This window comes from Phenylobacterium terrae, assembly GCF_042681205.1.
In the GTDB taxonomy this organism is placed as follows: Bacteria; Pseudomonadota; Alphaproteobacteria; order Caulobacterales; family Caulobacteraceae; genus Phenylobacterium; species Phenylobacterium terrae.
In genome coordinates this window covers 1,873,127-1,926,240 of sequence record NZ_JBHUEY010000001.1, presented here as the reverse complement: position 1 = coordinate 1,926,240, position 53,114 = coordinate 1,873,127, and the positions used below count along the sequence as shown (strand labels likewise).

Here is a 53,114-nt window from a genome sequence, read left to right as displayed (position 1 = left end):
ACCTGCGCGACGGCCGCCTGTCGCGCTGGGAGGCCGACGACCTGCGTCGCCGGGCCAACTACATCGAGAACCGCCTGCGCCGCGAGCGCCAGGACCGCGACTGGGGCTTCTACCGCTAACGCCGCCCCTGCAACCGATCCTCCCCGGACGGGTTAACAGCCCCCGTCCGGGGGACTTCGAAGCAGAGGGACGACCAAAGCAGAGGAGTTGAACCCATGATGAGGCTCACCACCATCACCCTCGCCGCGTCCGCCCTGGCGCTGTCGGCCGGGGCGGCCTCGGCCCAGACCTGGGTTTCCGTCAGCAACCGGCTCGAACGCCTCGACGACCGGATCGACGCCGGCGTGCGCAGCGGCGACCTGACCCGAGCCGAGGCGGCGCGCCTGCGCGCCGAGTTCGACGCCCTGGCGCGGCTGGAGATGCGCTATCGCGCCAACGGCCTGTCGGCCTGGGAGCGCACCGATCTCGACCGGCGCTACGACCGGCTGGCCGTGCGCGTGCGCTTCGAGCGCAACGACGCCCAGGACGGCTGGTTCGGCGGCCGCGGCTGGACCGACAATCGCGGCGCCTGGATCTCGATCGACCGGCGCCAGGCGCAGCTCGACCGGCGTATCGACCAGGGGCTTCGCACCGGGCAGCTGACGCCCGCCGAAGCGGCCCGGCTCCGCGCCGAGTTCCACCGGATCGCCCGGATCGAGGCCCGCTACCGGTCCGGCGGCCTGACGCTGGCCGAACGCAGCGACCTTGACCGCAGGTTCGACCGGCTGGCCGCGCAGATCCGCTGGGAGCGCCGCGACAGCCAGTACGGCTACAACCGCTACCGCTGATCGGCGGTCCCGAGGAGAGCTTGAGCGCCCCCGCCTGCCGGCGGGGGCGCTCTTGCGTCGGGCGCTCAGGAAAAGGAGGGCGCCCGGACCGGCTGGGGACAGGCCGGGCGCCGAGTCGAAAGCGTAGGGGGAAGCTTCGCTTTCGCTGAAAATGCCGAACCCTCGCCCGGCCGCGCGGTCCCGCGGAAGGCGCGAACGGCGCCCGGGATGGTGCCCGCAGAGCACCACCTGACGGTGCGAAGCTCAGCTGGGGGTTGGACAGCGCGGCCGTTCGACCCTCTAATGCGGACGGCGTTGCTGGATCGCCAGTCAAATGCGGTGTTCGTGTCATGACGCTCGAGTACCTGGACGAGATTGAAGCCCCCCGCCCGAAGCCCGCCGCCCACAAATCCACACCCCCGTTCGCCGCCCTCCGCGCCTTCGAATCCGTCGGCCGGGTCGGCGGGCTGCGCCGCGCCGCCCAGGACCTGGGACTCGATCATGCCGTCGTCAGCCGGCATGTCCGCTCGCTGGAGTCCTGGCTCGGCGTGCCGCTGATCGACCGCCTGCAGTCGGGCGGGCGGCTGACGGCGGACGGCGAGCGCTACCACCGGCGCATCTCGGCGGCCCTGGCCGAGATCGCCGCGGCGACCTCGGACATCATGCGGCCCGGCGAGCAGGGCCCGCTGAAGATCTGGTGCTCCCAGGGTTTCGCCTCCCACTGGCTCGTCCCCCGCCTGGGCCGGTTCCGGGCCGACAGCCCCGGGCTGGAGATCGAGGTCCAGCCCACCGAGGCCAAGCCCAGCTTCGCCGCCCGCGAGGCGGACGCCGACATCCGCTACCTGTGGGGCGAGGCGACGCCCGAGTCCCTGTTCGCGGGCGTGCGGTGGATCGAACTGGTGCGGCCGGAGGTGATGGCGGTGGCCAGCCCCGACCTGCTGGCCGCCTACCCGCCGGTCCGCGAGCCGGCCGACCTGTTGAACCTGCCGCTGCTGCACAAGAAGGACGACGAACAGTGGCGCGGCTGGCTCGCCGAGCAGGGGCTGACCGGCATCGGCCCGATGCCCGGCCTGCGCCTCTGGTACAACTCCATGACCGTCGAGGCCGCCAGCCGCGGCCAGGGGGTGGCCCTGGCCAACGCCTGCGTGCTGCGCGACCAGCTGAGGGACGGCCGGCTCGTGAAGGTCGAGGTGGGGCGGCCGGTGACCAGCGGCGCCTACTTCTTCACCACCCGCGCCGATCGCTGGAGCCATCCGCCCCTGGTGCGGCTGCGCCGCTGGCTGACGCAGGAGCTGGCCGAGTGAGGCCGCGGTGCGCGCCGGTCACCACCGGCGACCCAAAGGGCAACTTCCCTTTCCCCCACCCCCACGGACGATGAGCCTCGCCAGGGGACGAAAGAAGATCCCCGGCGAGGAAACGCCCGGCCGTCCAGGCCCAGCTCTAGGACCACGCGTCCGCAGGGGATGATCCCAACCGCAACCGCGTCCTGACGCCAGGGCGGGCGCGCGGCGGCCTGTCCCCTCGCGGGCGCCGAGGAGGGACAAGCAGTTGAGAACGCGCCTATTCACCGCCGCCTCGCGCGCCAGCCTCGCGCTGGCCCTCGGGCTCATCGCCCACCCGGCCCTCGCCCAGCGAGCCGACGACGCCAGCGAGGTCGAGGAAGTGGTGGTCACCGGCTCCTACATCGCCGGCACCCCGGAGGACGCCGCCGTGCCGGTGGACGTCGTCACTGCCCAGACCCTCGAGGAGCAGGGCTCGCCGACCATGGTCCAGATGGTCAAGACGATGACCGGCGTGGGCTCGGGCGTCGGCGAGAGCAACCGCTACCTGACCGGAGCCGGGACCGCCTCGGTCAATCTGCGCGGCTTCGGCGCCTCGCGCACCCTCAGCCTGTTCAACGGCCGGCGGATGGCCGACACCACCCAGGCGACCTCGACCACCGGGGTGGGCGGCGGCGCCGACCTGTCGTTCATCCCCACGGCCGCGATCGGCCGGATCGAGGTGCTGAAGGAAGGCGCGGCGGCGATCTACGGCTCGGACGCCGTCGGCGGGGTGGTGAACTTCATCACCCGCAAGGACCTCGACGGGCTCGAGATCTCGGCCCAGTACGCCTTCATCGACGGCTCGGATGGCGACTACGAGGTGAACCTCGCCTGGGGCCGCACCTTCGAACAGGGCAATGCGCTGCTGACCGCCGGCTACCGCCGGCGCAGCGTGCTGCCGACGCTGGAGCGCGACTGGGCGCTGCTGCCCTACGAGCAGGACCCGGCCGCCGGCTGGACCATCGCCACCAGCGTGCCCAACTACCTGCGCCCGAACGGGACGGCCTTTCCGGCCGGGGCCTACATCGGTCCGGACGGGGTGGCCTACAGCCTGGCCACAGCCCAGCCGATCCGGGACAACGGCTGCCGCGAGATGGGCGGGGTGCTGACGGTCTCGACGACCAACGGCGCGCCGGTGACGACGCCGACGCCGACCTCGGCCTGCCGCTTCCAGTTCACGCCCTGGAACGACCTGGTCAACGACGAGTACCACTACCAGCTCTACGGCGAGGTGAACTTCGACTTCAGCGAGAACCTGGCCTTCCACGGCGAGGCCATGTGGGCCCTGCACGAGGTGCCCCGTCAGCGGATCAGCCCGTCGAACGCGACCACCAACTTCCCGACCGCCGCCAGCCTCGGCGGCACGTCCGGGTCGACGGCGACGCCGTCGTTCAACTTCCAGACCTTCTTCTTCGTGCCGGCCGCCAACCCGGGCTACCAGGCGACCTTCGACTGGGTGGCCAACCCGGCGCAGGGGTGCATGGCGCCGCTGACCCGGGCCCAGTGCGCGGCGGCCCTGTCCGTCCCGGGGATGTCGATCCCGCAGGCCAGCTGGCGGCCGATCTCCTTCTCGGGCGATCCCAACACCCCGGACGGCGGCGGCCACCAGTCGGTGGAGGCGGACGCCTGGCGCGTCTCCGGCGGCTTCAGCGGGACGATCTTCGGCTCGATCGGCTTCGACACGGCCCTGACCTACATGGAGACCCAGAGCCGGACGTCGACGCCCGACATCCTGACCAACCGGCTGCAGAACGCGCTGAACGGCTTCGCCAGCCGCAAGGGCGATCCCAACCAGTGCGAGCTTTCCGAACGCACCCCGGCCAACGCCGGCAACGCGGCGGCCGGCTGCTACTGGTTCAACCCCTTCGCCAACGCCCAGACGATCAAGCTGCAGGGCGGGGCGGCGACCCCCTACACCAACCCGGCCGTCGCGAACGATCCGGCGGTGCTGCGGTGGCTGTACGAATCGCCGCTGAGCACGCTCACCAACCGCATCATGGTGGCCGACGCGGTGTTCACGGGCGAGCTGCCGATCACCCTGCCGGGCGGGACGGTCGCCTACGCGGTCGGCGGCCAATGGCGCAAGCGGACCTTCATCGGCGACTACAGCGAGCTGAACAACGCCGAGATCACGCCCTGCGTCGATTCCATCGACGACGGCACGCCGGCCTGCGTGGTGCCCACCGGGCCGCTGAACTTCAACGCGCCCAACGTGAACTACGACGACACCGACGACGTCTGGGCGATCTTCGCCGAGACGCGCGTGCCGGTGATGGAGAACCTGGAGTTCACCCTGGCCGTCCGCCACGAGGACCACGGCGACATCGGCACCACAACCAACCCGAAGATCGCCGCGCGCTGGGCGCCGCTGGACTGGCTGACCTTCCGCGGATCGGCCAGCACCACCTTCCGGGCGCCCTCCCCGCTGGTGACCACGCCGCGCGAGCAGAAGGGGGTGGCCAATCTCGGCGGCACCTACCGGGCGGTGATCACCGCCAACAATCCCGACCTGCAGCCGGAGACGGCGACCACCTACAACGTCGGCTTCGTGGTCGAGCTGGGCGGCTTCACCGGCTCGCTGGACTACTACAAGTTCGACTTCGAGGACGAGCTGACGGTCGAGACCGCGGCCCAGATCTTCAACCAGGCCAACCTGCTGGCCGCCAGCCCGGCCGCCTGCAACGATCCGGCCCTGGCGCCCCTGAAGGCCCGCTTCGTCTACTCCGGCGGCGGCGGGACCACCGGCTGCGACGTCGGCACGATCATCACCACCCTGGTCAACGTCGTGAACGGGCCGGACACCACCACCAGCGGGCTCGACGCCCGGGCCCAGTACGACTGGGACGAGGTCAACCTGTTCGGCTGGGGCGAGGGCCTGACCGCGGCCGTGGGCCTGGAGGCCACCTACCTGTTCGAGTTCAAGCGCGGCGACTTCAGCCTGCTGGGCGCGGAGGACATCGTCTTCCAGGCCGCGGTGGACCGGGCCGGCCGGCACGACCTGCTCTCCACCTTCATCTCCTATCCGAAGCTTCGGGGGACGGCCTTCGCCAGCCTGTCAGGCGAGGCCTGGAGCCTGCGCTGGCAGATCCTCTACCACGAGGGCACCCGCCCGCTGCCCGGCACCACGAGCACCGTCTACATCAACGGCTTCCCGGTGACGGTCGGCAAGAGCGAGGACTTCTGGCAGCACGACGTGGTGCTGCGGTACGAACTGCCCTGGGACACGGTGGCGACGTTCGCGGTCCAGAACGTCTTCGACCGCGACCCGCCGTTCAAGCACAGTCAGTTCAACTACGACTACACCTCGGCCAGCCCCCTGGGCCGGGTGTTCGAGATCGGTCTGAAGAAGCGGTTCTGAGGTCCACGGCCGGGCCGCGGCGGACGATCGCCGCGGCCCGCGCCGGATCGTCAGGAGGCGCTCAGCACCTGTTCGCCCGCGCCCGCCTGGCGGCGCAGGCGGCGGCTGACCACCACCGGGGCGCGGACCGCCCGCGGCGCGTCGGCCGTCGGCACCCGCCATTGCCACTCGAAGGGGGCGAGCCAGATCCAGCCGCCATCGGACAGGCGGCGGGGAAGCAGCGCGTAGCTTCTGATCCAGGGCTGTTCGCTCATGGGAAATCTTGGACTTTCGTCTCTCGTGTTCGGATTCTTGCGGGCCCCTGCCCGTGAGACGAATGTTAAGCGAGTCGGAGGTTCCCCAGTAAAACCGGGGCCGTAACATTCCTGTGCGCAGACCCGTCGGGCGCCCAGACTGGGCGTCGGACGGCCGATCGCAGGGGAAATCGCGGGCAGCGGGCGCGCCGCCGCGACAGCACGCCGCGGCGCGGGGCTCAGCCGGCCCGTAGGTCCAGGGCGCCCCAGCCGGAAGCGGGGACGGCCGAGCTGCGGCGCGGCGCCGTGGCCAGCCGCCGGACCGTCTCGACCAGCGAGGCGACGGGCACCGGCTTGGGCAGGAAGTCGTCGAATCCGAGCCGCAGGTAGTCGCCCCGGCGGTAGCTGTAGACATCCGCGGTGACGGCGATCGCGGGCGCCTCGCAGCTGGGGAAGCTGGAGGTGCGCAGCAGCCGCATCAGCTCCAGCCCGGTCATCCCCGGCATGTGCAGGTCGACCAGCAGCAGGTCGAAGGCGCGGACCTCCAGCAGCGCCATCGCCTCGGCGCCGCCGGCCGCCGTCGTCACCCGCGCGCCGAAGACTTCGAAGATCTGCTCGAACACGCGCAGGTTCGACGGCTCGTCGTCGACGGCCAGAACGCTGAGGTTCAGATCCTTCAAACTCAAGGCTTTGGACAAGACGGCAGGCCCTCGCGCAAGCGCCCAGTCTGGGCGCAGGATGCGCAACACCGTCCGAACAAGGAGGGTTAACGCGGCGCAGCCGCGCCTCGCGCCGCCCGCCCGGCCGCGTCGCAACCCGTTGGCCCGTCATTTGTTTAGCCGCCGTCCGGGGGACTTCGATGCAGAGGGTGACCGAAGCGGAGGAGTTGAACCGATGAAGAAGCTGACCCTGCTGAGTGCGGTCGCAGGCTCGGCCCTGGCCCTTTCGGCCGGCGCCGCCGCCGCCCAGACCTGGGGCGACCGCCACGAGGAGCTGATGGAGATGATCGACGAGGGCGTCCGTGAGGGCGACCTCGGCCCCGCGGAAGCCGAACGGCTCCGCGAGGAGCTGCACGACATCGCAAGCCTGGAGGCCCGCTACAGCGTTGGCGGCTTCTCCAGCTTCGAGGCGCGTGAGCTCGACCGCCTGTACGACGGCCTGACGGCCGAGGTCCATGCCGAGATCGACATGGCCCCGGCGCGCTACGGCTGGTTCGGCGGCCCCGGCTGGACCGACAGCCGCGGGACCTGGATCTCCATCGACCGCCGTCGCGATCAGCTGGAACGGCGCATCGACCGCGCCATCGACCGCGGCCGCCTGACCCCGGCCGAAGCCGTCCGGCTTCGCGCCGAGTTCAACCGGATCGCCTCGCTCGAGGCGAGGTACCGGCTGGGCGGCCTGTCCGGTTGGGAACGCGCCGACCTCGACCGCAGGTTCGACCGACTGGCCGACCTGATCCGGCTCGAGGCGCGTGACGGTCAGCGCCTGTACGGCTTCGGATACGGCGACTAGCCGGACCGTCCGCGACCGCGCGGCGGAAGGGGCGGCCCGCAAGGGTCGCCCCTTCTAGGTCCTAGGGAGCCACGCGCAGCTCGCCGGCGAGCACGGTCTGGGCCTGGCCGCGCAGCAGCACCCGCTCGCCCTTCAGCTCGCACTCCAGGTCGCCGCCCCGGCCGGGGTAGGCCTGGTGGAACTTCAGGACCGACGATCCGAGCTTGGCCGCGTAGATCGGCGAGAGCATGCAGTGCAGCGAGCCGGTGGCCGGATCCTCCGGGATGCCCGAGCCCGGCGCGAAGAAGCGGCTGACGACCTGGTAAGGCCTGCCGGCGTCGGCCAGCGCAGCGACGGCCACGTTGCCCCGGCCCATGGTCGCTTCGATGGAGATAGCGTTGAGCGCGGCGAGGTCCGGCCGGGCGGCGCGCACCGCGGCCTCGTCCCGCACCACCGCCACCAGCATCTGCGCGGCCCAGGCCTCGAGCACCTCGAGCCCGCCCAGGGCCTCGGAAAGTCCGGTCGGGACCTCGACCTGGCGCACCTGCGCGGCCGGGAAGTCCATCTCGTAGAGGCCGCCGGCCCGGCGCACGGTCAGCGGGCCCGATTGGGTGTCGAAGGTGACCAGCGGAGCGCCGAGGCCGAGCTCGGCGAGCAGCACATGGGCCGAGGCCAGGGTCGCGTGGCCGCAGAGCGGCACCTCGGTGGTCGGCGTGAACCAGCGCAGGCCGAAGCGCGCGGGATCGTCCCCGGCCAGCAGGTAGGCGGTCTCGGCCTGGTTGTTCTCCGCCGCCAGCTTCTGCATCCAGGCGTCGGCCGGCCAGGCGCGCACCGGCTCGACCACGCAGGCCGGATTGCCGCGGAAGGGTTCGGAGGCGAAGGCGTCGACGGTCCACTGGCGCATGGCGGGGATTTCTCCTACAGCCCAGCTCCGAGGGAGCAAGATCATGCCCCAGGGAGCCGAGGGACCGGACAGCTACACCATCAGCGACGATCCGGCGAGTTTCGACCTCGCCAAGGCGCACGGCTGGATCTCGCGGGAGAGCTACTGGGGCCGGGGCATTCCCCTCGCGACGTTCGAGAAGGCGGTGCGGAACAGCCTGGTGTTCGGCGCCTACGCCGCCGACGGGAGCATGGCAGCCATGGCCCGGGTGGTCACCGACCGGGCGACCTTCGGCTGGATCTGCGACGTGTTCGTGGATGCGGCGCACCGCGGCGCCGGGCTCGGCAAGCAGCTGATGGCGGCGATCCAGAGGCACCCGGACCTGCAGGGCTTTCGCCGGATGCACCTGGCCACCCGCGACGCCCATGGCCTCTACGCCCAGTTCGGCTTCGTCCCGCTCACCAAGGTCGAGAACTGGATGGAGATCCGCAATCCGGACCCGTACGGCGCGGGCGGCTGACGCCGCTCAGCCCTCGATGATCTGCAGCTCTGGCCAGCGCTGCTTGGCGGCGGCGGCGGTGCGGGCGAAGCCGCCGGTCTTGTGGAGGGGATTGGGACGAAGGCGCAGGGCGAAGATGTCCTCCAGGCCGAAGGGGGCGACGATGGTCATCTCCCCGTCCGGCTCGAGCCGCGCCCCGACCGCGAAGGTCGCCGAGGTGAAGCGCTCCAGCGCCTCGGCGCTGCGCGACAGCGGCGCGTAGGGCTCGCCGAACTTGCCCTCGAACCAGAGGTGCACCCGGGCCTGGTTGCGCACCTCCACCAGGTCGCGCAGGGGCGGCTCGAAGGCGGCGGCGACCTTTCGGATCACCACGTCCTCGGCCTCGTAGGAGGTGTCGGACGGATCGAAGTAGCCGAGATCGTAGTCCTTCAGTCCGTAGTCGAGCGGCCGGCCGGTCAGGTGGTTGATCACCGGCTGGTAGACGGCGCCGGAGAAGATCAGCCAGTCCGGCAGGGCCAGCTGCTGGGCCGTCTCCATCACCTTCATCAGCCCTTCGGTCCGCCGCAGGATGGCCTCCAGGCGGGCGGTCAGGTCGTCGTGCGAATCCATCCGCTAGTGTCGCCGCAGGGCCCAGCCGTGGTCCAGGGGCCCGTGGCCGGCGCCGAGGCCCGGCGCGTGCAGCATCGCCTGATGGACGTAGTCCCAGGCCCGCGCCACCGCCTCCACCAGGCTCAGCCCCTGGGCCAGGCCCGCCGCACAGGCCGAGGCCAGGGTGCAGCCGGTGCCGTGGGTGTGGCGGGTGTCGATGCGCTCGCCCTCGAAGGCGGTCTCGCCGGCCGGGGTGATCAGCAGGTCGACCACCCGCTCGCCGGGAATGTGTCCGCCCTTCATGAGCACCGCCTGCGCGCCGAGCGCCAGCAGCGCCTCGCCGGCCCGGCGGGCCTCCTCCGCGCTGGTCACCGGAAGGCCGGTCAGCGCCTCGGCCTCCGGCGCGTTCGGGGTCAGCAGGGCGGCCCTCGGGATCAACCGCCGCCGCACGGCCTCCACGGCCGCCTCGGCCAGCAGCGGCGCGCCGCCCTTGGCGATCATCACCGGATCGATCACCGCCGGGACGCCCCCGGCCCCGTCGAGGAGCTGCGCGACGAGCTCCACGATCTCCACCGAGGCCAGCATGCCGGTCTTGATGGCGTCGGCGCCGATGTCGTCGAGCACGGCGCGCGCCTGGGCCTCCACCACCTCCAGCGGGATGGGATGCACGCCGCTGACGCCCAGGGTGTTCTGCACCGTCACCGCGGTGATGGCCGTGGCCGCATAGCCGCCGAGCGCGGTCACCGTCTTGATGTCGGCCTGGATCCCCGCCCCGCCGCCGGAGTCGGAGCCGGCGATGATCAGGACTCGGCCGAGGGGCTGGGACATGGGCCCCTTCTGGCATGCGGGCCCGGCCGGCCACAATGGGGCGGCTAACCGTCGGCCGCCGCCCCCTCGAGCTCGGCTGCGGCCCTCGCGATCATCTCTTCCCAGCCGCCCCGGAACAGCCGCAGGGTCGGGTACCAGGGCGTCGTCTCTCCCTCCCCCCAGCGCCAGTCGGAGACTGGCGCCAGAAGCACCCAAGCCGGCAGCCCGAGCGCGCCCGCCAGATGGGCCGGAGCCGTGTCGACGCTGATCAGCAGGTCCAGCTGTTCGAGGATGGCGGCCAGGTCCGCGAAGTCGCCGCGCGGCGCCTGCAGGTCCACCACCGTCGTCGCCCGGCGGATGGGATCGAGCAGGTCCGGCGAGGGCAGCGAGCGCAGCGCCCCGTCGGGGTTGTTCCGGTTCGCCTGCCAGACGACGCCCACCCGCTCCGGGACCTTGCCGCGCCACTTCTCGCGGTAGGCGTCCGGCGTCGCCAGGTAGGGCGTGGGCGGGAGGGTGTCGATGGCCGTGCCGAGGCGGTGCGGCAGCGACATGGACAGGACCCAGTGGTGATAGCCCTTGGCGGTGAACGGGCGGTCCCGGGCGAAGACCTCGTCCGCCAGCGGTGAGAACAGCGGGACGAGCGCGCTGTGGCAGGCGACGCCGATCCGGGCGGCCTGCCTCAGCCTGGGCAGGTAGCGGGCGAACTGGATCTGGTCGCCCAGCCCCTGCTCCATCCAGACCAGGATGGAGCGGCCTTCGAGGCTCTCGCCGCGCCACTCGGCGATGCCAGGCGCCTGCAGCCGGCGGGTCGGGAAGTCGGCGACGTCGACGCGGCTCTCGAAGAGCCGGAAGCCCTCCTCGTACTGGCCGAGGGCCAGGAGGGCGCGGGCGAGGCTGAGCTCCAGGTCCGGCGTCGACTGGAACGTGCGGGCCTCCCGGTAGGCCGCGACCGCCTCGTCCCAGCGGCGCAGACCCGAGTAGAGCTGGCCCAGGGTGTAGGGCACGGCCGCCAGCGCCGCCCCGCGGTAGGGCTCCAGGACCCGCAGACCCTCCTCGAACCGGCGCAGGCGGCGCAGGGCGATGGCGCAGTTCACCGCGGCCGCCAGGTCCCGCCGGCCGTCCGCCATGTGCTGCAGGTAGAGCGCGGCCGCTTCCGCGTTGCGCCCCTCGCGCAGGGCCTGGAGCGCGTGCTCCGAGAGCGACTGTGCAGCCATGGCGCCTGCCTATCAGCAATCGTCGGCGGCTCGCCAGCGCCCGGCGCCCATATTTTGCTTGTTAGTTATATAGCTGTATGGCAATGTACGGTCATGGACGTCTTCGAAGCCATCGCAGAGCCGAACCGGCGGCAGATCCTCGACCTGCTGAGGGCCGGCGAGCGGCCGGCGGGCGAGCTGGTGGAGGCCCTCGGCCTCAGCCAGCCGGGCGTGTCCAAGCACCTGAAGGTGCTGCGCGACGCCGGCCTCGTCACCGTGCGGGCCGAGGCCCAGCGCCGGCTCTACCGCCTGCACAGCGACCGGCTCGCCGAGCTCGACGCCTGGCTGGCGCCCTACCGGCGCTTCTGGGCCGACCGGCTGGCCGCCCTGGACGATCACCTGGAGCGAGAACAATGACCCTCATCCATCCCGAACCCGGCGAGGTCCGCCGCGAAGGCGAGACCGTCACCATCGTCTTCCGCCGCCGCTACCGGAAGCCCGTCGAAAAGGTCTGGGCGGCGCTGACGGTGCCCGAGCGCCTGACCGACTGGTTCGCCGAGACCCGGCTCGACCGGCTGGAGGTCGGCGGGACCATGCAGCTCTACTTCACCGGCGCCGACTATCGCAGCATCGCCAAGATCGTGGCCTTCGATCCGCCGCGCACCTTCGCCTGGGTCTGGTCCGAGGTGGACGGCTCCAAGCCCTCCCACGTCCGGTTCGACCTCGAGCCCGACGGCGAGGGGACCCTGCTCACCCTCACCCATTCCGGCCTGCCGCCCGAGGAGGCCAAGGGGGTGGATTCCGGCTGGCATGCGCACCTGGAGGCGATCGAGGACGCCGCCGACGGCGTCTTCACCCCCTGGTCGAAGCTGCTGGAACGCGAGGCCGAGGCCAAGCCGCTCTACGAGGCGCGCACGCCGGCCTGAGCGATGGCGGTCCAGACCTTCAGGGCCTGGGCCGTCTCCCGCACGTCGTGCACCCGCACGGCCGCCACGCCCGCCGCCGCGCCCGCCAGCGCCGCGGCGATCGAGCCGCCCAGACGCTGGTCGGCGGCCTTCGCGGCCGGATCGAGGGCGGAGATGAAGCTCTTGCGGCTGGCCCCCAGCAGCACCGGGAATCCCAGCTTCACGACCTCGCCGAGCCCCGCCATCAGCGGCAGGTTGTGGCGGACCATGTGCTTGCCGAAGCCGACCCCCGGATCGAGCCAGATCTTCTCCCGGGCCACCCCGGCGGTCATCGCCGCCTCGGCCCGCGCGGCGAGGTAGGCGGCGACCTCGGCCACGACGTCGTCGTAGTGCGGCTCGCGCTGCATGGTGCGGGGCTCGCCCTTCATGTGCATCAGCACGATCTCGCAGCCGAGCCCGGCGGCCGTCTCGAGGCTGTCGGGCGCTCCGGTGAGCGCCGTGACGTCGTTCCAGATCCGCGCGCCCGCGGCGACGGCGGCCCGGGCCACGGCCGGCTTGGCCGTGTCGATGGAGATCGGCCGGTCGGTCTCGGCGGCCAGCGCCGCGATCACCGGCACCACCCGCGCCAGCTCCTCGGCCTCGCTCACCGGCTCCGAGCCCGGGCGGGTGGACTCCCCGCCGACGTCGAGGATGTCGGCCCCGTCGGCGATCAGCCGCCGCGCATGGGCCAGCGCCGCCTCGAGGTCCAGGTACCGGCCGCCGTCCGAGAAGCTGTCCGGCGTGACGTTGACGATGCCCATGACGAGCGGCGGGATGGGCGGCTGCATGGGCGCGGACCATAGTGGGACCAGCAACCTTCGTCATGGCCGGCTTCATGCCGGCCGCCCATCCCGATGAGGCGAGCCATCCGGAACGGGTTGGACAAGCCCGGCGATGACGTGTGGAAGGGGACAACCGGGCGCGATCGTCGCCTCAGCCAAGCCTTACGGCATCCCCCTCGAACGTCAGGTCAGCCGACAGCACCGCCCGGAACGCCTTGTAGCCGAGCCGGCCCGGGAAGAAGGCGTGCAGGAAGAGCCGAGGCCGGCCGTCCGGACCGGGCGCCACCGACGGGTGCCCCGGTCCGACCCACTCGGTCGAGGAGCCCAGCAGCGGCGCGGCCAGCTTGCGGTAGGGGCCGAGCGGACCGTCGGCCACCGCCGCCCCGATCCCGTACTGCGGCGTCGAGAAGTCGTTGCCGGCGTAGAACAGGAACCAGCGGCCCTGCGCCTCGCTGACCCAGACGCCCTCGATCAGGTGGGCCTCCCAGGGCTGGTCGTTCTGCAGCACCAGATGGCGCGCCCCGACCAGGGCCGCACCGTCAGGCGACAAGGCCTGAGCGTAGACGCGGGTGCGCAGGGTCTCGGCGATCTCCAGCCCCGCCTCTCCGGAAAGCCTGGCCTCGAACCCGGCCAGGTCCTCCGCCGCCGCCTCGATCAGCGGCTGCAGGGCGAAGAACTGCTCCATCGGCGGCGCGTTCGCCTCCAGCCATGGCCAGAGCGCCGCCGCCAGGGCCGCCGTCCGCCGGTCCTCCGGATTGTCGAACAGCTCGCCCGCGAGCTCCGGCCGCTCGCCGAGCAGGGCCGCCAGCCGCCGCGGCCAGACGCCGTTGTCGTCCACCTTCCAGAACAGCAGCGGCGTCCCGTCGGGCGCGACGTGCAGGTGCGGGTCGATCACCCCGCCGGTGAGCAGCGGCGCGGCTTGCGCGCGGTAGGGTCCCTCGGGCCGCGCCGAGGTCGCCAGGCCGATGGCCAGTTCGCCGTCGGCCTGCCGGGCGCTGAACACCAGCCAGTATCCGCCCCCGACCCGGTGGATCTCCGGAGCCCAGAAATCGGCGCGCCCCAGCCCCTCCAGGCACCAGCCGGGCTTGCCGCCCTGCGGGAAGGCGAAGCTCGCCAGCTCCCACCGCTTCAGGTCGGAAGACTTCAGAATCGGAAAGGACTGCGGCGCATCGTTCGAGGTCGCCACCAGATACCAGGCGCCTTCCTCAGGGACGTGCAGGACGCAGGGATCGCCGAACCCGTAGAGGATGTCCGGGCTCACCGCCTCGGTCAGCACCGGCTCCAGCCGGGCGGCGGGCGGCGGGAGCGCGGCCGGGCGGCGGTTCAGGGGCGCGCGCGCGCCGAAGTCCGCCGCGATCGCCGCGTGCAGGTCGAGCCAGGCGTCGTGGTCGCGGCGCGGGAGTCGGTAGCGTTTCGGCGGCGAGCCCGGCCGCGCCACGTCCAGCGCCAGCGCAACGCCCTCGGCATGGACCATGACCGATATCCGGTCCGTAGGTTCGCGCGTCATGGGTTCGGGAGCCCCCCGGAGTCCGTCCTTCCCTATCAACGGACGAGGCAAGAAAAGGGGCGGCCGCATCGCTGCAGCCGCCCTCCGAAAGCTTCGGTTCGGGGCCTTACGCCGGTTCGGGCTCGGGGCCGGGCCGCGGCGAGATCGGCACCGCGACGGCCGGGCCGGCGGGGCGCTTGGGCTCCAGGTCCTCGCGCTTGGGCTTCACGCCGTGCTGCAGCAGGTTCTGGATCTCCTCGCCGGACAGGGTCTCGTACTCGAGCAGCGCCTTGGCCAGGACGTGCAGGTCGTCGATGCGCTCGGTCAGGATCCGCTTGGCCTCGTTGTAGCCTTGCGTGACCAGGCGGCGGACCTCCTCGTCGATCTTCTGGGCGGTGGCCTCGGAGACGTTCTGGGTCCGGGCGACGGAGTGGCCGAGGAAGACCTCCTCCTGGTTGTCGCCGTAGGAGACCAGGCCCAGCTCGTCCGAGTAGCCCCAGCGGGTGACCATGTTGCGGGCCAGGCCCGTGGCCGCCGAGATGTCGCTCGACGCGCCCGAGGTGACCTTGTCCTTGCCGTTGATCAGCTCTTCGGCGACCCGGCCGCCCATCATGATCGCCAGGCGCGAGACCATCTGGGTGTAGTTCATGGAGTAGCGGTCGCCTTCCGGCAGCTGCATCACCATGCCCAGGGCGCGGCCGCGCGGGATGATGGTCGCCTTGTGGACCGGGTCGGCCTCGGGGACGGTCAGCGCGACGAGGGCGTGACCGCCTTCGTGGTAGGCGGTGTTGCGCTTCTCTTCCTCGCTCATGGCCATGGACTTGCGCTCGGCGCCCATCATGACCTTGTCCTTGGCCTCTTCGAAGTCGCGCATGGTGACCATCCGGCGGTTCTTCCGGGCGGCCATCAGGGCGGCTTCGTTGACCAGGTTGGACAGGTCCGCGCCCGAGAAGCCGGGCGTGCCTCTAGCGATCGTCTTGACGTTCACGTCGGCGGCCAGCGGCACGTTCTTCATGTGCACGCGCAGGATCCGCTCGCGGCCGTTGATGTCCGGGTTGGGCACCACGACCTGACGGTCGAACCGGCCGGGGCGCAGCAGCGCCGGGTCCAGCACGTCCGGACGGTTGGTGGCGGCGATCAGGATGATGCCCTCGTTGGCCTCGAAGCCGTCCATCTCGACCAGCAGCTGGTTCAGGGTCTGCTCGCGCTCGTCGTTGCCGCCGCCCAGGCCCGCGCCGCGGTGACGGCCGACGGCGTCGATTTCGTCGATGAAGATGATGCAGGGAGCGTTCTTCTTGGCCTGCTCGAACATGTCGCGCACGCGGCTGGCGCCGACGCCCACGAACATCTCGACGAAGTCGGAGCCGGAGATGGTGAAGAAGGGCACGCCCGCCTCGCCCGCGACGGCGCGGGCCAGCAGGGTCTTACCGGTGCCCGGAGGGCCGACCAGCAGCGCGCCCTTGGGGATCTTGCCGCCCAGGCGCTGGAACTTCTGCGGGTCCTTCAGGAAGTCGACGATCTCGGTCAGCTCTTCCTTGGCCTCGTCGACGCCGGCCACGTCCTCGAAGGTGACGCGGTTCTTGTTTTCGGTGAGCAGGCGGGCCTTGGACTTGCCGAAGCCCATGGCCCCGCGCGCGCCGCCCTGCATCTGGCGCATGAAGAAGATCCACACGCCGATCAGCAGCAGGATCGGCAGGGAGTTCAGGAAGAAGGCCAGGAGGCCGCCGCCGCCGGCCGGCTTGAACTGCACGTCGGCGCCCTGGGCTTCCAGGCGGCGGACCAGCTCTTCCTGGTCGTTGCCGGTCATCGCCGTCAGCACCTTGCCGTCGGCGGTCTGGGCCTCGACGGTGGGGCCGCGGATGACGGCGCGCTTGACCTCGCCGCTGTCGACGCGGGCGAGCATCTGCGAGTAGCTGACCTCGCTGGCTCCGGCCGCGTGGCTGCCGCCCGTCATCATGCTGTAGAGGCCGATCAGGACCACCACGATGACGGCCCAGATGGCGAGGTTACGCAGGTTCATGCTGGAAGACCGCTTCTAGAATGCGCTTGGCCCACTCACATAGGGACCGGATCGGAGTTACGCCAGCGACCAGGGGGCCCGCGCGACCTAAGATCGCGACCTGGCCGTGAGAAACGCAAAAGGCCGCGCCCCCTGGGCGCGGCCTTGAGCAGATCGCAGAGAGATGGCGGTCCGGGTTTACCGCGACGGCTTCTTCGGCGCCGCGATCAGGCCTTCACGCTGGGCGCGCTTGCGGGCCAGCTTGCGGGCCCGGCGGACGGCCTCGGCCTTCTGGCGGGCGCGCTTCTCGGACGGCTTTTCGTAGTGGACGTGCCGCTTCATCTCGCGGAACGAGCCCTCGCGCTGCATCTTCTTCTTCAGCGCCTTGAGGGCCTGATCGACGTTGTTGTCGCGGACGAAAATCTGAACCAGGGTTCTCTCTCCTGCCAATTCGCTCCCGCCCGACCTGAAGCGGCGCGAGCGAACAAATAATTTCCGCCGGCCGACCAAAGGCCGCCGGTTTCGAGCCGCGCGAGATAGCAGAAGGCGGCCGTGCTGTCCACGGCGGACAGGCGCGTCCGGTAAGGTTAGGATCGGGCCATGACCGACACCGACGATTGGGCCGCCCGCACCGAGGCGTCCGTCCTGGACGAAGCCCTGAGGATCGCGCCCCGCCTGGGGTGGACCTGGCCGATGGCCTACGCGGCCGGCGAGGCGGCGGGCCTGAGCCGCCCCGAAACCGAGCTGCTGCTGCCGAAGGGACCGGCCGACCTGGCCGCCCTGCTCTCCCGCCGGCTCGACGCCGAGGCGCTGCAGCGGCTGGCGGGCGTCGACCCGACCTCGCTGAAGATCCGCCAGCGCATCCGCACGGCCGTCGAGGCGCGCCTGGAGGCCGCCGCCGCCCACGAGCCCGCCGTCCGCCGTTGGGCCGGCTGGTGCGCCCTGCCCCTCAACCTGCCGCTCGGCATGCGGCTGCTCTGGGAAAGCGCCGACGTCCTCTGGCGCTGGGCGGGCGACGTGGCGACCGACGAGAACCACTATTCCAAGCGCGCCATCCTCTCGGGCATCCTGTGCGGCGCCCTGTCCATCCGCCTGTCCGGCGGCCACGCCGACGCCATGACCTTCGTCGACGCCCGCATCGAGAACGTCATGACCTACGAGAAGTGGAAGGCGAAACTGAAGCCGGGCGAGCTGCTGAAGGACGTCGCCAGCGCGCTGGGGCGGATGCGGTACGGGTGAGCCCCTTCCTCCCCTGCGAAGCGGGGGAGGGGGACCACTCGCCGAGCGGACGAAGAGCGAGTGGTGGAGAGGTGCAGATTGGAGCGGCGAACAGCGCCGTGCCTGCGGCTTGCCCTTTCCACCCCCGGCTCTCCGCTTCGATCGGCCGGCGGTCCCCCTTTCCCATGAATGGGAAAGCAAAAGGACGGCGTCAGAACGCGTCGAAGTCCAGGAAGCTGAACAGGATGCGGTCGGGGTCGAGGCGATCGGCGGGGTCGTCCAGGTTGCGGTAGATCAGGCGCAGGGGCGAGGGGCGCAGGCGGTCCGGGACGGTGAGCGAGAGGCCGCGGCGGGCGGCGCCGGCAGGCGCGAGGGCGAGCGACACCGCTGGCCACAGCCGGCTCCGCGGGACCGGCGGCGCGGCCAGGCCCTGGCGCGGGATGACGGCGCGGGCGGCGACCAGCGGCGCGGTGGAGGCGCCCTCGACGACCAGCGCATCCTCGCTCGCCGCGACCAGCCTCAGCCGCCCCTCCGGATTGGCCATCCGCCAGGCGAGCGCCGCATCGTCCCAATCACGCCGAAGATCGGCCTGCGCGGCGGCGCGGCCGAAGTCGATCCGCTCCGGCGCCGGCGCCACGAAGGCGTCGAGCCCGCGCACCTCCTGGAACGCCAGCCGCTTCACGTAGGGCCCGACGGAGTTCTGGTTGGCGACCCCGATCAGCGCCGCGACGCCCCGCCGCCGCCCCTCGTCGATCACCGCGTTCACCACACGCGAGAACAGCCCCCGTCCCTGCCGGTCGGCGTCGGTGGCGGTGTTCAGCATCAGCGCGCCGAGCACCGGGCGGCCGTGCAGCACCAGCCGCTGGGGGATGCCGGCCCCGTGGCTGATCACCCGCTCGCCCTCGCGCACGTCGAAGGCCAGCGCCGGCCCGGCCGGGTTCCGGAAGTAGAGCCAGTCGAGGTAGGCCTCGGTGTATTTGTGCGCCTTCGGGAACGCCCGCCGCATCAGCGCCGCCACCGCCGCGAGCCCCTGCCGCGACGTGGGCGCCAGCACCGGCTCGGGCACCGCCGCTATCTCCGGCCCGGCAGCGGCCGGATGCGGTTCACATGGCCCATCTTGCGGCCGGGCTTGGCCTCGCGCTTGCCGTAGAGGTGGATGCGGGTCTCGGGCTCGGCGGCCAGCCGGGCCCAGCCGTGCGCCTCCGGCCCCAGCAGGTTCATCATCTCCACCTCGGCGGTGGCGTGGGTGGGGCCCAGCGGCCAGCCGGCGACGGCGCGGATGTGCTGCTCGAACTGGTCGACCTCGCAGCCGTCCTGGGTCCAGTGGCCGGTGTTGTGGACGCGCGGGGCGATCTCGTTGACCAGCAGCTGGCCGTCCTCGAGCTCGAACAGCTCCACCCCCACCACGCCGACGTAGTCGAGGCGGGTGAGGATCTGCACCGCGATCCGCTCGGCCTGGTCCGCGAGGGCTGCGGACGCGCGGGCCGGCGCCAGGCTGCGGCGCAGGATGCCGTTCTCGTGGTGGTTCTCGGCCAGGGGATAGACCGCGGTCTCGCCGCTGCGGCTGCGGGCGGCGATCACCGACAGCTCGCGCACGAAGGCGGCGGGCGCCTCCAGGATCACCGGCCGCTCGCCCAACTCCTGGAAGATGCGGGCGGCGTCGGCGGCGTGCTCCACCCAGCGCTGGCCCTTGCCGTCGTAGCCTTCGCGGCGGGTCTTCATCAGCGCCGGCGCGCCGATCTTGGCGACCGCCGCGCGGGCGGACTCGGCGTCCTCGGCGGCGGCGAAGGCGACGGTGGCGACGCCGACGCTGTTGAGGAAGCTCTTCTCCTGCACCCGGTCCTGCGCCACCGCCAGCGCCCGGGCGCCCGGGGCCACCTGGCAGCCCAGCTCGCCCAGCCGGCTCACCGCCGCGGCCGGCACGTTCTCGAATTCGTAGGTGACGACGGAGGCGAGCCTGGCCAGCTCGGCCAGCGCGGCCTCGTCGGCATAGTCGGCGACGATGGTATGGGCGGCGACCCGTGCGGCGGGCGCGTCCTCCTCCGGCGTCAGGATGGCGACGTCGAAGCCGAGGCGGGCCGCGGCCAGCGCCAGCATCCGGCCGAGCTGCCCTCCGCCGAGGATGCCGATGGTCGAGCCGGGCGGCAGCGGCGCCATGGTCGCGCTCAAGCGTCCTCGACCGTCTCGGGGATGGACTCGGTCTGCCGGCGGCGGAAGGCGGCCACCCGATCGGCCAGCGCCTCGTCGGTCAATGCCAGGATCTGCGCCGCCAGGATGCCGGCGTTGCGCGCCCCCGCCTCGCCGATGGCCAGCGTCCCCACCGGGATGCCGGCCGGCATCTGGGCGATGGAGAGCAACGAATCCATGCCCTTCAGGGCCTTCGACTCCACGGGCACGCCGAGCACCGGCAGCTCGGTCAGCGAGGCGGTCATGCCGGGCAGGTGGGCGGCCCCGCCGGCGCCGGCGATGATCACCTTCACCCCGCGGGCCTTGGCCGACTTGGCGAACTCGTACATCCGGTCGGGCGTGCGGTGGGCGGAGACGACGCTGGCCGTGTACTCGACCCCCAGCGCCTCCAGGCTCTCGGCCGCGCCTCGCAGGATCGGCCAGTCGGAGCGGCTGCCCATGATGATGGCGACCGGGGCGGTCTTGCCCGTATTGCGTGGCGCCATGGGGCCCCCTGGGACGGAAAGGCGCGGAGTATAGGCGCCGGCTTTGCCTCGGCAACCGATCACGGATACGATTCTTGGGCCTCGAGCCGAGGCGTGATTCTGCGTCGACACTCATGAAGATCAGCGGCGCCCGCACCCCGCCCCTGCCGGACACCCGCCGGCGCCTGCTCGTGGCCCCAGACGCGCGGCCGGCGAGCGCGCCGCCGCCGGCCGACGCCGCCGCCTTCCTGGGCCTTTCCGAAGCCGACCTGACGGCGCCGGTGCGGCTGGCCCTGCAAACCCTGCTCACCGAAGTAGACGACCTCCGCGCCGAGGTGGCCCGGCTGAAGGCGCGCCTCGCCGAGGCGGAGGGCCTGGCCGACCAGGACGCGCTGACCCCGCTGCTCAACCGCCGCGCCTTCATGCGCGAGCTGAACCGGATCCGCACCTTCGCCCAGCGCTACGGCTCGCCGGCCAGCCTGATCTATTTCGACGTCGACGGCCTCAAGGGGATCAACGACCGGTTCGGCCACGCGGCCGGCGATGCGGCCCTGAAGGCCGTCGCCGACCGGCTGCTGGCCAATGTCCGCGAGAGCGACATCGTGGCCCGCATGGGCGGCGACGAGTTCGCGGTCATCCTGGCCCAGGCCGACCGCTTCACCGCCAGGGCCAAGGCCGAATCCCTGGCCGCCATGGTCGCCGAGACGCCGGTCCAGTTCGGCGACTGGTCCGCCCCCATGCGCCTGTCGTTCGGCGTCAAGGACATCTCTCCCGATACGGACGCCGAGGCGATCGTCGCCGAAGCCGACGCGGCGATGTACGCGATGAAACGGGCGCGCAAGGCGGGGTGAGGTCAATCCTCCCCCGCAGGGGGAGGGGGACCGCGAAGCGGTGGAGGGGGTCTACATCCCCGGCGGGACGCGTTCCGCTCCATCCGGACTCAGCCGTGCGAACCCCCTCAGTCGCTTCGCGACAGCTCCCCCTGTGGGGGAGCATCTGCGATCACGCGATGATGTCCGGCGTCAGCAGGTCCTCGATTCGGGCGATCTCGTCCTTCAGCTGCAACTTCTTGCGCTTCAGCCGGCCGATGGCGAGCAGGTCGGGGAGCGGGACGGCGGCCATGGCCTGGACGGCGGTGTCGAGGTCGGCGTGTTCCTGCTTCAGGGCGGCGAGGCGGGCCCGGAGCGCAGGTTCGGGCTCGTCCGCGGTGTCGTCGAGCATGGCAGCGTTCCGCGGGGTGGACGCCCCATGATGGGCGCTGGGCTTGGGCGCGTAAAGCTGGGCGACCGAGAGGGCGTCGGCGAGGCGGGCCAGCGCCTCGTCCGGCGGCGGCTCGCCCCAGGCCTTGGCCGCCGCCTGCAGCGCCTGCAACGGATTTTCGCTGCGGCGGGCCGGCACGAGCCGGCCGAGCGCCTCCAGCAGCGCCTGCTCGACCTTCAGCTCGGCCGCCTTGACCTCCTCGCGCAACGCCTCGCGCGCCGCTTCGGCCAGCGGCGGGGTGGAGGCCTTCAGCGCGCGGCGGACCTGGCGCAGCGGCCCAAGGACTTCGCTCTCCCACAGCTGCGCGGCCTCGGCCGCACGCTCCAGCAGCCCGGCGTCGGCCGCGCCGGACCAGACCGCCCAGAGCAGGAAGCAGGTGTTCTGACCGTGCGCGTCCTGCAGATCGAGGCAGGCGTCGGCCACACCCGGCCGCTCGTAGGCGGCCACGGCCCAGTCCCAAAGGCTCACGCTGTCTCCGTCTTGCTCGTCGGGCCGATGTCCTGGCCCCAGCGCCGCACCGGCGTCCAGGACAGGCCGAACAGGTCCAGGCAGCGGCCCACCGACTGGTCGATGAATTCGTCGATCGAGGTCAGGCCGGCGTAGAAGGCCGGCATCGGCGGGGCGATCACCGCCCCCATCTCGGCCAGCCGCACCAGGGTCCGCAGGTGGCCCAGGTGCAGCGGCGTCTCGCGCACCATCAGCACCAGGGGCCGGCGCTCCTTCAGGGTGACGTCGGCGGCTCTCGTCAGCAGCGACGAGGTCACGCCGGTGGCGATCTCGCTCATCGTCCGCACCGAACAGGGCGCCACGATCATCCCCAGCGTCGGGAAGGAGCCGGAGGCGATGGAGGCGCCGATGTCGCCCAGCTTGTGGCTCACCGCCGCCCGGGCCTGGACGTCGCCGACCGACAACTGGGTCTCCTGGGTCACCGTCTGGCCGGCGGCCCGGCTCATCACCAGGTGGCTCTCGACGCCCAGCTCGCGGCAGGCGTCCAGCACCCGCACCCCCAGCCTGGCTCCGCTGGCCCCGGAGATGCCGACGACCAGGCGGGGCGGCTTGGATTCACTCATTTCGCCGCGCTCCCCGCCCGGATTCCCGGCGCCCGCCAAGCGCCGCCGCGTGCAAACATATGTGATCTGACACTTGGTCGCAGCGGGTGTTCACTCCATCTGAATGTCAAGCGCGTTCACTTCCCACTCAGCAGCAAGGAGGCGTACCCTATGGCCGTAGACGCCCGCATCCGTGAACTCGGATCCCGTCACCAGTCCCTGGAACGGATGATCCAAGACGAGATGAGAAGGCCGTCCGCCGACGAGATCAAGCTGAAGGAATGGAAGCGACAGAAGCTTCGCCTGAAGGAGGAGATGGAGTCCCTTCGGGCCCAGGCTCACTGAAGACGACAAAGGCCCGCAGCGATGCGGGCCTTTTGCTTTCTTCCGCCCATCCCGGCGTCGCCGGGGATGAGCGGGTTTGATCAGTCCTCCGCGTATTCCTCGTCGAAGTCCGCGGGTTCCTCGTCCTCGACCTGACCGGTCTCGGAGGCGGGGGCCAGCGTCGGGCCTTCCGGCTCGACGATCCCACGCTTGGCGTCTTCCTTGGCCTTCTTCTCGGCGGCCTTCTGGACCACCGCGTCGAGCTCCATCTGGGTGGCCAGGCCCAGGCTCACCGGGTCGACCGGCTTGATGTTGGCCGCGTTCCAGTGGGTGCGGTTGCGGATCTGGTCGATGGTCGCCTTGGTGGTGCCCAGCAGGCGGGCGATCTGGCTGTCGGGCACTTCCGGGTGGTTGCGCAGGAACCAGGCGATGGCGTCCGGGCGGTCCTGGCGGCGCGAGACGGGCGTGTAGCGCGGCGCCTTCTTCACCGGCTTCAGCAGCTCGGCGTGCCGGCTCTTCTGGGCCTTCATCCGGTACTTGGAATCCTTCTGCGCCTTGTCCAGCTCTTCGCGGGAGAGCTGGCCGTTGGCGATCGGATCGGCGCCGCGGATGTCGCGCGCCACTTCGCCGTCGGCGATGCCCTTCACCTCGAGGGGGTGCAGCCCGCAGAAGTCGGCGATCTGTTCGAAGGTCAGCGAGGTGTTGTCCACCAGCCAGACGGCGGTGGCCTTGGGCATCAGGATCTCGGCCATATCGGCGCTCCAGAAACGAAGGCGCCCGGCCTTTCGGCCGGGCGGTGTGGTGACCCGTCATATAGGCCGGTTCCACGCACAAGAAAACGACAATCCTCGGCGAGGTTCCGTCGGGAACCAGACGACATGGCGGAGGTTGAACCCAGCAAGCCGACAGCACAGCCCAGATGAGGAGGAGCGCATGCCGCGCCAGGAATTCTGGAATCGACACCGGGGCCGCGAGCGCAGTTGGGATCCGCGCGACCTGCGCGAGGACTACGGACAGGCCGACTACAGCCGCGACTACGCCTTCGACCGTCGCCGCCGCGTCGGGTACCGCACCGAGGCGCGGACCGGCGGGCGCGAGGACTTCGGCCAGGCCGACTACAGCCGCGACTACGAATACGACCCGCAGAGCCGCTCGGCCGTCCGCCGCGAGGAGATGCGCGACGAGCGCCGCCACCACGAGATCGACGTCCGGGGCTACCGCGCCAACGAGCGGCCGATGGACCGCGACCGCCGCTACGGCGACGAGGATCGCGGCCCCGAGCGGCGGCTGGACGATCCGCGCACCTGGTTCGGCGGCGGCCGCGACCGGGACCGCGACGAGCATTACGACGAGCGCCGCGCCAGGGGCCGCTACGATCCGGACGAGCGGATCTGGCGGGACGTCTGCGACCGGCTGGAGGACGACCGCCACCTGGACGCCCGCGACATCGAGGTCGACGTGCGGGGCGGCGAGGTGACCCTGCGCGGCATGGTCGAGGACCGCGACCAGAAGCGCCGGGCCGAGGATCTGGCCGAGGTCGCAGGCGTGGTCGACGTCCACAACCACCTGACCATCCGCAACCGCTACGCCGGCGAGCACCGCGGCTCGTCCTGGCGCAGGAGCTTCGGACTCTCGGGCTAGGGCGGCGGTGAGGCGGCCGGCGCCTCCGGCCGCCCGACCTGGTCCCGCGTCCGCAGGATCGGGTGCGCCGGTTCGTTGCGCTGGCCGCGCGCCAGGATGGCCTTGAGCGCCAGCGCGTCGGCCGGGGCGGCGCATTTGATGTCGTTGTCGAAGTAGGCGTAGACGTCGAGCCCCTCCGCCCGCCAGCCTTCGATGCGGCGCGCCCAGTCCTGCAGCGTCTCGTCCGGATAGTTGCCGTAATAGCGCCCGCCCGGGCCATGGCCGCGGACGTAGACCCAGTCGGCCGTGACTTCCCACGGCGCGGGGGCGTGGTGGTGGTCGGAGAGGGTCAGGGCGGCGTTGTGGTCGGCCAGGATCTGGAAGACCGCCGGCTCGTACCAGCTGGGGTGGCGGAACTCGACCGTGTGCCGCCGCCCCTTGGGCAGCAGCTTCAGGAAGCCCGCCAGGCGATCGCCATTGCGGTGCAGGCCGGGCGGCAGCTGGATCAGCGCCGGCCCGTAGGCCCGCCCCAGGTGCGCCATCCGGCCGAACACCAGATCGACCGAGTCCTCGCAGTCCTTGAGCTTCTTGTTGTGGGTGATGAAGCGGCTGACCTTCCAGGCGAAGATGAAGTCCGCCGGGGCCCGCCTCTCCCAGCCCTTCACCGCCGCCTCCGACGGCAGGCGGTAGAAGCTGGCGTTGATCTCGGCGGTGTCGAACCAGCCGGCGTAGTACTCCAGCCGCACTGGATCCTTGGTCCCCGCCGGATAGAAGGGCCCGGTCCAGTCCTTGTAGGTCCAGCCGGAACAGCCGATGCGCAGTTCGCTCACGCGGTTGGAATGCGACGCGCCGAGCGTGGGTTGCCGACCCGCCCCTTTCCTTTCCCATTCATGGGAAGGGGGGACCGCCCGCCGAGCGCATGCGAAGAGCGGTCCCCCTCTCCCGCAAGCGGGAGAGGAAGGGGGGTCAGAGCTCCCGGCGCCCGACGATCTTCAGGCCGTAGCCGCCGGAGCCCGGCAGGCGGGTGGAGCTGTTGGAGAGCAGCACCATGTCGCGCACGCCGAGGTCGAGCAGGATCTGCGCGCCGATGCCGTAGTCGCGCAGGATCGAGGCGCCGCGGTCCGCGTCGGTCTGGTTCTGGCCGTAGCGTTCGGAGAGCCAGGCGGGGTTGGAGTCGCGGATGAACACCGCCACGCCCGCGCCGTCGTAGTCGGCGATGGCCTTAAGCGCCCGTGGCACGTAGTCCCGCCGCTCCTCCACATGGCCCAGCATGTCGGCCGCGAAGTCGACCCGGTGCATCCGGACCAGGGTCGGCCGGTCGGGATCGATCTTGCCCTTGGTGAGGACCACGTGCTCGGTGCGGTCGAGGATGTTGCGGTAGATCACCATCCGGAAGCGGCCGCCGTAGGCGGAATCGAACGGCGTCTCCAGCACCCGCTCCACCTGCCGCTCGGTGCGGCGGCGGTAGGCGATCAGGTCGGCGATGGTGCCGATCTTCAGCCCGTGCAGCTGGGCGAAGGCCACCAGGTCCGGCAGCCGGGCCATCGAGCCGTCGTCCTTCATGATCTCGCAGATCACGCCGGCCGGGTTCAGGCCCGCCATCCGGGCGATGTCCACCGCCGCCTCGGTGTGGCCGGCGCGGACCAGCACGCCGCCGTCCTTGGCCACCAGCGGGAAGACGTGGCCGGGGGTGACCACGTCGTCGGCGCTCTTGGTCGGGTCGATGGCGACGGCGATGGTGTGCGCCCGATCGTGGGCCGAGATGCCGGTGGTCACCCCTTCGCGCGCCTCGATGGAGACGGTGAAGGCGGTGCCGTGGCCGGACTGGTTGTCCGTCGACATCGGCGGCAGGCGCAGCTGCCGGGCCCGCTCGGCGGTGATCGACAGGCAGATCAGGCCGCGCGCGTGCTTGGCCATGAAGTTGATCTGGTCGGGCGTGGCGAACTGGGCCGGGATGATGACGTCGCCCTCGTTCTCCCGGTCCTCGGCGTCCACCAGGATGAAGGGCCGCCCGTTGCGGGCGTCCTCGACGATGTCCTCGATGGGGCTGATCGCCTGGTGGATGGCTTCGTCAACGCCGGAGCCGCCGCCCGGGGGCGGCACGAGCTTGGGTCGGGTCATGTGGCGGCTCTCATCCTGGCGAACTCCATCACCTGGTCGGCCACCGTGGTGAGCTGCCAGGCGTCCTTGGGCTCGCGGCAGCGGCCCTCGGCGTCGAAGAGGTTGGTCGTCGAATTCAGCGCAGCGCCGAACGGCGTCGGCCATCCTCTCAGCGCATGTATGATCGATCGCAGCGCCATCAAAGTGGTGCCGGCCGCCTGCCAGCCGTCGGCGGTGATGATGCAGCCCACCGGCCGGCCCTGGAAATAGGGCGTCGGATCGTCCCGCAGCAGCTCGAGGGAATCGAGGGCGTTCTTGATCAGCCCCGAGATCGAGCCGTGGTAGCCGGGGCTGGCGACGATCACCCCGTCGGCCCCGCGCACGGCGTCGGCCAGCGCCCGCTGCTCATCGGTGGGCGGCGCCTCGCTCGGCGCATAGACCGGAAGCCGGGCGAGGAAGTCGCCGCCGAACAGCTGGGTCTCGGCGCCCGCCGCCTCGGTCGCGGCGAGCGACAGCACGAGCGCCTTTTCGGTGCCGGAGCCCGGCCGGGTGGTCCCGCCGATGCCGACGATGCGCGGTCGGCTCATGCCCCCTGCCCTTCGAACACCTTCTTCAGCTCGGTCTTGAGGATCTTGCCGTTGGCGTTGCGCGGCAGCGGCTCGGGCCAGAAGGCGACCTTCACCGGGACCTTGAAGGCGGCCAGCCGCTCGCGGACGAACGCGCGCAGTTCGGCCTCATCGGCGGTCCCGCCGGGCTTCAGATGCACCACCGCCGCCGGCTCCTCGCCGAGGGTGCGGTGGGGAACGCCGACGATGGCCGCATCCATCACGTCCGGATGCTCGTAGAGGGCGTTCTCGACCTCGACGCAGTAGATGTTCTCGCCGCCCCGGATCAGCATGTCCTTGGCCCGGTCGACGATATAGAGGAAGCCCTCCTCGTCGAGACGGGCGAGGTCGCCGGTGCGCAGCCAGCCGTTCTTGAAGGTCTCGGCGGTGGCCTCGGGCTTGTTCCAGTAGCCTTTGACGACCTGCGGGCCCTTGACCCACAGCTCGCCGACTTCGCCGACCGGCAGCTCCCTGGTCCCTTCCGGATCCATGATCTTCATCTCGCCGACGGGGGCGGCGGGTCCGGCGCTGGAGGGCCGGTTCTCGTAGTCCTTGCCCATGTGGCTGGTGAAGGTGGCGGTGGTCTCGGTCATGCCCCAGCCGTTGCCCGGCTGGGAGCCGGGGAAGACCTCGGCGATCTTGCGCACCAGCTCGGGCGCCGAGGGCGCGCCGCCGTAGGTCACCGCCTGCAGGGACGACAGGTCGTACTTCTCGCGGGCCGGGTGCTCGATCAGCTGCCAGGCGATGGTCGGCACGCCGCCGGTGGCGTTGACCTTCTCCCGCTCGATCAGCTGCATCGCCTTCTCGGCCTCCCAGCGGTACATGAAGACCAGCTTGCCGCCGGCGTTCATGCTGGGGCCGAGCGTCGCCGACAGGCCCGTGGCGTGGAACAGCGGCACCACCAGCAGCGTCACCCGCTGGGGCAGCTTGTGCGGGTCGGCCTCCGGCAGCGGCTGGCCCGCGCGCAGGAAGTTGCGCGCCGCCGAGATGCCGCCGGCGCCGATGTTCGAGATCATGTTGCGGTGGGTGCCCAGGGCGCCCTTCGGTTTGCCCGTGGTGCCCGAGGTGTAGAGGATGGTGGCGTCGTCCTCCGGCCCGATCTCGACATCGGGCAGCGGCTGGTCGGGCAGTCCCTTCCAGCTGTTCACCGGGCCGATGACGTCCTCCAGACGCTTCACGCGCGGGTCGGACGGCTCGGTCTTGAGCCGCGAGACGTAGACGCGCGTCAGGTCCGGACAGGCGTCCAGGTGCTCGGCGATCCGCTCCAGGCGCTCGTCGTCGACGATGGCGACCTTGGTCCCGGAGTCGGCCAGGCCGTACTCCAGCTCGGGGCCGGTCCACCAGGCGTTCAGCGGCGTGACGATGGCCCCGCACAGGACGCCGGCGAAGAAGGCCACCGGCCATTCGGGCAGGTTGCGCATGATGACGGCGACGCGGTCGCCCTTCTTCACGCCGTCGGCCTGCAGCTGGCGGGCGAGCTTGATCGTGGCGCGGGCGAAGGCCTCGTAGGTGGCCCGGTCGTCCTCGTAGACGAGGAACTCGCGATCCTGGAACGCGCGGGCGTTGAGGAACACATCGCGCAGCGTCGGCGGGGCGTTCTTCCAGACCTTGGTCGGAATCCCGCGGATCACCTTCTCCTCGATCTCGAAGCGGGCGCCGGGCGCCGTCAGCTGGCGATGCGCCTCGGCGATGGACATCACCGGCCAGGCGGGCGCCTCGCCTTGGGTTTCTCCGGCGCTCAGGACGTCGCTCATTCTTCTCGTTCCTCCCACGCAACTCCGGACGGCTTAAAAGAAAAAGGGGACGGTCGCCAGACCGCCCCCTCTGTAGATCCTCCCCCACAGGGGGAGGGGGACCGCCGAAGGCGGTGGAGGGGGTCCGCACGCATCGAGTTTGCGGGCGTGAACCCCCTCAGTCCTTCGGGACAGCTCCCCCTGTGGGGGAGCATCTTTGGCTTACGCCGTCTCAGTCGCGCGCGCGCCGCCACGGCCGCCTTCGGCCTCGTAGGCGGCCTTCAGCTCGGCGAGCTGGTCCTTGAAGCGTTCGCGGGCTTCCTCCCGCAGGCGCGGGATGTGGTAGGCCGGGAAGAGGTCGTTGTCGGGCCGGTAGTCCTTCAGGATCTGCTTGGCGACCGTCACCTTGTGGACCTCGGTGGGGCCGTCGGCGATGCCCATCACCAGCGAACTGGTCACCATGTGCATGAACGGCATCTCGTTGGAGACGCCGAGCGCGCCGTGCAGGTGGGCCGCCCGGGTCGCGATGTTGTGGTAGACCTTCGGCATCGCGACCTTCACGGCGGCGATGTCCTTGCGGACCTTGTTGTAGTCCTTGTGCTTGTCGATCAGCCAGGCGGTGCGCAGCACCAGCAGGCGGAACGACTCCAGCTCGATCCAGGAATCGGCGATGTCCTGCTGCACCAGCTGCAGGTCGGCCAGCTTGCCGTCGCGGGTGGTGCGGGAGACCGCCCGCTTGCACATCAGGTCCAGCGCGTGGCGGCAGGAGCCGATGGTCCGCATGGCGTGGTGGATCCGGCCGCCGCCCAGGCGCACCTGGGCGATCACGAAGGCCCCGCCCCGCTCGCCGAGCAGCGCGTCATACGGCACGCGGACGTTGTTGTAGCGGACGTAACCTTCCGTCCCGCCGCCGATCTCGCCGCCGCCGCCGACGGCCACGTTGCGGATGATCTCCACCCCGGGGGTGTCGGTGGGGACCAGGAAGATCGAGGTGCGCTTGTAGGGGTCCTTGGCGTCCGGGTCGGTGACCGCATAGACGACCAGCAGCTTGGAATAGCGGGCGTTGGTGGAGAACCACTTCTCGCCGTTGATCACCCACTCCTTGCCTTCCAGCACCGCGCGGGTCTTGAAGGTCAGCGGGTCGGAGCCGCCGGTCGGCTCGCTCATCGAGAAGGCCGAGCGGATGTCGCCGTTCAGCAGCGGCTTGAGCCACTTCTCCTTCTGCTCCTCGGTGCCGTAGTGGGCGATGATCTCGGCGTTGCCGGTGTCGGGGGCCTGGCAGCCGAACACCGAGGGGGCCAGGCCATTGCGGCCGAGCTTCTCATTGAGCAGGGCGAGCTTCAGCTGGCCGTAGCCCTGGCCGCCGAGCTCGGGGCCCAGGTGGCAGGCCCACAGGCCCTGGGCCTTCACCTTTTCCTGCAGCGGCTTGATGAACTTCTGGCGGCCGAGCGGCCCGTGCGCGGCCATGCCGAGGTGCGAGAGGGGCTCGACCTCCTCGCGCATGAACTCCTCGACCCAGTCGAGCTTCTTCTGGAACTCCGGATCGGTCTCAAAATCCCAAGCCATTGACGTCCTCCATAGACCGCCCCGGCGGCCCCATTTTCGAAACTCGGGTACGGAAACGGGTGTGCTCCGCCCTTGGGAGCATTATCAAACGCATGTTCGGCTTACGCAACGTCGGCGTTGCGGGCGGGGTGAGAGCAGGGCTGCCCGTCAGGCCGGCTCTGTGTGCGCCCAGGCGGCGCGGATCAGCTCCTCCAGCACGGCCATGTCCACGTCCGCGAGCTTCTTGATGTAGAGGCATCCCACGCCCGTGGTGTGCTTGCCCAGGCGCGCCAACTGCGCTTCCTGCTCCGCGGCGTCGCACCACAGGTAGAAGACCAGCGCGCCCTTGCGGGGCGAGAAGCCGATGCGCGAGGTCTCGCCCGAATGGCCGCTGGCGTAGCGGTAGGTTTGGCGCCCGAAGCCGATGATCGAGGGGCCCCACATCCGCGGTTCCTCGCCGCTCACCTTGCGCATCAGCTCGCAGACGACCCGGCCATCGTCGCGGCGCACCGCCGGCTCCACGCGGTCCAGGAAAGCCCCCACGTCGGCCTCGGTGGGACGGGTCTTGGCTTCGTACGCCATGGGCGAAGCTTCCGCCCCGGGTGCATGAGGCGTCAAGCGGCCCCGTCCCCCAAGTTCGTCATCGCCGGCTTGTCCCGGCGACCCAGCCCGTTGAGGCAGGTCCAAGCTCATCGATGGGTGGCCGGCATGAAGCCGGCCATGACGGGATGCGGCCGTGGCGAACGATGCTTTCCGCATCGCCCCCTCGCCCGCTAGGTTGCCGCCGCCAGACAGTAAGGAGCGTCCATGGGCAAGGCGGGGTTCTCGGCCGAGCGGCTGCAGCGGATCGACCGGTTCATCGAGGAGAAGTACATCGGGCCCGGGCGGCTGCCTTGCGCCCAGGTGCTGATCGCCCGCCGGGGCGAGGTCGTCCACGAGACGGTGCTGGGCCACCGCGACCTCGAGCGCGGCCTGCCGTGCGAGGCCGACACCCTCTTCCGCATCTACTCGATGACCAAACCGATCACCTCGGTCGCCTTCATGATGCTGGTGGAGGAAGGCAAGGTCGCGCTGGACGACCCCGTCGACCGTTACATCCCCGAATGGAAGGACCTGGGCGTCTATGCCGCCGGCAATCTCGGCGCCTACGCGACCACCCGGCCCGCCCGGCCGATGCAGGTGGTCGACCTGCTGCGGCACACCTCCGGCCTGACCTACGGCTTCCAGAACCGGACCATGGTGGACTACGCCTACCGCAAGACCGGTGTCGGCGAGATGGGCGGCAAGCTCAGCCTGGCCGGCATGATCGCCGAACTCGCCAAACTGCCGCTGGAGTTCGCGCCGGGCGAGGCCTGGAATTATTCGGTCTCCACCGACGTGGTCGGCTATCTCGTCGAGAAGATCTCCGGCCAGCCGTTCCAGGACTTCCTCAAGCAGCGGATCTTCGAGCCGCTGGGCATGGCCGAGACCGGCTTCGAGGTCCCGGCCGGCCAGGAGAAGCGGTTCTCGGCCTGCTACAACATCACGCCCAGGGGCGGGCTGAAGCTCCAGGACGATCCCGCCGCCAGCGGCTACCTCGCCCCGCCGGCCTTCTACTCCGGCGGCGGCGGCCTGGTCTCCACCGCGGCGGACTACATGAAGTTCGCCCAGATGCTGCTGAACCGCGGCGAGCTGAACGGCAAGCGGCTGCTGGCCCCCAAGACCCTGCAGCTGATGGCCTCCAACCACCTGCCCGGGGACAAGGACCTGACGCAGCTGTCGCGCTCGATGTTCTCGGAGAGCACCAACGCCGGCGTCGGCTTCGGCCTGGGCTTTGCGGTCGTCATGGACCCGCCCAAGACCCTGATCCCCTGCTCGAAGGGCGAGTTCTACTGGGGCGGCGCGGCCAGCACCGCCTTCTGGGTGGATCCGGTGGAGGAGCTGACGGTGGTCTTCATGACCCAGGCCATGCCCTCCAGCGGCTATCCTATTCGGCGGGAGCTTCGGACTCTCGTCTATGCGGCGCTTGAGGAGACGAACGGCTAGCCGCTTCCAGCGCCTCGCTCTCCTCGGGGGGCGGGGCGGCGAGGCCGGTATCCACCGGCTCGCCGCGGGGGATGCCGCTCATCAGCTGGGCCTTCCGCCAGCCGCCGAACAGGTAGTAGCCGACCGCCAGGGCGCAGGAGGCGATGGAGCCGAGCGGGAAGCTCCACCACACCGCCTCGGCCCCCAGCGCCGGCTCCAGCAGCAGCGCGAAGGGGATGCGCACCCCCCACAGCGACAGGGCCATGAAGATCAGCGGGACCATCACCGCGCCGGTGGCCCGCACCACGCCCGAGAGCGCGAAGGCGACGCCGAACGGGATGAAGCCCCACAGCACGATGGCGTTGATGTGGATGGCGATGGGGATCGACGGGCTGCCGGCCGGCAGGAACAGGCGCAGCACCAGCGGCTCGATCAGGTAGATCACCAGCACGGGCCCGGCGCTCAGCAGCGCGGCGTAGAGCGAGCCCAGGCCCGCGATCCGGTTCACCCGGTCCATGCGCCCGGCGCCCACGTTCTGGGCGGCCATGGACGAGACCGCCGCGCCCATCGCCATGGCCGGCATCTGGACATAGGTCCACAGCTGCACCGCCGCGGCGTAGCCCGCCGCCGTGTCCGAGCCATAGCGGTTGACGAAGCTGATCATCACCACCGCCGCGCCGGAGATGACCAGCATCTGGACCGCCATCGGCAGGCCCTTGGAGACCAGGGTGCGGATGATCGCCAGCTCGGGCTTCAGCAGCTTCCACTCGTGCGGCCACAGCACGAGGACGCTGCGGGTGCGGTAGAGGTAGGCGATGATCGCCCCGAGCACGACGGTCTGGCTGATTAGCGTCGCCGCGGCCGAGCCGGCGATGCCCATCCTGGGCGCCGGCCCGAAGCCGGTGATCAGGATCGGGTTGAGGATCACGTCGAGCACGACGGCGGCGAGCGAGAACCAGAAGGGGCTGCGCGCGTCCCCCGCCCCCCGCTGCGCCATCATCAGGAACGAGAAGAAGTACATGAACGGCATGGCCATGAAGATCACCCGCAGGTAGGTGATCGCCTGGGCCTTGGCGTCGGCCGGGGTGTCCATGGCCGTCAGGATGGTCGGCGTCAGCAGCCAGCCGCCGACGCCCACCGCCAGCGACAGCACCACGAAGAAGCCGGTGCTGGTGCCGATCACGCGCTTGACCATCGCCTCGTCGCGCGCCCCGACCGACTGGCCGATCATCAGGTTGGCGGCCATGCTGATGCCGAACACCGCACCCAGCATCAGGAACAGGATGTTGTTGGCGTTCGCGGTCGCGGTCAGCGCCGCCTCGCCGAGCACGTGGCTGACCCAGATGGCGTTGGCGGTGCCGTTCAGGGAATGCAGGACGTTCGAGCCCATCACGGGCAGCGAGAACAGGATCAGCGTCTTGCCGATCGGGCCCTGGGTGAGGTCCTGGGCCCCGGCCCCAGGGTGGAAGCCCGGCCGCGCCGGACCCGGCCGCTCCAGCGATTCGCTCTTGCCCGTCACGCCCATCCCCACCGCCGATCCGAGCCCTGCGCCGGCTTCTGGAGGCGGCCCGGCGCCTGCGAGGCGCACACTGAAGGGATACGGACGAAGGCGGGAGTCTAGGGCCCGGCGGGCGCGGCCTCAAGCCGCGGTCGGCGATTTGAGCCGCCGCCCATCTCCTGTTAGACCCACGCCCGACGCCAGAGCCCCCCGGGCGCTCCAGAGACGAAGGCTCCGACAGACCTCATGAAAATCCTAATCACGGGCGGCGCCGGGTTCATCGGTTCGGCGGTCGTGCGCAAGGCGGTCGAATCCGGCCACGAGGTGGTGAACCTCGACGCCCTCACCTATTCCGGCAACCTGGCCAATGTCGCACAGGTCGCCGAGACCGGCGCCTACGCCTTCGAGCAGGCCGACGTGGCCGACGCCGCGGCCCTGCGCGCCATCTTCGCCCGCCACCGCCCCGACGCGGTGATGCATCTGGCCGCCGAAACCCACAACGACCGGGCCATCGAGAACCCGCTCGACTTCGTCCGCGCCAACGTGATGGGCACCGCCGTGCTGCTGGAGGCCGCCCGCGCCCACTGGAACAGCCTGACGGGCGAGGCCAAGGACGCCTTCCGCTTCCACCACGTCTCCACCGACGAGGTGTTCGGCGAGCTCGGCGACGAGGGCGCCTTCACCGAAGAGACGCCGTACGATCCCAAGTCGCCCTATTCGGCCAGCAAGGCCGGCGCCGACCACCTGGTGCGCGCCTGGGGCCGCACCTACGGCATGCCCGTGGTGCTGACCAACTGCTCCAACAACTACGGCCCGTTCCAATTCCCCGAGAAGCTGATCCCGACGGTGATCTCCCGGGCGATGGAGGGGCGCGAGATCCCGGTCTACGGCCAAGGCCTGCAGTCGCGCGACTGGCTGCATGTGGAGGACCACGCCGAGGCCCTGCTCACCGTCCTCGGCAAGGGGCGCCTGGGCGAGACCTACGCCATCGGCGGCAACGCCTGCGTGCGCAACATCGAGGTGGTGAAGCTGCTCTGCGCCTACCTCGACAAGTACGCGCCGGGGAACAAGCCCCACGCCGAGAAGATCGCCTTCGTCGCCGACCGGCCGGGCCACGACTACCGCTACGCCATCGACGCCTCGAAGATCATGTCCGAACTCGGCTGGGCGCCGCGCCACAGCCTGGAGGCGGGCCTGGAGGAGACGGTGCGCTGGTACGTCGACAACTGGGACTGGGTGCAGGCGATCCGCGACCGCGGCTTCACCTCCGAGCGGCTGGGCCTGCTCACGGCATGAGCCTGAGGATCCTGCAGTTCGGGGCGAGCGGCCAGCTGTCGCGCGAGATGCTCGCCCGGGCGGGCGGCGCGGCGCAGGTGACCGCCCTCTCCCGCGCCGAGGTCGACCTGGCCGACGCCGATGCGGTGGCCAGGGCCATCGGCGAGGCGGGCGAGATCGATCTCGTCGTCAACGCCGCGGCCTACACCGCGGTGGATCGGGCCGAAAGCGAGCCGGACCTGGCCTACGCGATCAACGGCCGCGCGCCGGCGGCGATGGCCCGGGCCTGCAAGGCGCGCAACACGCCGCTGGTCCACATCTCCACGGACATGGTCTTTTCCGGCGCCAAGGCCGGCCCCTACGTCGAGACCGATCCCGTCGGGCCGCTGATGGTCTACGGCGCCTCGAAGCTGGCGGGCGAGGACGCGGTGCTGCACCTGCACGACCGGGCCCTCGTCATCCGCGTCTCCTGGCTGTTCTCCGCCTTCGGCCAGAACTTCCTGCAGCTGATGCTCCGGCTCGCCGCCAGTCAGCCGGTGCTGAAGGTGGTGGACGACCAGCGCGCCCGGCCCACGGCCAGCGCCGACGTCGCGGCCTTCATCCTGGCCCAGGGGCCGCGCCTGGCCGCCGCCCCCGCCGGCGCGCCCGAGTGGGGCCTGCTGCACTTCGCCAACCAGGGCGTCGCCACGCGGGTCGAGATGGCCCAGGCGATCTTCGAGCTGGCCTGGCCCGGCCGGCCCGCGCCGCCGATGGAGCCTGTGCCGACCAGCGCCCTGAACCTGCCCGCCCGCCGGGCCCTGAACGCCGAGCTGGACTGCACGCGCCTCGCCGAGGTGTTCGGCGTTGCGCCCCGCCCCTGGCGCGAGCCGCTGGCCGAGGCGGTGGCCGCCCTGCCGGCCGCGAAGGACGCCGCATGAGGCGCGGCATCGTCCTGGCCGGTGGCTCCGGCACCCGGCTGCACCCGCTGACCCTGGCCGTCTCCAAGCAGCTGCTGCCGGTCTACGACAAGCCGATGGTCTACTATCCGATCTCGGTGCTGATGCTGGCCGGGGTCCGCGAGATCCTGATCATCACCACGCCGGAGGACCAGGCCGGCTTCAAGCGCCTCTTGGGCGACGGCTCGCACCTGGGCGTGCGGTTCGAATACGTGGTCCAGCCGACCCCCGGGGGCCTGGCGGAGGCCTACCTGCTGGGCGAGGACTTCGTCGCCGGCGAGCCGAGCGTGATGATCCTCGGCGACAACATCTTCTTCGGCCAGAACTTCGGGCAGATGCTGCGCTCGGCCGCCCGCCGCGAGCACGGCGCGACGGTGTTCGCCTATCCGGTGCACGACCCGGAACGCTACGGCGTCGTCGAGCTCGGCGCCGGCGGGCGCGCCATGAGCATCGAGGAGAAGCCGGCCAGGCCCAAGTCCAACTACGCGGTCACCGGCCTCTACTTCTACGACGGCCGGGCCAGTCAGTTCGCCCGCACCCTGACCCGCTCGGCCCGCGGCGAGCTGGAGATCACCGCCCTCAACCAGATCTACCTTGAGGCCGGCGAACTGCACGTGGAGCTGCTCGGCCGCGGCTTCGCCTGGGAGGACGCGGGCACCCACGACTCCCTGATCCAGGCCGGCGAGCTGATCCGCACCTTCGAGCAGCGCCAGGGCCTGCGCATCGGGTGCCTGGAGGAGATCGCCTTCTACAACCGCTGGATCGACCGCGATCAGCTCCGGACCCTGGGCGTCTCGCTCGCCAAGAGCGAATACGGCCGCTACCTCCTCGAACTCGCCGACACCGCCGCCCCCGAGCCGCCGGGGGAGTAGCCTCCCCCCTCCTCCCCCATTCCTTTCCCGCGAAGCGGGAGAGGGGGCCCGCCCGCCGAAGCCGGCGAACGCCGGCTGAAGAGCGGGTGGGGGAGAGGGAAAGCCCCGCACGCCGCCTCCCCACCGCTCCAATGGGCGCTGTCCGCGGCTCCGCGCCGTGGCCTGCCCTTTCCACCACCCGCTCTTCGCATACGCTCGGCGGGCGGTCAGACCTTGATGTCGAGCAGGGAGCCTGGGCGCAGGATCTTGCGCGGGGGTTCGGAGGGGGCGGTCTGCGCAACGGCTGCCACGGCAGCGGGCTGTGGAGCCGCAGCGGGCTTGGCCGGCGCGCTGGCCGCCGGGGCCGAGGCCTTGCCCACGGCCGCTTCGAAGAAGGCCCGCTGGGCCGCGGTGCGCGCGGGGCTGGCGCCGGGCTGCGGCGCGTGCGGGACGGGCAGGCGGATGGTCGTCACGGGCGGGCGGGCTATGGTTAACAGGACCTTCCGGCGACCCTGCCCGCGCCCGCTTGCCGAAAGGTTAACGGCCGGTCTTGGCGATCAGCCGGGCCGCGTCCGCGCCGGTGAGCGGACCGGTGTGCTTGTCGAGGATCATGCCGTCGGAGCCGATCAGATAGGTCTCCGGCACGCCGGTGACGCCGAACTCGATCCCCGCCCGGCCGTCCCGGTCGACCAGCTTGGCGGCGAACGGATCGCCCAGCCGGGTCAGGAAGGCCCGGGTGTTCTCCGGGGCGTCCTTGTAGGCGATGCCGATCACCTTCACCTGCCGGCCCTGCAGGTCCATCAGCACGGGGTGCTCGATCTCGCAGGGGGCGCACCAGGAGGCGAAGAAGTTGACCAGCACGGGGCCGCCCTTCACCGCCTCGCGCACGCTCACCTCGCGCCCGTCCTCGAGGCTGGCCAGCACCAGGTCGGGCACGGGCTTGCCGACCAGGGCCTTGGGCTGGACCTCCGGGTTGCGGTTCAGCGAGTAGAGGCCGAACAGCAGCGCCAGCGCCAGGAGGGCGACCAGCGGGAGGGCGGCGAGCCAGCGGCTCACGAGCGGCCGTCCCTGCGCTGCTCGGCCCGGCGGCGCCAGCGGCGCGCCTTGGCCAGGCTCGAGGCGATCATCCAGGCGAACACCGCCGCCGTCACGGCGAACGCCGGCCAGACGTAAGCGGCGTATTTTCCGGCGTCGAGGTCGAGCATGGGATCCTACGCCCGCGCCGCGCGCAGGGCCGCCGCCTCGGCCCGGCGGCGCCAGACCTCGGCGCGGATCCGCACCAGCCACAGGGACCCGAAGGCCGAGAGATAGGCCAGCGCCATCAGGATGATCGGCACCCAGAACACCGGCGGCATCGCCGGCCCCTCGGCCCGGAACACCGAGGCGCCCTGGTGCAGCGAGTTCCACCATTCCACCGAGTAGTGGATGATCGGCAGGTTGATCAGGCCGGCCAGGGCCAGGATGGCCGCCGCCCGCGCCGCCTTGGCCTCGTCGTCGATGGACGAGCGCAGGGCCATGTAGGCCAGATAGAGCAGGAACAGCACCAGCACCGAGGTCAGCCGGGCGTCCCACACCCACCAGGTCCCCCACATCGGCTTGCCCCAAAGCGCGCCGGTGATCAGCGTCATCAGGGTGAAGGCGGCGCCGAGCGGAGCCGCGGACTTGGCGGCCGCGTCCGCCAGGGCGTGGCGGAAGATCAGGGCCAGGAAGCTGGCGACGCCCAGGCAGGCGTAGACGAACATGCTCATCCAGGCGGCGGGCACGTGGATGAACATGATCCGCACCGTATCACCCTGCTGGTAGTCCTCGGGCGCGGTGAAGGCGAGCCACAGGCCGGCGGCGGCCAGCGCCGCGGCGAGCGCCCCGAACAGCGGCGCGGCCCAGCGCGAGAAGGCCATGAACCTCTCGGGATTGGACAGGAAGGCGGGCGCCGGGATCATGTCCGCCGCTTAGACCCCGGCGCCGCCGGCGGCAAGCGTCAGCCCGCCGCGGCCGGCCCGCGATGGCCGCCGTGGCCCCGGCCGCGGTGCGGCCCGTGCTTGCCGCGGCCGCCACGCTCGGACGCCATCGCGTCGAAGGCCTTCTGCTGGGCGGGCGTCAGTTGGCCGTAGAAGCGCTTGGTGGCGTCGGCCCGGCGCTCGAACATCGCCATCCGCTCGGCCATCCGGGCCTTGCGGGCGTCCAGCCGCTGCGGCGTGGTCATCTGGGCCAGGTCGTGGCGCATCTGGCGTCGCTGGGCCCGCTGTTCGGCGCTGGGCGTGATCGCCGCCACGTAGGCGCGCAGGGCGCCGTCCTGGGCCGGCTGCAGTTGCAGGGTGGCGCGCAGCCGCTCGGCGCGGCGCTCGATGCGCTGCTCGGGCGTCAGGCGCTCGCGCATGCGCGGCGCGGGCGCACGGCCGTCCTCGGCCGCCGGCGGGGCCTGCCGCGGCTGGGCGACGCCCGCCGCAGGCGCCAGCGCCGCCAGGCCGCCGGCCAGCGCCAGGGCGGCGACAGCGATCTTCTTCATGAAATGTCTCTCCGGATCCTCGGCGTCCCTCGAGTGCTCCGGCGAAAGGTCTAGCTCGCCAGCATGGCCGAGGTGCGACGGCGTGTTGCCGCCGTGCGACGGCGCGTTACGAGAGCGCATTGCGGCAGGCGGCCGCCATCGCCACCGGCCCCAGCGCCACCGCCCCCGCCGCGTAGGCGCACATCAGCGCAAAGCCGCCGCGCCACGGCAGCCCGGCCCCGAACGCCTCAAGCGCCCCGCCGCCGAAGATCACCGGCGGCACGAACAGCGGCAGCACGATCACCGCCGTCAGCAGCCCGCCCCGGCGCGCCCCCAGGCTCAGCGCCGCCCCGACCCCGCCCACGAAGGCGAAGGCCAGGCCGCCGACCAGGGCGCAGACGAGGATCAGGCCGCTCAGCCGCGGATCGGCGCCGAGCGCGATCGAGAAGACCGGCGCGGCCAGGGCCAGCGGGACCCCGGCCGCGAGCCACTGCCCCAGGCATTTGACCGCGCAGGCCAGCTCCAGCGGCGGATGGCCGAGCACCAGGAGGTCGAGCGCCCCGTCCTCGTAGTCGCGCTCGAACAGCCGCTCGAGCGAGAGCAGGCTGGCCAGCGCCAGGGCCACCCAGGCCGCGCCGACCGCCACCGCGCCGAGCCGCTCCGGATCGGGGCCGATGGACAGCGGCAGCAAGGTCGCCGCGCCCGCGTAGAAGCCCACCGCGACCAGTGGGCCTCCCCCGCGCCCCCAGGCCAGGGAGACTTCGCGCCCGAACAAGGCCGACAGGCTCATGCCGGGATCTCCACCGTCCGGCCCGCCCCGGGCAGAGGATCGTGCACCGCCGCCAGGACCAGGCCGCCGCCGGCCAGGTGCTCCTCGAGCAGGTCGGCGAACCGCGACCGCCATTCGGCGTCCAGCGGGCTCGTCGGCTCGTCGAGCAGCCAGAGCGGCCGCGGCGCGGCCAGGAGGCGGGCGATCGCCAACCGGCGACGCTGGCCGGCCGAGAGCCTTCGCACCTCCAGCTCGAGGAGCGGCGCCAGCGCCAGCCGTTCGACCGCCGCCTCGGCGAGGGCCTGCGTGCCGCCCATCCAGCGGCTCCAGAAGGCCAGCTCCTCGGCGGCCGTGCGGGCGGGCTTGAGCCCGTCCTGGTGGCCCAGCAGGTGGACGCCGTCGGCCCGGGCGTCGCGCGGATCGACGCCGCCGAAGCCGATCCGCCCGGCCTCCGGCCGCACCAGGCCGGCGATCGCCCGCAGCAGGCTGGTCTTGCCCGACCCGTTGCGCCCGACCAGCGCGACCGCCTCGCCGGCGCGCAGCCTCAGGCTGAGCCCCTCGAACAGCCGCCGCTCGCCGCGCCGGATGGCGAGCTCCTCGATGGTGAGCTCCGAGATCACCACCGATCTCCTACCTCCCCCGCGAAGCGGCGGGAGGGGGACCGGTCGCCGAGCGAAGCGGAGAGCGACTGGTGGAGGGGGCGGGCCACGGGCAGAGCCTCGCAACAGCAAGGTCTGAAGCGGAGAGGTGTTCGTCGCAGCGGAGAGGCGGAGCGCGTGGCCCGCCCCCTCCACCCCCCGCTCTTCAGCCGGCCGTCGCCGGCTTCGGCGGGCGGTCCTCCTCCCGCCGCTTCGCGGGGGAGGTAGGGAGCTAGGCCAGGACGCAACGGCCACGCGCGCGAAGCTTCGGCATCGGCCGCATGGACGCGGGGGGGCCGGGGGTCTATGAAGCGGCCGGCCGTGGCGCCCCCTAAGGGCCAACGCCGCGCGGAAGCGAACGCTGTGTGTCCGCTTCTAGCGCGCGATCCTTTTGCGGGTGCGTGGACGGCCGGGGACAGAGAAAGGATTCCTAATGGCGTCGACCGACAGCCTGAACACCCGCCGCGAACTCGTGGTGGGCGATGCGACCTATGTCTACTACAGCCTGCGCGCTGCGGAAGAGGCCGGCCTTTCCGGCATCTCCAATCTTCCGATGTCGATGAAGGTTCTGCTCGAGAACCTGCTGCGCAACGAGGACGGCCTGTCCGTCACCCAGGACGACCTGAAGGCGGTCGCCGCCTGGCTCGAGAACAAGGGCGCGGTCGAGCACGAGATCAGCTTCCGCCCGGCGCGGGTGCTGATGCAGGACTTCACCGGCGTGCCGGCGGTCGTCGACCTGGCGGCCATGCGCGACGCCATGACCCAGCTCGGCGCCAATCCCGAGAAGATCAACCCGCTGAACCCCGTCGACCTGGTCATCGACCACTCGGTGATGGTCGACCACTTCGGCAACCCCAAGGCGTTCGATGAGAACGTCAAGCGCGAGTACGAGCGCAACATGGAGCGCTACCGCTTCCTGCGCTGGGGCTCGTCGGCCTTCAACAATTTCCGCGTCGTGCCCCCGGGCACCGGCATCTGCCACCAGGTGAACCTGGAGTACCTGGCCCAGACCGTCTGGACCGGCGAAGTGGACGGCAAGACCCTCGCCTACCCCGACACCGTGGTCGGCACCGACAGCCACACCACCATGGTCAACGGCCTGGCCGTGCTGGGCTGGGGCGTGGGCGGCATCGAGGCCGAGGCGGCCATGCTGGGCCAGCCGATCCCGATGCTGATCCCCGAGGTCATCGGCTTCCGCCTGGACGGCGCCATGCCGCAGGGCGCGACCGCCACCGACCTGGTGCTGACCGTCACCCAGATGCTGCGCAAGAAGGGCGTGGTCGGCAAGTTCGTCGAGTTCTACGGCCCGGGCCTGGCCAACCTGACCCTCGAGGACCAGGCGACCATCGCCAACATGGCCCCGGAATACGGCGCCACCTGCGGCTTCTTCCCGATCACCAAGGCGACCATCGACTACCTGGCCGCCACCGGCCGCGCGCCCGAGCGCGTCGCCCTGGTCGAAGCCTACGCCAAGGCGCAGGGCCTGTGGCGCGACCCGACCGATCCGGATCCGGTGTTCTCCGACACCCTGCAGCTCGACCTGACCGACGTCCGCCCCTCGCTCGCCGGCCCCAAGCGCCCGCAGGACCGCGTGGTGCTGACCGACGCCGCGTCCGAGTTCCGCACCGCCTTGACCGGCGAGTTCGGCAAGGCCGACTACACCGAGCGCTTCCCGGTTTCGGGTGAGAACTTCGACCTGGGCAACGGCGACGTGGTGATCGCCGCCATCACCTCCTGCACCAACACCTCCAACCCCAGCGTGCTCATCGCCGCCGGCCTGGTGGCCAAGAAGGCCGTGGAGAAGGGCCTGCAGGTGAAGCCGTGGGTGAAGACCTCGCTGGCGCCCGGCTCGCAGGTGGTCACCGACTACCTGAAGGCCGCGGGCCTCACCAAGCACCTGGACGCCCTGGGCTTCAACCTGGTGGGCTACGGCTGCACCACCTGCATCGGCAACTCGGGCCCGCTGCCCGACGCGATCAGCGAGACGGTCCAGAAGAACGACCTGGTGGCGGTCTCGGTGCTGTCCGGCAACCGCAACTTCGAGGGCCGGGTGAACCCCGACGTGCGCGCCAACTACCTGGCCAGCCCGCCGCTGGTGGTGGCCTACGCGCTGGCCGGCACGATGCTGAAGGACATGGACTCCGAGCCGCTCGGCGAGGGGAAGGACGGCCAGCCGGTCTACCTGAAGGACATCTGGCCGACCAACGAGGAGATCGCCGCCCTCCAGCGCAAGCACGTCACCGGCAAGATGTTCGCCACCCGCTACGGCGACGTCTTCAAGGGCGACAAGAACTGGCAGGGCATCAAGGTCGCCGGCGGCCAGACCTACGCCTGGGACATGGGCTCGACCTACGTTCAGAACCCGCCCTACTTCCAGAACATGAAGATGGAGCCCGAGGCGGTGACCGACATCGTCGAGGCCCGCGTGCTGGGCGTGTTCGGCGACTCCATCACCACCGACCACATCAGCCCGGCCGGCTCGATCAAGGCCAGCGGCCCGGCCGGCGAGTACCTGCGGATGCACCAGGTGCCGCAGTCGGAGTTCAACTCCTACGGCGCGCGCCGCGGCAACCACGAGGTGATGATGCGGGGCACCTTCGCCAACATCCGCATCCGCAACAAGATCACCCCGGAGATCGAAGGCGGGGTGACCAAGCACTTCCCCTCCGGCGAGCAGATGTCGATCTACGACGCGGCCATGCGCTACCAGGCCGAAGGCCGCCCGCTGGTGGTGTTCGCCGGCAAGGAATACGGCACCGGCTCCTCGCGTGACTGGGCCGCCAAGGGCACCAAGCTGCTGGGCGTGCGCGCGGTGATCGCCGAGAGCTTCGAGCGCATCCACCGCTCGAACCTGGTCGGCATGGGCGTTCTGCCGCTGCAGTTCATCCACGAGGGCTGGCACAAGCTGGGCCTGACCGGCGAGGAGATCGTCACCATCCGCGGCCTGCAGGACCTGTCGCCCCGCAAGCAGCTGACGGTGGAGATGTACCGCGCCTCCGACGGCCGCATCGCCCGCTTCCCGGTGCGCTGCCGGATCGATACGCCGACCGAGCTCGAGTACTTCAAGAACGGCGGCGTCCTGAACTACGTGCTGCGCAACCTGGCGCGGCAGGACGCCTAAGTGGCGGCCGGCCCCTTGCCCGCAACGCAGGGGGCCGGTCACACCTTGTTGAGATACCAAGCGGGCGCTCTTCCGCTTAATTGCCGCGCACATGGGTAAAGCTGCGCTTATTTCACTGGTCTGGCTGGCCTTTCCGGCCCTCGCCTGGGCCGCCAGGCCGCCCGTCGTGGTCGAGCTGTTCACCGCCCAGGGCTGCCAGGCCTGCGGGGCCGCCAACGACTTCGTCGGCGACCTCGCGGCCCGCAAGGGCGTCCTGCCCCTCACCTTCTCGGTCGACTACTGGGACTACACCGGCTGGAGCGACACCTTCGCCAAGGCCGAGTTCGCCGAGCGCCAGCGGGCTTACGTCGCCAAGCTGGAGCTGGACGAGCCCTACACCCCTCAGGTCGTCGTCGACGGGCGCGAGCAGGCGCCCGGCGTGCAGGCCGAACGGGTCGAAGAGCTGATCGAGGAGGCCGCGCGCGCGCCGCGCGATCCGCCCGACATCCTGTTCATCGGCGAGCGGCGGGTGGACGTCGGCTCCGGACGCCCGCCCAAGGGCGGGGCCGAGGTCTGGCTGGTCCGCTACGACCCGCGCGAGCAGCTGGTGGAGGTCAAGGCCGGCGACAACCGCGGCAAGCGGGTCAGCCACCGGAACGTGGTGCGCGAGATCGTCCGGCTGGGCCCCTGGCGCGGCAAGCCGACGGCGTATCGGATCCGCACCCGGGCGGAAGAGGGGCTGAAGACGGTGCTGCTGGTCCAGGGCGCCGACGGCGGGCGGATCATCGCGGCGGCGGAGAAGCCCTGACGCGGCGACCACGCCGGGCCGCTTGGCGTTCAGGCAGGGCGTAACGTGAGGATGGCGAGATGAAGCAGGCGGGCGCGGCCCTGGCGGGCCTTCTGGTGCTGGCGGCGTGCGAGCGCCCCGCCGAGACGAAGCTGCCGCAGGCCGACGCCCCGAGCAACGCCGCCAACGCGCCGGCCCTGGCGCCGGCCTCCTTCCCGGAAGTCTACGAGCGCGTCTCGCCCGCCGTGGTCTCGATCTATTCGGTGGCCACCGAGGCGCCGGCCGCGGTGATCTACGACACCCCCTTCGGCCGCGTGCTGGAGCGTCGGCCGCCGGTCCGCTCGATGTCGTCGGGCTCGGGATTCTTCATCTCCGCCGAGGGCCACATCGTCACCAACGACCACGTGCTGGGCCAGGCCCAGGAGGTCGTCGTGGTCACCACCGACGAGCGCAAGCTGCGGGCCCGGGTGGTCGGCCGCGACCCGGCCACGGACCTGGCCGTGCTGAAGGTGGACGGCGAGGACTTCCCGTTCGTCAGCTTCTCGCGGGCCGCCAACCCGCGGGTCGGCGAGGCGGTGATCGCCATCGGCAATCCGTTCGGCCTGGGCACCACCGCCACCAGCGGCATCGTCTCGGCCTACGGGCGCAACATCGGCTCGGCCTATGTGGACTTCGTCCAGCTCGATGCGCCCATCAACCAGGGCAACTCCGGGGGGCCGACCTTCAACGCCCAGGGCGAGGTGGTGGGGGTGAACAGCGCCATCTTCTCGCCGACCGGCGGCAACGTCGGGATCGGCTTCGCCATCCCCGCGGCGCTGGCCCGCGAGGTGACCGACCAGCTGATCCGCACCGGCCGCGTCGAGCGGGGCTTCATCGGCGCCGGGATCGGCGACCTCAATCCCGCCCAGGCCCAGGCGCTCGGGGCCCCGGAAGGCGGGGCGGTGATCGCCAGCCTCGCGCCCGGCGGGCCGGCCGCCGACGCGGGCCTGCGTCCCGGCGACGTGATCGTTCAGGTGGATGGGGAGGCGATCGGCGAGGCCGCCGACGTGATCCGGCGGGTGAGCGGCGCCGAGGCCGGCGCGCGCCTGCGGTTGCGGGTCCTGCGCGGCGGTCGGCCCGTGGACGTCACCGTGGCCCCCGAACGCCGCGCCTCGCCGCCCCAGGTGCGCTGACCCCAAACAGCAAGCCGCCCGGCGATTCGGGCGCCGGGCGGCTCTGGGAGGGGATTCTTATTCGGTATCGGTTGATCGAAGCCCGCGATCCAGGGGGGCTGGGGGGGCTGTTCAGGATCCGGGACCAGCAAGGTTCCGACCAACCGATGGTCATCTTATCGAGGCCCAACCGGGCGCGCGCTGGACCGAAATAAGGTCATTTCTGGGCGGATGGCGCCGGTTGTGGCCGCGCCCGTTCCACCCCACGTCTGGCTTTGCAGCCCTGTCCTTTTCAGGCAAGCTCCCGATGAGGCTAAGGTTTTATGGCGTTTGACCCACCCATAGCGGCCCGCGGCGGCCGGCACGTGTTCTTCGACCGCCGCGAACTCGAGCGCATTTTGAGGCTCTACGGCCGGATGGTGGCCGCAGGCGAGTGGCGCGATTACGCCATCGGCGGCGGCGCCGAGGCGGCCGTCTTCTCCGTCTTCCGCAGGGCCTCGGAGGCCCCCGTCTACCGTATCGAGAAACGCCCTGAACTGGCCCGCCGCCAGGGCGCCTGGGCCATCGTCGGCGAAGGCGGCATGATCCTGCGCCGCGGCCACGAGCTCGACCAGGTGCTCCGCTTCTTCGACAAGGGCCGGTTCAAGGTCGTCGAGTAGCGGGGGCTCGCGAAGCTCTCCGGTGACTGGCTGCCCCCAGCGGGCGCTACCTGTCACCCCGCGCCGAGAAGGGTGACAGGCAGGCCGCTGCGCGCCCAACCAGTCACCGCCCTCCCCCTCCCTCGTCATCGCCGGGCCTCTCCCGGCGACCCAGCCTGACGCCTTCAGGTCACCCCGGAGGCCGAGTTGGGGTGCGGTCAAGCAAAAGCCCCGGCGGATCGCTCCGCCGGGGCCGGACTTGTCCGTCCTTGCGTCAGGTCTAGCGGCGGTCGCCGAAGATGCTGAGCAGGAATTGGAAAAGGTTGATGAAGTTGATGTAGAGGCTGAGCGCGCCGTAGCTGGTCGCCACGCCCATGGCCTCGTCGTTCCCCGCCAGCTGGTAGTAGGTCATCTTCAGCCGCTGGGTGTCGAAGGCGATCAGGCCCGCGAAGATGAACACGCCCACGACGCTGATGATGAAGGCCATCATGCTGTTTTGCAGGAAGATGTTCACGACCGAGGCGATGATCAGGCCGAACAGGCCGACGATCAGGAAGCTGCCGAACCCGCTCAGGTCCTTCTTGGTCGTGTAGCCGAACAGGCTGAGCGCGCCGAAGGCGGTCGCGGTGATCAGGAAGGTCGAGACCAGCGAGGTGCCGGTGTAGACGAGGCCGAGCACGCCGAGCGAGGCGCCCATCAGCGACACGATCACCCAGTAGAGCATGCTGGTCGACTTGGCGGTCGGGTTGCGCATGGCGAAGCCCGACACCAGCAGCAGGACCAGCGGCGAGAACACCACCACCATGCCAGGCAGGGTGTAGCCGGCGAAACGGCCGTCCGCGGTGACCTGGAACAGCATGTCGCGCACCGGCGCCACGGAACTGGTCACGTAGGCCAGGGCGCCGGAGAGGACGAGGCCCAGCGCCACCTTGTTGTAGACGCCGAGCATGAAGCTGCGCAGTCCCGCGTCCACCGACATGTCGGCGCGGTCCGCAGGGACCGTGCGCGCGTAGCCGCGGTTGAAGTCGCTCATGAGAGGCTTAGCCCTTTTGTTCAGTCCGTCCGGATTGGACGCGTCCTCAATATCGTGGTCTCGCCCGTTACAGGCAAGGCCTTGCCGATAAAGCCTGCGTCAGCCGCCGGTTCCTATGAGCAGCAGCAGAGTAGCTTGCACGGGCAAGAACAACTCATTGGAAACGCCTAACCAATTCCTACATTCATCGGCGATGCGCTCCAAAACCGTCACCGCCCTCACCCGGCGCGCGCTGATCGGCGCCGGGATGGCCGCCCTTGCCGCCCCGGCGCTGGCCGCGCCGAGCCGGCGCGTGGCGCTGCTGGGTGATTCGATCACCTCCGGCTACGGGCTGCCGGCCAGTCAGGCCCTGCCGGCCCGGCTGCAGGCCGAGCTGGCCCGCATCGGCGCCCCGGCCAAGGTGATCGGCGCCGGCCGCTCGGGCGAGACCACCGCCGGCGGCGCCGCCCGTGTCGACCGGGCCGTGCCCAAGGACGTCGACCTCTGCGTCGTGGCGCTCGGCGGCAACGATCTGCTCACCGGCGCCGATCCGGCCCAGGTGCAGGCCAACCTCGACCGCATCGTGCGCCGGCTGAAGGCGCGCGGGGTGACGGTGGTGCTGGCCGGCGTGCAGGTCCCGCCGATCCTGGGCGGCGCCTACGCGCAAGGCTTCAACGGCGCATTCGCCCGGGTGGCCAAGGCCCACGGCGTGCTGTTCCTGCCGGACATGTTGTCGGGCGTCGCGCTCAACCCCCGCCTGAACCAACCGGACGGCATCCACCCGAACGCCCAGGGGGTGGCGGTGATCGCCCGGCGGCTGGCGCCTTTGGTGGCGCGGGGCCTTTCGGCGCGATAAGCCTGGAGCCCTGATGATCCGCCTGTTCGCCGCGGTGGCGATCCCGCCCGCGATCGCCGAAGGCCTGGTCCGGCGCCAGACCGGCCTCGACGGCGCGCGCTGGCGCCCGCCCGAGGCGCTGCACATCACCCTGCGCTTCTTCGGCGAAGTGAAGGAGGACGTCGCCGACGACCTCGACGGCGAGCTCGCCCGCACCGCCGGCGCGCCCATGGAGCTGCAGCTGGAAGGGGCCGGCGCGTTCGGCGACGGGGCGGACGTCCACGCGATCTGGGCCGGCGTCGCCGAGAGCCTCGCCCTGAAGCAGCTCGCCGGCCGCTGCGAACAGGCCGCCCGCCGGGCCGGCCTGAAGGCGGAGAAGCGGAACTACCGCCCGCACGTCACCCTCGCCTACCTGCGCCGGGCCGACCCGGCCAAGGTCGCCCAGTGGATCCAGGCCAACAACCTGCTGCAGTCCCCGCCCTTCCACGTCGACCGCTTCGGCCTCTATTCCAGCCGGCTGTCGCCGCAGGGCTCCAGCTATCGCCTGGAGCGGGAGTACGGCTTGGCATGACGGGGACAGCTCGCGTCCCGGTCCGCCGTGAGGGCGAAACGGCCTGAGCTGGGGGACGCGAAAACCAGTCCCTGGCGCTAAGCCTCCACCGCGTGATCCTTGAGGATGCCGAGCGGCACGATGGCCAGGGTCTCCTCGTGGGTGGCTTCGAGCACCACCATCGGCGCGGCCCCGGCGTCGAGGGCCTCCTTCCAGCGCGGCGCGCACAGGCACCAGCGGTCGCCGGGCCTCAGGCCGGCGAACATCAGATCCGGGCGGGGCGTGGAGAGGTCGTTGCCCACCGCCTTGGAGTAGGCGAGGAACTCGGCGGTCATCACCGCGCAGACGGTGTGCAGGCCCACGTCGTCCGGGCCGGTCTCGCAGCAGCCGTTGCGGAAGAAGCCGGTCATCGGCTCGGTCGAGCAGCTTTCCAGCTCGCCGCCGAGCACGTTGCGGGCGCCAGGATCGAAGCGGGTGGTCATCGGCGCATTCTAGCCGCTAAGACGGGCGCTTCGCCATCGACAGGAAGGCCGCGAAGATGACGCACGCCCGGCCCCGACGCAGCGCGCTCTACATGCCGGCGGCCAACGCGCGGGCCATCGAGAAGGCCCGAGAACTGGCCTGCGACGTGGTCATCCTGGACCTGGAGGACGCCGTCGCCCCCGACGCCAAGGAGACCGCCCGCGCCCAGGCGGTGGAGGCGGTCCGGGCCGGCGGCTTCGGAGCCCGCGAGGTGGTGATCCGGGTCAACGGCCTCGACACGCCCTGGGGCCGCGACGACCTCGCCGCCGCAGCCGCGGCCGGACCCGACGCCGTGCTCGCCCCCAAGGTCTCCGGCCCCGAGGACATCGCCGCCTATCGCGCCGCCCTCGGCGGCGATGCGGAGCTGTGGATCATGATCGAGACCTGCCGGGCGCTGTTCCGGCTGGACGCGCTGGGGGCGGCCGCCGCGGGCGCGGGCGTGACGGCCTGGGTGATCGGGACCAACGACCTGGCCAAGGAGATGCGCTGCCGGCTGGACGCCGAGCGGACCCCGCTGCTGGGACCGTTGTCGCTGGCCGTGGCCGCGGCCCGGGCGCACGGTATCGTGGTGCTCGACGGGGTGTTCAACGGCCTCGAGGACGATGCCGGCCTGGAGCGCCAGTGCGACCAGGGCGCGGCCTTCGGCTTCGACGGCAAGACCCTGATCCATCCGCGGCAGATCGAGGCCGCCAACCGCGCCTTCACCCCGGCCGGCGACGAGGTCGCCTGGGCGCGCACCATCGTCCAGGCCTTCGATTCACCCGAAAACGCCGCGAAAGGGGTCCTTAGGGTTGAGGGGCGCATGGTCGAGCGCTTGCATCTGGACGAGGCCCGGCGCCTGATCGCCGTCGCCGACGCCATAGCTGCGCGAGGATAGACGCTGCGGATGAGACTGTTGCTGAAGGCCGGGCCGGCGATGCTGATCGCCGCCGCGCTGGCCGGCGCGGCCCAGGCCCAGACTCCCGAGGACGAGGCGCCACAGGCCGTCCAGCCGGGCGATGCGGCGCAGGGCACGGACACCGAGGAGCCCGGCGAGACCGGCGCGCCGCCCGCCTCCATCGACGAGGCGCTGGCGCCGTCGGTCCCGCCGCCGACGTCCTACAATCCCTCCGGCGCGTACGCGCCCAGCCTCTCCGCGCCCATCGACCCGCAGACCCGCCTGCCGGTCAGCCCCTACGGCGCCGCCGGCGCCTACAGCCCGCCCCCGACCTCCTACAACCCGTCGGGCGCCTACACGCCCAGCTACGAACGGCCGGTGTTCCCGGAGTGGGCGACACCGGTCTTCATCGACCAGCCGGGCCGAACGCCCGACGCCCCGGCCAGCTACATCGACAAGGCCTACGAGGCCCGGCTGCGCGCCTCGTTCCAGTCGGCCCAGGGCCTGAAGGGTCCCCTTGAGGGCGGCTGGACGCTGGCGGACTCCGGCGGCGGTCGGCTCTACGACCTGCAGCTGGTCGACAGCACCGGCGGGACCGTGGACGGCGCCTGGCGCGACCTGCGCCGCCCCGGCGCCATCGACGCCTCGGGGCTGATCGTCGGCGCCAGCCGGATCGGCAACCAGCTCACGCTGCGCTTCTATCCGCAGGGCTACGGCGAACCGGTGATCGCGACCCTCACCGCCACCGCCGACGGCCGCTGGTCCGGCGAGCTGACCGAGAAGGGCCAGCGGCGCACGGTCTACCTGCAGCGGAACTGACGTTGGCCGGTGACTGGTTGGCCGCCCCGCGGCCTACCCGTCACCTCTCTCCGCGCGGGGTGACAGGTAGCGCCTCGCGGCGCAACCAGTCACCGGCGGCCGCGATCGCAGTGTCGAGCGGCCCCGCTCCATAGTCCTCCCCCCCTGCAACGCCCCACACCGGCCCCGGCCAGGCGGGATCGTCGGCCCGGCGGCCGACCACATGGACGTGCAGCTGCGGGGTGACATTGCCGAGCTGCCCCACGTTCAGCTTCTCCACCGGCCGGCCGAGCGCGGCGCCCACCGCTCGGACGGCGCCGCCGGCGAGCACGATCTCGTCCAGCAGCCGGCCGCGATCCTCGCGCGACAGCTCCTCGATCTCGCGCACGCTCTCCACCCGGGGGATCAGCACGAGCCAGGCGAAGCGCGCGTCGCCCTGCAGGCGCACGTGGCAGAGCGGCAGATCGCAAACCGGGTGCGACGTCGAGACGAAGGCCGGGGCGAGGTCGAAGGGCATGCCCCCGCACATACCGCGTCATCCCGGACGGCCGGAAGGCCGATCCGGGACCCAGGCGCGCGGAGGGTGGGTCCCGGCTCTCCGCTTCGCTGCGGCCGGGATGACGGGTATGAGGTGACGCTCGGTCTCTGCGGCTGGACGCCATGCGCCTCTTCCACTTCTCCGACGATCCGGACATCCGCCGCTTCGTCCCCCGCCCCGTCGCCGTCCCCTCCGAGCGCGGCCCGGGGCGCGAGTGGCTGAACGGGCCGCTGGTGTGGGCGATCTCCGAAGAGCGGCAGGCGATGTACCTGTTTCCCCGCGATTGCCCGCGCATCCTGCTCTGGCCGACGCCGCAGACCAGCCACGAGGACCTCGCCGCCTGGTTCGGCGGGCGAAGCTGGCGGACGCTGGCCCACATCGAGTGGCGCTGGTTCGAGCGCCTGCGCACGGGGCGCCTTTACCGCTACGAGCTGCCCGCCGAGACGTTCGAGGATCTGGACACCGCCGGCATGTGGGTCTCGCGCGAAGCGGTGACGCCGATCGCCATGCAGGTGATCGACGACCTGCCGGCCGCGCTCGCCGCGCTGGACGTGGAGCTTCGGATCATGCCGACGCTGGCGCCCCTCAAGGACGTCTGGTCCACGACCCTGCACGCCAGCGGGATCCGGCTGCGCAACGCCGCCGGATGGGCCGAGGCGGGGGCGCCGACCCCCAGGCTGCTTGCGAGCCCGGAGCCGAGCGGCTAGACCGCCCGCCGACCGATCCCGCCTTCCGCTACGGAGCTAGTTCATGCCTACCAAGACCCCGGTCCGCGTGGCCGTCACCGGCGCGGCCGGCAACATCGGCTACGCCCTGCTGTTCCGCATCGCCTCGGGCGAGATGCTGGGCAAGGACCAGCCGGTCATCCTGCAGCTCATCGAAATCCCCGCCGAGGGCCCGCAGAAGGCGCTCAAGGGCGTGGCCATGGAGCTGGACGACTGCGCCTTCCCGCTGCTGCAGGACATCCAGCTGTTCGACGACCCGGCCAAGGGCTTCAAGGACGCCAACTGGTGCCTGCTGGTCGGCTCCAAGCCGCGCGGCCCGGGCATGGAGCGCGCCGACCTCCTGAAGGACAACGGCAAGATCTTCATCGCCCAGGGGAAGGCGATCGACGAGAACGCCGCCGACGACGCCCGCATCGCGGTGGTCGGCAACCCCTGCAACACCAACTGCATGATCGCCGCCAGCCAGGCCCGCCGCCTGCCCAAGGACCGGTTCACCGCCATGGTGCGCCTCGACCAGAACCGCGCGGCGGCCCAGCTGGCCAAGAAGGCCGGCGTCGCGGTGACCGACGTCTCCGACATCTACATCTACGGCAACCACAGCCCGACGATGTTCGCCGACTTCACCCACGC

At 71.3% G+C, this 53,114-nt stretch carries 59 protein-coding genes (2 of these 59 running past the window's edge); 26 read left to right on the top strand and 33 right to left on the bottom strand.

The annotated features are described in order from the left end of the window. The 4 genes from ACFSC0_RS09705 to ACFSC0_RS09690 all read left to right on the top strand — a co-directional run. Positions 1–119, top strand: partial view of a hypothetical protein gene (locus ACFSC0_RS09705; RefSeq protein WP_377283141.1) — the end only. Its footprint begins 301 nt before the window's first position; the window shows 119 of its 420 coding nt (coding positions 302–420); its start codon lies off the left edge, out of view; its stop codon occupies positions 117–119. Between the two features lie 96 nt (positions 120–215). Continuing rightward, positions 216–827 (top strand): hypothetical protein, encoded by a 612-nt coding sequence (locus ACFSC0_RS09700; protein WP_377283142.1) that lies wholly within the window; start codon positions 216–218, stop codon positions 825–827. A gap of 329 nt (positions 828–1,156) precedes the next feature. Further along, positions 1,157–2,110: a LysR substrate-binding domain-containing protein gene (locus ACFSC0_RS09695; protein ID WP_377283143.1), complete on the top strand. Its 954-nt coding sequence runs from the start codon at positions 1,157–1,159 to the stop codon at positions 2,108–2,110. A gap of 244 nt (positions 2,111–2,354) precedes the next feature. Beyond that, positions 2,355–5,486, top strand: a complete 3,132-nt coding sequence (locus ACFSC0_RS09690; RefSeq protein ID WP_377283144.1) for a TonB-dependent receptor domain-containing protein — start codon at positions 2,355–2,357, stop codon at positions 5,484–5,486. A gap of 50 nt (positions 5,487–5,536) precedes the next feature. Here the strand turns inward: ACFSC0_RS09690 and ACFSC0_RS09685 are convergent, their stop codons facing one another. Next, on the bottom strand, positions 5,537–5,740 hold the full coding sequence (locus tag ACFSC0_RS09685) for a hypothetical protein (protein ID WP_377283145.1): 204 nt from the start codon (positions 5,738–5,740) through the stop codon (positions 5,537–5,539). 218 nt (positions 5,741–5,958) lie between these two features. After that, entirely contained in the window at positions 5,959–6,405 is a 447-nt protein-coding gene (locus tag ACFSC0_RS09680) for a response regulator (RefSeq protein WP_377355137.1), read from the bottom strand. 208 nt (positions 6,406–6,613) lie between these two features. Here ACFSC0_RS09680 and ACFSC0_RS09675 point away from each other — a divergent pair, with 208 nt between their 5' ends. Next, a complete protein-coding gene (locus tag ACFSC0_RS09675) occupies positions 6,614–7,231 on the top strand; it encodes a hypothetical protein (protein ID WP_377283147.1) in 618 nt (205 codons plus the stop codon). Positions 7,232–7,292: 61 nt separating this feature from the next. On the opposite strand, the gene ACFSC0_RS09670 is transcribed toward ACFSC0_RS09675, so the two are convergent. Further along, on the bottom strand, positions 7,293–8,114 hold the full coding sequence (locus tag ACFSC0_RS09670; protein WP_377283148.1) for a PhzF family phenazine biosynthesis protein: 822 nt from the start codon (positions 8,112–8,114) through the stop codon (positions 7,293–7,295). 43 nt (positions 8,115–8,157) lie between these two features. Here ACFSC0_RS09670 and ACFSC0_RS09665 point away from each other — a divergent pair, with 43 nt between their 5' ends. Further along, on the top strand, positions 8,158–8,613 hold the full coding sequence (locus tag ACFSC0_RS09665) for a GNAT family N-acetyltransferase (protein ID WP_377283149.1): 456 nt from the start codon (positions 8,158–8,160) through the stop codon (positions 8,611–8,613). A 6-nt stretch (positions 8,614–8,619) separates the two neighbouring features. On the opposite strand, the gene ACFSC0_RS09660 is transcribed toward ACFSC0_RS09665, so the two are convergent. The 3 genes from ACFSC0_RS09660 to ACFSC0_RS09650 are packed head-to-tail and all read right to left on the bottom strand — an operon-like array spanning position 8,620 to position 11,201. Continuing rightward, entirely contained in the window at positions 8,620–9,201 is a 582-nt protein-coding gene (locus ACFSC0_RS09660) for a nucleotidyltransferase family protein (RefSeq protein WP_377283150.1), read from the bottom strand. Positions 9,202–9,204: 3 nt separating this feature from the next. Continuing rightward, positions 9,205–10,008 carry a bifunctional hydroxymethylpyrimidine kinase/phosphomethylpyrimidine kinase gene (gene thiD / locus ACFSC0_RS09655; RefSeq protein ID WP_377283151.1) on the bottom strand — a complete coding sequence of 268 codons (804 nt, stop codon included), beginning with the start codon at positions 10,006–10,008 and terminating at the stop codon, positions 9,205–9,207. A 44-nt stretch (positions 10,009–10,052) separates the two neighbouring features. Then, on the bottom strand, positions 10,053–11,201 hold the full coding sequence (locus ACFSC0_RS09650; RefSeq protein ID WP_377283152.1) for a glycosyltransferase family 9 protein: 1,149 nt from the start codon (positions 11,199–11,201) through the stop codon (positions 10,053–10,055). Positions 11,202–11,294: 93 nt separating this feature from the next. Between ACFSC0_RS09650 and ACFSC0_RS09645 the strand changes: the two genes are divergently transcribed. Then, positions 11,295–11,597, top strand: coding sequence for an ArsR/SmtB family transcription factor (locus ACFSC0_RS09645; protein ID WP_377283153.1), 303 nt, complete (start codon positions 11,295–11,297; stop codon positions 11,595–11,597). Continuing rightward, complete coding sequence (locus ACFSC0_RS09640; RefSeq protein WP_377283154.1) at positions 11,594–12,106, top strand: SRPBCC family protein; 513 nt, start codon at positions 11,594–11,596, stop codon at positions 12,104–12,106. Before ACFSC0_RS09645 ends, ACFSC0_RS09640 begins: the two co-directional genes overlap by 4 nt. Here the strand turns inward: ACFSC0_RS09640 and folP are convergent. From folP to rpsU, 4 genes are all read right to left on the bottom strand, one after another. Beyond that, a complete protein-coding gene (gene folP / locus ACFSC0_RS09635) occupies positions 12,082–12,912 on the bottom strand; it encodes a dihydropteroate synthase (RefSeq protein WP_377283155.1) in 831 nt (276 codons plus the stop codon). The genes ACFSC0_RS09640 and folP overlap by 25 nt on opposite strands. A 145-nt stretch (positions 12,913–13,057) precedes the next feature. Next, positions 13,058–14,413 (bottom strand): family 43 glycosylhydrolase, encoded by a 1,356-nt coding sequence (locus ACFSC0_RS09630; protein ID WP_377355136.1) that lies wholly within the window; start codon positions 14,411–14,413, stop codon positions 13,058–13,060. Between the two features lie 106 nt (positions 14,414–14,519). Next, positions 14,520–16,412 (bottom strand): ATP-dependent zinc metalloprotease FtsH, encoded by a 1,893-nt coding sequence (ftsH, locus tag ACFSC0_RS09625; RefSeq protein ID WP_377283157.1) that lies wholly within the window; start codon positions 16,410–16,412, stop codon positions 14,520–14,522. 177 nt (positions 16,413–16,589) lie between these two features. Next, positions 16,590–16,823 (bottom strand): 30S ribosomal protein S21, encoded by a 234-nt coding sequence (gene rpsU, locus ACFSC0_RS09620; protein ID WP_111275467.1) that lies wholly within the window; start codon positions 16,821–16,823, stop codon positions 16,590–16,592. Between the two features lie 168 nt (positions 16,824–16,991). On the opposite strand from rpsU, the gene ACFSC0_RS09615 reads away from it, so the two are divergent. Next, a complete protein-coding gene (locus tag ACFSC0_RS09615; protein WP_377283158.1) occupies positions 16,992–17,630 on the top strand; it encodes a COQ9 family protein in 639 nt (212 codons plus the stop codon). Positions 17,631–17,820: 190 nt separating this feature from the next. Here ACFSC0_RS09615 and ACFSC0_RS09610 read toward each other — a convergent pair whose 3' ends face one another. Genes ACFSC0_RS09610 through purE form a run of 3 tightly spaced genes read right to left on the bottom strand, consistent with a single transcriptional unit; the run spans position 17,821 to position 20,281 of the window. Continuing rightward, positions 17,821–18,675, bottom strand: a complete 855-nt coding sequence (locus ACFSC0_RS09610) for a GNAT family N-acetyltransferase (RefSeq protein ID WP_377283159.1) — start codon at positions 18,673–18,675, stop codon at positions 17,821–17,823. A gap of 5 nt (positions 18,676–18,680) precedes the next feature. Continuing rightward, positions 18,681–19,766: a 5-(carboxyamino)imidazole ribonucleotide synthase gene (locus ACFSC0_RS09605; RefSeq protein ID WP_377283319.1), complete on the bottom strand. Its 1,086-nt coding sequence runs from the start codon at positions 19,764–19,766 to the stop codon at positions 18,681–18,683. 8 nt (positions 19,767–19,774) lie between these two features. Then, on the bottom strand, positions 19,775–20,281 hold the full coding sequence (purE, locus tag ACFSC0_RS09600; protein WP_377283160.1) for a 5-(carboxyamino)imidazole ribonucleotide mutase: 507 nt from the start codon (positions 20,279–20,281) through the stop codon (positions 19,775–19,777). Positions 20,282–20,394: 113 nt separating this feature from the next. On the opposite strand from purE, the gene ACFSC0_RS09595 reads away from it, so the two are divergent. Next, positions 20,395–21,111 carry a GGDEF domain-containing protein gene (locus ACFSC0_RS09595; RefSeq protein ID WP_377283161.1) on the top strand — a complete coding sequence of 239 codons (717 nt, stop codon included), beginning with the start codon at positions 20,395–20,397 and terminating at the stop codon, positions 21,109–21,111. A 151-nt stretch (positions 21,112–21,262) separates the two neighbouring features. Here ACFSC0_RS09595 and ACFSC0_RS09590 read toward each other — a convergent pair whose 3' ends face one another. After that, positions 21,263–21,988, bottom strand: a complete 726-nt coding sequence (locus ACFSC0_RS09590; protein ID WP_377283162.1) for a TIGR02444 family protein — start codon at positions 21,986–21,988, stop codon at positions 21,263–21,265. Further along, complete coding sequence (locus ACFSC0_RS09585; RefSeq protein WP_377283163.1) at positions 21,985–22,590, bottom strand: UbiX family flavin prenyltransferase; 606 nt, start codon at positions 22,588–22,590, stop codon at positions 21,985–21,987. The genes ACFSC0_RS09590 and ACFSC0_RS09585 overlap by 4 nt, the downstream gene beginning before the upstream one ends. A gap of 150 nt (positions 22,591–22,740) precedes the next feature. Here ACFSC0_RS09585 and ACFSC0_RS09580 point away from each other — a divergent pair, with 150 nt between their 5' ends. Further along, positions 22,741–22,914 carry a YdcH family protein gene (locus ACFSC0_RS09580; RefSeq protein WP_377283164.1) on the top strand — a complete coding sequence of 58 codons (174 nt, stop codon included), beginning with the start codon at positions 22,741–22,743 and terminating at the stop codon, positions 22,912–22,914. Between the two features lie 80 nt (positions 22,915–22,994). On the opposite strand, the gene ACFSC0_RS09575 is transcribed toward ACFSC0_RS09580, so the two are convergent. Beyond that, the gene (locus ACFSC0_RS09575; protein WP_377283165.1) at positions 22,995–23,645 is read right to left on the bottom strand and encodes a DUF1013 domain-containing protein; all 651 of its coding nucleotides are present in this window, start codon (positions 23,643–23,645) and stop codon (positions 22,995–22,997) included. 181 nt (positions 23,646–23,826) lie between these two features. Between ACFSC0_RS09575 and ACFSC0_RS09570 the strand changes: the two genes are divergently transcribed. Further along, positions 23,827–24,534: a BON domain-containing protein gene (locus ACFSC0_RS09570; RefSeq protein ID WP_377283166.1), complete on the top strand. Its 708-nt coding sequence runs from the start codon at positions 23,827–23,829 to the stop codon at positions 24,532–24,534. Here ACFSC0_RS09570 and ACFSC0_RS09565 read toward each other — a convergent pair. From ACFSC0_RS09565 to ACFSC0_RS09540, 6 genes are all read right to left on the bottom strand, one after another. Further along, the gene (locus tag ACFSC0_RS09565; RefSeq protein ID WP_377283167.1) at positions 24,531–25,343 is read right to left on the bottom strand and encodes a DUF72 domain-containing protein; all 813 of its coding nucleotides are present in this window, start codon (positions 25,341–25,343) and stop codon (positions 24,531–24,533) included. The two genes, ACFSC0_RS09570 and ACFSC0_RS09565, sit on opposite strands and share 4 nt — an antisense overlap. A 136-nt stretch (positions 25,344–25,479) precedes the next feature. Then, entirely contained in the window at positions 25,480–26,634 is a 1,155-nt protein-coding gene (ribB, locus tag ACFSC0_RS09560) for a 3,4-dihydroxy-2-butanone-4-phosphate synthase (protein ID WP_377283168.1), read from the bottom strand. Further along, a complete protein-coding gene (locus ACFSC0_RS09555; protein ID WP_377283169.1) occupies positions 26,631–27,200 on the bottom strand; it encodes an NADPH-dependent FMN reductase in 570 nt (189 codons plus the stop codon). The genes ribB and ACFSC0_RS09555 overlap by 4 nt, the downstream gene beginning before the upstream one ends. Then, positions 27,197–28,972: a class I adenylate-forming enzyme family protein gene (locus ACFSC0_RS09550; RefSeq protein WP_377283170.1), complete on the bottom strand. Its 1,776-nt coding sequence runs from the start codon at positions 28,970–28,972 to the stop codon at positions 27,197–27,199. Before ACFSC0_RS09550 ends, ACFSC0_RS09555 begins: the two co-directional genes overlap by 4 nt. Positions 28,973–29,173: 201 nt before the next feature. Next, positions 29,174–30,517 carry an acyl-CoA dehydrogenase family protein gene (locus ACFSC0_RS09545; protein ID WP_377283171.1) on the bottom strand — a complete coding sequence of 448 codons (1,344 nt, stop codon included), beginning with the start codon at positions 30,515–30,517 and terminating at the stop codon, positions 29,174–29,176. A gap of 147 nt (positions 30,518–30,664) precedes the next feature. After that, positions 30,665–31,078, bottom strand: coding sequence for a DUF1801 domain-containing protein (locus tag ACFSC0_RS09540; RefSeq protein WP_377283172.1), 414 nt, complete (start codon positions 31,076–31,078; stop codon positions 30,665–30,667). Between the two features lie 225 nt (positions 31,079–31,303). On the opposite strand from ACFSC0_RS09540, the gene ACFSC0_RS09535 reads away from it, so the two are divergent. Continuing rightward, the gene (locus ACFSC0_RS09535; RefSeq protein ID WP_377283173.1) at positions 31,304–32,521 is read left to right on the top strand and encodes a serine hydrolase domain-containing protein; all 1,218 of its coding nucleotides are present in this window, start codon (positions 31,304–31,306) and stop codon (positions 32,519–32,521) included. On the opposite strand, the gene ACFSC0_RS09530 is transcribed toward ACFSC0_RS09535, so the two are convergent. Further along, on the bottom strand, positions 32,463–34,019 hold the full coding sequence (locus tag ACFSC0_RS09530; RefSeq protein WP_377283174.1) for an MATE family efflux transporter: 1,557 nt from the start codon (positions 34,017–34,019) through the stop codon (positions 32,463–32,465). The genes ACFSC0_RS09535 and ACFSC0_RS09530 overlap by 59 nt on opposite strands. 225 nt (positions 34,020–34,244) lie before the next feature. On the opposite strand from ACFSC0_RS09530, the gene rfbB reads away from it, so the two are divergent. From rfbB to rfbA, 3 genes are read left to right on the top strand one after another with little or no spacing between them, the layout of a single operon-like run. After that, positions 34,245–35,294: a dTDP-glucose 4,6-dehydratase gene (rfbB, locus tag ACFSC0_RS09525; RefSeq protein ID WP_377283175.1), complete on the top strand. Its 1,050-nt coding sequence runs from the start codon at positions 34,245–34,247 to the stop codon at positions 35,292–35,294. Continuing rightward, positions 35,291–36,190, top strand: a complete 900-nt coding sequence (gene rfbD, locus ACFSC0_RS09520) for a dTDP-4-dehydrorhamnose reductase (protein WP_377283176.1) — start codon at positions 35,291–35,293, stop codon at positions 36,188–36,190. The genes rfbB and rfbD overlap by 4 nt, the downstream gene beginning before the upstream one ends. Continuing rightward, positions 36,187–37,080, top strand: a complete 894-nt coding sequence (gene rfbA, locus ACFSC0_RS09515) for a glucose-1-phosphate thymidylyltransferase RfbA (protein ID WP_377283177.1) — start codon at positions 36,187–36,189, stop codon at positions 37,078–37,080. The genes rfbD and rfbA overlap by 4 nt, the downstream gene beginning before the upstream one ends. Positions 37,081–37,286: 206 nt before the next feature. Here rfbA and ACFSC0_RS09510 read toward each other — a convergent pair whose 3' ends face one another. The 7 genes from ACFSC0_RS09510 to ccmA all read right to left on the bottom strand — a co-directional run bounded on the left by ACFSC0_RS09510 (position 37,287) and on the right by ccmA (position 40,933). Beyond that, a complete protein-coding gene (locus ACFSC0_RS09510; RefSeq protein ID WP_377283178.1) occupies positions 37,287–37,532 on the bottom strand; it encodes a hypothetical protein in 246 nt (81 codons plus the stop codon). A 64-nt stretch (positions 37,533–37,596) separates the two neighbouring features. Next, positions 37,597–38,115: a DsbE family thiol:disulfide interchange protein gene (locus ACFSC0_RS09505; protein WP_377283179.1), complete on the bottom strand. Its 519-nt coding sequence runs from the start codon at positions 38,113–38,115 to the stop codon at positions 37,597–37,599. After that, the gene (ccmD, locus tag ACFSC0_RS09500) at positions 38,112–38,264 is read right to left on the bottom strand and encodes a heme exporter protein CcmD (RefSeq protein ID WP_377283180.1); all 153 of its coding nucleotides are present in this window, start codon (positions 38,262–38,264) and stop codon (positions 38,112–38,114) included. Before ccmD ends, ACFSC0_RS09505 begins: the two co-directional genes overlap by 4 nt. A 6-nt stretch (positions 38,265–38,270) precedes the next feature. Further along, entirely contained in the window at positions 38,271–38,999 is a 729-nt protein-coding gene (gene ccmC / locus ACFSC0_RS09495; protein ID WP_377283181.1) for a heme ABC transporter permease CcmC, read from the bottom strand. Positions 39,000–39,037: 38 nt separating this feature from the next. Next, positions 39,038–39,565, bottom strand: a complete 528-nt coding sequence (locus tag ACFSC0_RS09490; protein WP_377283182.1) for a Spy/CpxP family protein refolding chaperone — start codon at positions 39,563–39,565, stop codon at positions 39,038–39,040. 106 nt (positions 39,566–39,671) lie between these two features. Next, positions 39,672–40,334: a heme exporter protein CcmB gene (ccmB, locus tag ACFSC0_RS09485; protein WP_377283183.1), complete on the bottom strand. Its 663-nt coding sequence runs from the start codon at positions 40,332–40,334 to the stop codon at positions 39,672–39,674. Continuing rightward, positions 40,331–40,933 (bottom strand): heme ABC exporter ATP-binding protein CcmA, encoded by a 603-nt coding sequence (gene ccmA / locus ACFSC0_RS09480; protein ID WP_377283184.1) that lies wholly within the window; start codon positions 40,931–40,933, stop codon positions 40,331–40,333. The genes ccmB and ccmA overlap by 4 nt, the downstream gene beginning before the upstream one ends. 451 nt (positions 40,934–41,384) lie before the next feature. Here ccmA and acnA point away from each other — a divergent pair, with 451 nt between their 5' ends. The 4 genes from acnA to ACFSC0_RS09460 all read left to right on the top strand — a co-directional run bounded on the left by acnA (position 41,385) and on the right by ACFSC0_RS09460 (position 46,648). Beyond that, the gene (gene acnA, locus ACFSC0_RS09475; RefSeq protein WP_377283185.1) at positions 41,385–44,072 is read left to right on the top strand and encodes an aconitate hydratase AcnA; all 2,688 of its coding nucleotides are present in this window, start codon (positions 41,385–41,387) and stop codon (positions 44,070–44,072) included. A 91-nt stretch (positions 44,073–44,163) separates the two neighbouring features. After that, positions 44,164–44,859 carry a DUF1223 domain-containing protein gene (locus ACFSC0_RS09470; RefSeq protein ID WP_377283186.1) on the top strand — a complete coding sequence of 232 codons (696 nt, stop codon included), beginning with the start codon at positions 44,164–44,166 and terminating at the stop codon, positions 44,857–44,859. 59 nt (positions 44,860–44,918) lie between these two features. Further along, entirely contained in the window at positions 44,919–46,010 is a 1,092-nt protein-coding gene (locus tag ACFSC0_RS09465; protein ID WP_377283187.1) for a S1C family serine protease, read from the top strand. Positions 46,011–46,312: 302 nt separating this feature from the next. Next, positions 46,313–46,648: a DUF2794 domain-containing protein gene (locus ACFSC0_RS09460; protein WP_377283188.1), complete on the top strand. Its 336-nt coding sequence runs from the start codon at positions 46,313–46,315 to the stop codon at positions 46,646–46,648. A gap of 259 nt (positions 46,649–46,907) precedes the next feature. On the opposite strand, the gene ACFSC0_RS09455 is transcribed toward ACFSC0_RS09460, so the two are convergent. Beyond that, positions 46,908–47,660 (bottom strand): Bax inhibitor-1/YccA family protein, encoded by a 753-nt coding sequence (locus tag ACFSC0_RS09455; protein ID WP_377283189.1) that lies wholly within the window; start codon positions 47,658–47,660, stop codon positions 46,908–46,910. Positions 47,661–47,853: 193 nt separating this feature from the next. Between ACFSC0_RS09455 and ACFSC0_RS09450 the strand changes: the two genes are divergently transcribed. Next, a complete protein-coding gene (locus ACFSC0_RS09450; RefSeq protein ID WP_377283190.1) occupies positions 47,854–48,495 on the top strand; it encodes an arylesterase in 642 nt (213 codons plus the stop codon). Between the two features lie 13 nt (positions 48,496–48,508). Beyond that, entirely contained in the window at positions 48,509–49,045 is a 537-nt protein-coding gene (gene thpR / locus ACFSC0_RS09445; protein ID WP_377283191.1) for an RNA 2',3'-cyclic phosphodiesterase, read from the top strand. A 77-nt stretch (positions 49,046–49,122) separates the two neighbouring features. On the opposite strand, the gene ACFSC0_RS09440 is transcribed toward thpR, so the two are convergent. Then, the gene (locus tag ACFSC0_RS09440; protein WP_377283192.1) at positions 49,123–49,506 is read right to left on the bottom strand and encodes a DUF2237 family protein; all 384 of its coding nucleotides are present in this window, start codon (positions 49,504–49,506) and stop codon (positions 49,123–49,125) included. A gap of 56 nt (positions 49,507–49,562) precedes the next feature. Here ACFSC0_RS09440 and ACFSC0_RS09435 point away from each other — a divergent pair, with 56 nt between their 5' ends. Both ACFSC0_RS09435 and ACFSC0_RS09430 read left to right on the top strand, forming a co-directional pair. Continuing rightward, positions 49,563–50,423 (top strand): HpcH/HpaI aldolase/citrate lyase family protein, encoded by an 861-nt coding sequence (locus tag ACFSC0_RS09435; protein ID WP_377283193.1) that lies wholly within the window; start codon positions 49,563–49,565, stop codon positions 50,421–50,423. 9 nt (positions 50,424–50,432) lie between these two features. After that, positions 50,433–51,242, top strand: a complete 810-nt coding sequence (locus tag ACFSC0_RS09430) for a hypothetical protein (RefSeq protein WP_377283194.1) — start codon at positions 50,433–50,435, stop codon at positions 51,240–51,242. Between the two features lie 40 nt (positions 51,243–51,282). Here the strand turns inward: ACFSC0_RS09430 and ACFSC0_RS09425 are convergent, their stop codons facing one another. Beyond that, a complete protein-coding gene (locus ACFSC0_RS09425; RefSeq protein ID WP_377283195.1) occupies positions 51,283–51,750 on the bottom strand; it encodes an HIT domain-containing protein in 468 nt (155 codons plus the stop codon). Positions 51,751–51,881: 131 nt separating this feature from the next. Between ACFSC0_RS09425 and ACFSC0_RS09420 the strand changes: the two genes are divergently transcribed. Further along, complete coding sequence (locus tag ACFSC0_RS09420) at positions 51,882–52,466, top strand: DUF6886 family protein (protein ID WP_377283196.1); 585 nt, start codon at positions 51,882–51,884, stop codon at positions 52,464–52,466. 43 nt (positions 52,467–52,509) lie between these two features. After that, on the top strand, positions 52,510–53,114 hold the 5' portion of the coding sequence (locus ACFSC0_RS09415) for a malate dehydrogenase (RefSeq protein ID WP_377283197.1). 382 nt of this gene lie beyond the right edge of the window; the window shows 605 of its 987 coding nt (coding positions 1–605); it begins with the start codon at positions 52,510–52,512; its stop codon lies beyond the right edge, outside the window.

Excerpts from the sequence above, each read along its gene's own strand:
- ACFSC0_RS09700 (WP_377283142.1), top strand. The coding sequence starts at position 216 with ATGATGAGGCTCACCACCATCACCCTCGCCGCGTCCGCCCTGGCGCTG.
- ACFSC0_RS09695 (WP_377283143.1), top strand. The coding sequence starts at position 1,157 with ATGACGCTCGAGTACCTGGACGAGATTGAAGCCCCCCGCCCGAAGCCC.
- ACFSC0_RS09685 (WP_377283145.1), bottom strand. The coding sequence starts at position 5,740 with ATGAGCGAACAGCCCTGGATCAGAAGCTACGCGCTGCTTCCCCGCCGC.
- ACFSC0_RS09675 (WP_377283147.1), top strand. The coding sequence starts at position 6,614 with ATGAAGAAGCTGACCCTGCTGAGTGCGGTCGCAGGCTCGGCCCTGGCC.
- ACFSC0_RS09670 (WP_377283148.1), bottom strand. The coding sequence starts at position 8,114 with ATGCGCCAGTGGACCGTCGACGCCTTCGCCTCCGAACCCTTCCGCGGC.
- ACFSC0_RS09665 (WP_377283149.1), top strand. The coding sequence starts at position 8,158 with ATGCCCCAGGGAGCCGAGGGACCGGACAGCTACACCATCAGCGACGAT.
- ACFSC0_RS09660 (WP_377283150.1), bottom strand. The coding sequence starts at position 9,201 with ATGGATTCGCACGACGACCTGACCGCCCGCCTGGAGGCCATCCTGCGG.
- thiD (WP_377283151.1), bottom strand. The coding sequence starts at position 10,008 with ATGTCCCAGCCCCTCGGCCGAGTCCTGATCATCGCCGGCTCCGACTCC.
- ACFSC0_RS09650 (WP_377283152.1), bottom strand. The coding sequence starts at position 11,201 with ATGGCTGCACAGTCGCTCTCGGAGCACGCGCTCCAGGCCCTGCGCGAG.
- ACFSC0_RS09645 (WP_377283153.1), top strand. The coding sequence starts at position 11,295 with ATGGACGTCTTCGAAGCCATCGCAGAGCCGAACCGGCGGCAGATCCTC.
- ACFSC0_RS09640 (WP_377283154.1), top strand. The coding sequence starts at position 11,594 with ATGACCCTCATCCATCCCGAACCCGGCGAGGTCCGCCGCGAAGGCGAG.
- folP (WP_377283155.1), bottom strand. The coding sequence starts at position 12,912 with ATGCAGCCGCCCATCCCGCCGCTCGTCATGGGCATCGTCAACGTCACG.
- ACFSC0_RS09630 (WP_377355136.1), bottom strand. The coding sequence starts at position 14,413 with ATGACGCGCGAACCTACGGACCGGATATCGGTCATGGTCCATGCCGAG.
- ftsH (WP_377283157.1), bottom strand. The coding sequence starts at position 16,412 with ATGAACCTGCGTAACCTCGCCATCTGGGCCGTCATCGTGGTGGTCCTG.
- ACFSC0_RS09615 (WP_377283158.1), top strand. The coding sequence starts at position 16,992 with ATGACCGACACCGACGATTGGGCCGCCCGCACCGAGGCGTCCGTCCTG.
- ACFSC0_RS09605 (WP_377283319.1), bottom strand. The coding sequence starts at position 19,766 with ATGGCGCCGCTGCCGCCCGGCTCGACCATCGGCATCCTCGGCGGAGGG.
- purE (WP_377283160.1), bottom strand. The coding sequence starts at position 20,281 with ATGGCGCCACGCAATACGGGCAAGACCGCCCCGGTCGCCATCATCATG.
- ACFSC0_RS09595 (WP_377283161.1), top strand. The coding sequence starts at position 20,395 with ATGAAGATCAGCGGCGCCCGCACCCCGCCCCTGCCGGACACCCGCCGG.
- ACFSC0_RS09585 (WP_377283163.1), bottom strand. The coding sequence starts at position 22,590 with ATGAGTGAATCCAAGCCGCCCCGCCTGGTCGTCGGCATCTCCGGGGCC.
- ACFSC0_RS09580 (WP_377283164.1), top strand. The coding sequence starts at position 22,741 with ATGGCCGTAGACGCCCGCATCCGTGAACTCGGATCCCGTCACCAGTCC.
- ACFSC0_RS09575 (WP_377283165.1), bottom strand. The coding sequence starts at position 23,645 with ATGGCCGAGATCCTGATGCCCAAGGCCACCGCCGTCTGGCTGGTGGAC.
- ACFSC0_RS09570 (WP_377283166.1), top strand. The coding sequence starts at position 23,827 with ATGCCGCGCCAGGAATTCTGGAATCGACACCGGGGCCGCGAGCGCAGT.
- ribB (WP_377283168.1), bottom strand. The coding sequence starts at position 26,634 with ATGACCCGACCCAAGCTCGTGCCGCCCCCGGGCGGCGGCTCCGGCGTT.
- ACFSC0_RS09555 (WP_377283169.1), bottom strand. The coding sequence starts at position 27,200 with ATGAGCCGACCGCGCATCGTCGGCATCGGCGGGACCACCCGGCCGGGC.
- ACFSC0_RS09550 (WP_377283170.1), bottom strand. The coding sequence starts at position 28,972 with ATGAGCGACGTCCTGAGCGCCGGAGAAACCCAAGGCGAGGCGCCCGCC.
- ACFSC0_RS09545 (WP_377283171.1), bottom strand. The coding sequence starts at position 30,517 with ATGGCTTGGGATTTTGAGACCGATCCGGAGTTCCAGAAGAAGCTCGAC.
- ACFSC0_RS09540 (WP_377283172.1), bottom strand. The coding sequence starts at position 31,078 with ATGGCGTACGAAGCCAAGACCCGTCCCACCGAGGCCGACGTGGGGGCT.
- ACFSC0_RS09535 (WP_377283173.1), top strand. The coding sequence starts at position 31,304 with ATGGGCAAGGCGGGGTTCTCGGCCGAGCGGCTGCAGCGGATCGACCGG.
- rfbB (WP_377283175.1), top strand. The coding sequence starts at position 34,245 with ATGAAAATCCTAATCACGGGCGGCGCCGGGTTCATCGGTTCGGCGGTC.
- rfbD (WP_377283176.1), top strand. The coding sequence starts at position 35,291 with ATGAGCCTGAGGATCCTGCAGTTCGGGGCGAGCGGCCAGCTGTCGCGC.
- rfbA (WP_377283177.1), top strand. The coding sequence starts at position 36,187 with ATGAGGCGCGGCATCGTCCTGGCCGGTGGCTCCGGCACCCGGCTGCAC.
- ccmD (WP_377283180.1), bottom strand. The coding sequence starts at position 38,264 with ATGCTCGACCTCGACGCCGGAAAATACGCCGCTTACGTCTGGCCGGCG.
- ccmC (WP_377283181.1), bottom strand. The coding sequence starts at position 38,999 with ATGATCCCGGCGCCCGCCTTCCTGTCCAATCCCGAGAGGTTCATGGCC.
- ACFSC0_RS09490 (WP_377283182.1), bottom strand. The coding sequence starts at position 39,565 with ATGAAGAAGATCGCTGTCGCCGCCCTGGCGCTGGCCGGCGGCCTGGCG.
- ccmB (WP_377283183.1), bottom strand. The coding sequence starts at position 40,334 with ATGAGCCTGTCGGCCTTGTTCGGGCGCGAAGTCTCCCTGGCCTGGGGG.
- acnA (WP_377283185.1), top strand. The coding sequence starts at position 41,385 with ATGGCGTCGACCGACAGCCTGAACACCCGCCGCGAACTCGTGGTGGGC.
- ACFSC0_RS09470 (WP_377283186.1), top strand. The coding sequence starts at position 44,164 with ATGGGTAAAGCTGCGCTTATTTCACTGGTCTGGCTGGCCTTTCCGGCC.
- ACFSC0_RS09465 (WP_377283187.1), top strand. The coding sequence starts at position 44,919 with ATGAAGCAGGCGGGCGCGGCCCTGGCGGGCCTTCTGGTGCTGGCGGCG.
- ACFSC0_RS09460 (WP_377283188.1), top strand. The coding sequence starts at position 46,313 with ATGGCGTTTGACCCACCCATAGCGGCCCGCGGCGGCCGGCACGTGTTC.
- ACFSC0_RS09455 (WP_377283189.1), bottom strand. The coding sequence starts at position 47,660 with ATGAGCGACTTCAACCGCGGCTACGCGCGCACGGTCCCTGCGGACCGC.
- ACFSC0_RS09450 (WP_377283190.1), top strand. The coding sequence starts at position 47,854 with ATGCGCTCCAAAACCGTCACCGCCCTCACCCGGCGCGCGCTGATCGGC.
- thpR (WP_377283191.1), top strand. The coding sequence starts at position 48,509 with ATGATCCGCCTGTTCGCCGCGGTGGCGATCCCGCCCGCGATCGCCGAA.
- ACFSC0_RS09440 (WP_377283192.1), bottom strand. The coding sequence starts at position 49,506 with ATGACCACCCGCTTCGATCCTGGCGCCCGCAACGTGCTCGGCGGCGAG.
- ACFSC0_RS09435 (WP_377283193.1), top strand. The coding sequence starts at position 49,563 with ATGACGCACGCCCGGCCCCGACGCAGCGCGCTCTACATGCCGGCGGCC.
- ACFSC0_RS09430 (WP_377283194.1), top strand. The coding sequence starts at position 50,433 with ATGAGACTGTTGCTGAAGGCCGGGCCGGCGATGCTGATCGCCGCCGCG.
- ACFSC0_RS09425 (WP_377283195.1), bottom strand. The coding sequence starts at position 51,750 with ATGTGCGGGGGCATGCCCTTCGACCTCGCCCCGGCCTTCGTCTCGACG.
- ACFSC0_RS09420 (WP_377283196.1), top strand. The coding sequence starts at position 51,882 with ATGCGCCTCTTCCACTTCTCCGACGATCCGGACATCCGCCGCTTCGTC.